The sequence below is a fragment of the Ruania suaedae genome (assembly GCF_021049265.1).
GTDB lineage: Bacteria > Actinomycetota > Actinomycetes > Actinomycetales > Beutenbergiaceae > Ruania > Ruania suaedae.
On sequence record NZ_CP088018.1, the window covers coordinates 912960 to 969841 of the forward strand.

Consider the following 56882-nt stretch of genomic DNA (forward strand, 5'->3'; position numbering starts at 1 on the left):
GCTTCTTGACCGCCCGCAGCTCGGCTCCGCTGGGCCCGGCCGGCGGCGAGGGAGCGGTGCCGGAGGCCCGTGAACCGGACGGGGCGGAGCGGGCCTGCTCCCGGCGCAGCCGCAGGTACTCGTCCACACCGCCGGGCAGGTGGCGCAGCCCGCCGTCGAGGATGGCGTACTGCTGGTCGGTGACGCGCTCGAGGAAGTAGCGGTCGTGGGAGACCACGATCAGCGTCCCGGCCCAGGAGTCCAGCAGGTCCTCCATGGCCGCCAGCATGTCGGTGTCCAGGTCGTTGGTCGGCTCGTCCAGGATCAGCACGTTCGGCTGGTCGAGCAGGATCAGCAGCAGCTGCAACCGTCGCTGCTGGCCGCCGGAGAGGTCCTTGACCGGCGTGGACAGCTGCGCCGAGGAGAATCCCATCCGCTCCAGCAGCTGGCCCGGGGTGAGCTCGGTCGCCTTCGAGCCGCTGCCGATGGTGTAGCTGGTGCGCAGCCGGGAGATGACCGTGCGCACCGGATCGCCCAGGTGCTCGTCGAGCTCGTCCATCCGCTGGGTCAGGGTGGCGACCTTCACCGTCTTGCCGCGCTTGACCCGCCCGGAGGAGGCCTCCACCGTGCCGGCCACGAGGCCGAGCAGCGTGGACTTGCCGGCGCCGTTGACCCCGAGGATGCCGGTCCGCTCACCCGGGGCGATGCGCCACTCCACCTCGCGCAGGACCTCGTGCTCGCCGTAGGAGACCGAGACGTCCAGCAGGTCCACCACATCCTTGCCCAGGCGGGCCACCGCGAGGGACTGCAGGGTGGTCGGGTCGCGGATCTCGGGCACGTCGGCGATGAGCTCGTTCGCGGCATCGATGCGGAACTTCGGCTTCGCCGTGCGCGCCGGCGCGCCCCGTCGCAACCAGGCGAGCTCCTTGCGCGCCAGGTTCTGGCGCTTGGCCTCCACCGAGGCCGCCTGCCGGTCCCGCTCCACCCGCTGCAGGATGTAGGCGGCGTACCCGCCGTCGAAGGGTTCGACGATCCGGTCGTGGACCTCCCAGGTCAGCGTGCAGACCTCGTCGAGGAACCAGCGGTCGTGGGTGACCACCATCAGCCCGCCCGCACTCGGCGCCCACCGGCGCTTGAGGTGCTCGGCCAGCCAGGTGATGGCCTCGACGTCGAGATGGTTGGTCGGCTCGTCCAGGGCGAGCACGTCGTACTCGCCCGCCAGCAGCTGCGCCAGTGCCACCCGACGGCGCTGCCCGCCCGAGAGGTCGCCCACGCGCCCGTGCCAGGGCACGTCCGTGAGCAGGCCCCCGACGACGTCGCGGACCTTCGGGTCGCGGGCCCACTCGTGCTCGGGGCCGTCGCCGACCACGGTGGTCGAGACGATGCCGTCGGGGTCGAGGGTGTCGGCCTGGTCGAGCACGCCGATCGTGACCCCGCCGCGGACGGTCACCCGGCCCGCGTCCGGTTCGAGCCGTCCGGCGAGCATCGCCATCAGCGAGGACTTGCCGTCGCCGTTGCGTCCGACGATCCCGATCCGGTCGCCCTCGTTGATGCCGAGGGAGACCGAGTCGAAGACGGTCTTGGTGGGGAAGTCGAGGTGCAGGGCTTCAGCCCCGAGAAGATGCGCCATATCGTCACCCAGGGTACCGGCGCCGGCCGAATCGCCAGGCGGGCGTCCCACCGGGGGTCTACCGTGCGATCAACGACAGGAGGATCGCATGGACATCATTCTGATCGCCGGGCTGTGGCTGCCGAGCTCGGTCTGGGACGACACCGCCGCCGAACTGCGCGCGCTCGGCCACCGCCCCCTCGCTCCCGAGCTGCCCGGGGTCGAGGACGGCGACCGCGGGGCCACCCTGGAGGACCAGCTCTCCGCCGTGCTGGCGGCGGTCGACTCCGCGAGTGAACCCCTCGTGGTCGGGCACTCCGCGGCCTCGACCCTGGCGTGGCTGGCGGCGGACCGCCGGCCCGAGACCGTCTCCGGCGTGGTGCTGATCGGCGGCTTCCCCGCCACCCAGGAGTCCGCCTACGCGGACTTCTTCCCCGTGGCCGACGGCGTCATGGCCTTCCCGGGGTGGGGGCCCTTCGAGGGCCCGGACTCCGCCGATCTCGACGACGCAGCACGCGCCCGGCTCGAACAGCTCGCCCTCCCTGTGCCCGCCGCGGTGGCCCGGGCCGAGGTCCGCTGGCACGACAAGCGGCGCTTCGACGTCCCGGTGGTCGAGATCTGCCCCGAGTTCAGCCCGCAGGACCTGCGCGACTGGGTCGGCTCCGGCGACGTGCCCGAGCTGGCGAACGCCCATCACCTGGAGGCGGTCGACATCGACTCCGGGCACTGGCCGATGGTGAGCAGACCTCGCGAGCTGGCCCGGATGATCGCCGCGGTCAGTCCTCGATCTGGGTGAGCAGGCTGCGCAGGATCCGGGCGAGATCCTCGTCCTCGCCCTCCGCCAGGGCACTGAGGAGCTCGGCCTCGCGGGCCAGCAGGTCCTCCATGGCGGCGTCGACGACGTCACGCCCCTGATCGGTCAGCCGCACCCGGACCACCCGCCGGTCGGTCGCATCGGCGGTGCGCACCACCAGCGAGTGCAGCACGAGCCGGTCGATCCGGTTGGTCATGGTGCCGGAGGAGACCAGCATCTGGCCGATCAGGTTGCCGGGGGTGAGCTCGTACGGAGGCCCCGACCGGCGCAGCGCCGAGAGCACGTCGAACTCCCACACCTCCAGCCCGTGCCGGCTGAAGGCCGACCGCCGCGCCAGATCGAGCAGCCGGGACAGGCGCGAGATGCGGGAGAAGATCCGCAGCGGCGCGATGTCGAGATCGGGGCGCTCGCGGACCCACGCCTCGACGATCCGGTCGACTTCATCCACCGCGGCCATGCCCCCGAGATTACTCGACATCGAGAGACCGGGTCCGGTCGCCTTCCGTGGTCCGGGCGGAACCGGCGTGCGGGCGCATCGCGGCCCGGGTGAGCCGGGGCTCGGACTCCAGCGAGCGCAGCCCGTTCCACGACAGGTTGACCAGGTGGGCGGCCACCTCGTGCTTGCCGGGTGCGCGCGTCTCCAGCCACCACTGGCCGGTCAGCGCGATCATCCCGACGAGCATCTGGGCGTACATCGGGGCGGTGGCAGGATCGAAGCCCTGGCGCTCGAACTGCGGCGCGAGGACCTCCTCGACCTGCGTCGCGACGTCGCCGATCAGGGAGGAGAACGTGCCCGTGGCCTGGGCCACGGGGGAGTCGCGCACGAGGATGCGGAAGCCGTCGGTGTGGCTCTCGATGTACTCCAGCAGCGCCAGGGCGGTGCGTTCGACGATCACACGCGGGTGGCCGCCTTCGCGGAGCGACCCGGTGAGTGCCGTCAGCAGGATGGCCACCTCGCGGTCCACGATGACCGCGTAGATCCCTTCCTTCCCGCCGAAGTGCTCGTAGACGACCGGCTTGGACACCCCGCCCCGGGCGGCGATCTCCTCGACGCTGGTGCCCTCGAAGCCCTTCTCGGCGAACAGTGGCCGCGAGACGGCCAGCAGTTGCTCACGGCGCTCGTGGCCGGTCATCCGGGTCCTGGGGCGTCGTGCGGGTTCGCTCACCCGTCCATCATGCCCTGCCGGCTCGGCCAGCGGCCGCGGGCGGCCGGGGCCGACGCACGCAGGTATGCTCTCTGCCGGGTCCGTGCACCGGCGCGCGCGGACGGTCCGCCCTGGTGTAATGGCAGCACGCCGGCCTTTGGTGCCGTGTGGTCCGGGTTCGAATCCTGGGGGCGGAGCCCGGCCCCGGGCGGGCGGTCGGAGCGTGCTCCTTCGACCGCGCGGCGGGCCCAGGATGAGCCGTTAGAGTGGTCGGCGTGAGCCTGACGCCACCCGCTGCCGTGATCATCCTCGCCGCAGGCCAGGGCACCCGGATGAAGTCCGCGACGCCGAAGGTCCTGCATCGCCTGGCCGGCCGGTCCCTCCTCGGGCACGTGCTCCACGCGGCGACCTCGCTACGTCCGGAGCGGATCGCCGTCGTGGTCCGCCACGAGCGTGAGCAGGTGGCCTCCCACGCCCGCGAGCTGGAGTCCGCGGTGCTGATCGCGGACCAGGACGAGGTGCCCGGCACCGGCCGGGCCGTCGAGTGCGCGCTGCACACGCTGGACGCGGCCGTGCAGTCCTCGCAGCTGGCCGGGGGCGAGACGGCGCCTGCCGCCGACGGGATCAGCGGGCCCGTGGTCATCCTCGCCGGTGACGTGCCGCTGCTCGACGGTGAGACCCTCGGGCGCCTGGTGGCGGCGCACGCAGCCGAGAGCAACGCGATCACGGTCCTGACCACCATCCTGGCCGACCCCACCGGGTACGGCCGGGTGGTGCGCGACGACGAGGGCCAGATCGCCAGGATCGTCGAGCACCGCGATGCCACCGCCGAGGAGCTGGCCATCAAGGAGATGAACTCCGGCGTCTACGTGATGGACTCCGGTGTGCTGCGCGCCGCGCTGGCCGAGGTCGACCGCGACAACGACCAGGGCGAGGTCTACCTGACCGATGTGATCGCACTGGCGCGCCGGCAGGGCGGCAACGTGCGCGCCATGGTCACCGAGGACCCGATGCTGGTCGAGGGGGTCAACGACCGGGTTCAGCTGGCCACCCTGGGAGCCGAGCTCAACCGCCGGATCGTTCATGACTGGATGCGTGCCGGGGTCACGGTGGTCGATCCGGCCACCACCTGGATCGACGGCGACGTCCGCCTCAGCGCCGATGTCACGATCCTGCCGGGTACCCAGCTGCACGGCAGCACCGCCGTGGGCACGGGCAGCGTCATCGGCCCCGACACCACCCTCACCGACGTCGAGATCGGCGAGAACGCGACGGTGACCCGCACGCACGGTTCCGGCGGCCGCATCGGCCACGACGCCACGGTCGGGCCGTACACCTATGTCCGCCCCGGCCTCGAGCTGGGGGAGCGCGGCAAGCTCGGAGCGTTCGTGGAGGTGAAGAACGCCCAGATCGGGGCCGGATCGAAGGTGCCGCACCTGTCCTACATCGGCGATGCCACGATCGGCGAGGAGACCAACGTCGGCGCGGCGAGCGTCACCGTCAACTACGACGGCGTGGCCAAGCACCGGACGGTGATCGGTTCCTTCGCCCGCACCGGCGCCGACAACATGTTCGTCGCACCCGTGCGCGTCGGGGACGGTGCTTACACCGGCGCCGGGACGGTCGTGCGCCGGGACATCCCGCCGGGCGCGCTGGCTGTCACCACCGGCAGCCAGCGCAACATCGAGGGGTGGACCATCGACCGGCGCCCCGGTACCCCCGCCGCCGAGGCGGCCGAGCGCGCGCTCGGAGAGCAGTACTCCGCGCAGGCGCAGGCCGAGGAGCGACGCCGGCATGCACACTCCGACACCACCGACCCGAGCTGAGACACCCGCCATGAGGAGCACCCAGACGATGACAGGTATCACCAGCCACGGCGAGAAGCGACTGGTGCTGGTCTCCGGCCGCGCCCACCCCGAGCTCGCCCAGGCGGTGGCCGACGAGCTGGGTATCGAGGTCGTGCCGACCACCCTCTACGACTTCGCCAACGGTGAGATCTACGTCCGCTTCGCCGAGAGCGTGCGTGGCGCGGACGCCTTCGTCCTGCAGTCGCACACGGCGCCGATCAACGAGTGGATCATGGAGCAGCTGTTGATGGTCGACGCCCTCAAGCGTGCGTCGGTCAAGCAGGTGACGGCCGTCATCCCCTTCTACGGCTACGCCCGCCAGGACAAGAAGCACCGCGGCCGCGAGCCCATCTCCGCGCGGCTGATGGCGGACATGTTCGCCACCGCCGGGGCCGACCGGCTGATGAGCGTGGACCTGCACGCCGCGCAGACGCAGGGCTTCTTCAACGGCCCCGTCGATCACCTGTGGGCCATGCCGATCCTGACCGACTACGTGCGCACCCGGGTGGACCTGGGCAACGCGGCCGTGGTCTCCCCCGACGCCGGCCGGATCCGCGTGGCCGAGCAGTGGGCCGCCAAGCTCGGCGGGGTGCCGCTGGCGTTCGTGCACAAGACGCGCGACATCACCCGGCCCAACCAGGCGGTCGCCAACCGGGTGGTGGGTGACGTCGAGGGCCGTGACTGCGTCCTCGTGGACGACCTGATCGACACCGGGGGCACGATCGCCGAGGCGGCGAAGGTGCTGATGGCCGCCGGCGCCAAGAGCGTCATCGTCGCGGCCACCCACGGCGTCCTCTCGGACCCGGCGGTGCGCCGGCTGAGCGAGTCCGGAGCCCGCGAGGTGGTGATCACGGACACGCTGCCCATCCCGGCCGACAAGCACTTCGAGCAGCTCAAGGTGCTCTCGATCGCCCCGCTGCTCGCGCGCGCGATCCGCGAGGTCTTCGACGACGGCTCGGTCACCTCCCTCTTCGACGGCAACGTCTGAGGCCGGCGGTTCCCCACCGCGGGGATGTTCCGGTAGTCTGTGGCGGTTGCCTCGGCGAGGGGTGGGAAGTCTCCCACCCGTGATCGACGCGGCGGATCCCCGACGGGCCAGACCCGTGAGGTGCGTTCGCTGGCTGTCGTCCGCCCGGCGTGCCCACCCACCACCGTCTGCGAGAGAGATCCATGGCTAGCAACGAGAACCGCGTCTCGGCGTCCGTCCGCTCCGACTTCGGCAAGGGCGCGGCCCGCCGCACCCGCCGCCAGGGCCTGACCCCGGCCGTGCTCTACGGTCACGGCACCGACCCGGTGCACCTGTCCCTGCCCACGCACGAGACCTGGCTGATCCTCAAGGACAACCCGAACGCCCTGCTCACGCTGCAGATCGACGGCGACACCGAGCTGGCGCTGCCGCGTGACATCCAGCGTCACCCGGTGCGCTGGACCCTCGAGCACGTCGACCTCATCCTCGTGCGCCGCGGCGAGAAGGTCGTCGTCGACGTGGCCGTGCACGCCGAGGGCGAGACCGCCTCGGGCACCAGCTACGTCCTCGAGGCCTCCACGATCAGCCTCGAGGCCGAGGCCACGCACCTGCCCGAGTACGTCTCGGTCTCCGTCGAGGGGCTCGAGGACGGCGACATCGTCCGCGCCGGTGACCTCACCCTGCCCGAGGGCAGCACGCTCGAGACCGACCCGGAGACCCCGGTCGTGGTCGTCTACGTGCCGCGTGAGGAGCCCAGCGAGGACGAGGAGTCCGAGGAGGGCGCCACCGAGGCTGCTGCCGAGGAGAGCGCGGAGCCCTCGGACGAGTCCTGAGTCCCAGGTCGAGCACGCGATGACCGACGGACCCTGGCTGGTGGTGGGCCTGGGCAACCCCGGGCCCACCTACGCCGGGAACCGGCACAACGTCGGGCACATGGTGCTCGAGACCCTCGCCCGGGACGTCCCGGGCAGTTTCGTCACCCACCGGTCCCGGGCCGCCGTCCTCGACGGCCGGCTCGGGACGGTGGCGTCCGGGGCCCCTGGCCCACGGGTGGTGCTCGCGAAGCCGGCGAGCTACATGAACGTCTCCGGCAAGCCCGTCGCCGCGCTGATGCGGTTCTATGACGTGGAGCCGGCCCGGTTGCTCGTCGTCCACGACGAGCTGGATCTGCCCCTGTCCACCCTGCGACTGAAGCAGGGCGGCGGTGAGGGCGGTCACAACGGCCTGAAGTCGATCTCGCAGGCGCTCGGCACCCGGGACTACCTGCGGCTGCGCGTCGGGATCGGCCGCCCGCCCGGGCGGATGGACCCGGCCGACTACGTGCTGCGCGACTTCGCCTCGACCGAGCGTGACGACGTGGCACTGACCCTGGTGGACGCGGCCGACGCCGTCGCCGATCTCGTCGCCCACGGGCTGGAGTACGCGCAGACCCGGTGGCACGCGCCCCGGCCCTGAGCTTCTCGGTAACCTGTGCCGTTCGCCACGCTCCCTACCTCGTCCCGGTGATGGGCGCGCGAGCGCCCTGTCGGCAGGCGAGAGTAGAGTGAACCAGCAACCCGCCGCCCGGCTCAGAAGCCGGTGGCGGGCCGTTCGTGCTGCCTGCCTCGGGACCGACCACTCATGACTTTGACCGGCGTGCTCTCCGCCTTCCGTGCCGACGACGGCGTCCGCGAGCTCGTCGAGGCGGTCTCCACCCGCGGGACCCTCGACATCACTGCTTCCGTGGGCGCCCGCGCCCCGATGCTCGCCGAATTGGCTGCCCGCGGTGGCCGAACCCTCGTGGTGACCGTCGCGACCGGGCGGGAGGGGGACGAGCTCGCCGCTGCGCTCGGCGCCTATCTCGACCCCGCCGGGGTCGCGGTGTTCCCGGCGTGGGAGACCTTGCCCCACGAGCGGCTCTCTCCCCGCAGCGACACGGTCGCGCGCCGCATCGCTGTGCTCCGCCGGCTGGCCCACCCCGACGCCGTCGGTGACCACGCCGGGGGAGCAGCGGGGTCGGGCGCCCCGATCAGGGTGCTGATCGTTCCCGTGCGCGCGATGCTGCAGCCGGTGGTCGCCGGCCTGGGCGACCTCGAGCCGGTCGCGCTGCGTCCGGGCGACACGGCTCCGATGGAGGAGGTCGTCGAGCGGCTCGTCGCCGCCGCCTACACCCGGGTGGACATGGTCGAGCGCCGGGGCGAGTTCGCCGTCCGGGGCGGGCTGCTGGACGTGTTCGCGCCCACCGAGGCCCACCCGCAGCGCATCGAGTTCTGGGGTGATGACGTCGAGGAGATCCGCTGGTTCTCCGCTGCCGACCAGCGCTCCCTGGAGGTCAGCGAGGACGGTATGTGGGCGCCCCCCACCCGGGAGATCCTGCTGACCGAGGCCGTGCGTGCGCGTGCCGCTGCGCTGATGCCCACGCTCCCCGGCGCCGCCGAGATGCTGGAGAAGCTCAGCCAGGGCATCGCCGTGGATGGGATGGAATCCCTGGCCCCGGTGCTGGTCGAGGAGATGGTGCCCTTCCTCGACCTGGTCCCCGACGACGCCCTGCTCATCCTGCACGACCCCGAACGCATCCGCCGCCGCGCGCACGATCTGGTGGCGACCACCGAGGAGTTCCTCGCCGCCGCCTGGACCTCCGCGGCCGCCGGGGCCAACACCCCGATCGATCTCTCCGGCGCCAGCTTCGCCACCCTGGCCGATACCCGCGACATCGCCCGCCGCCGTGGCCTCGGCTGGTGGGCCGTCGGCGGCTTCGCCACCGACGCCGAACTGGCGGAGCTCGCCGAGGCCGCTGATCCGGCGGGGGAGACCGATGGTGCCGACGACGACGCCGAGGCATCCGTGGTCGTGCGCAGCCGGGACGTCCACGGCTACCGGGGCGAGACCGCACGCGCGGTCGCCGACCTCAAGGAGCTCACCACCCAGTCCTGGCGCCTCGTGCTCGTCACCGAGGGTGCCGGCCCGGCGCGCCGGATGGTCGAACAGCTCCTCGAGGCCGACGTCCCCGCCCGGCTGGTCGCCGAGATCACCCCGGCCGGGCCCGAGGCGAGGGAGGGCGAGGACCCGGACCTTCCGCCGTCGGGCGTGGTGCTGGTGACCACGGCCAGCATCGGGCGCGGATTCGTGGCCGAGGAGCTGCGCCTCGCGGTCTTCACCGAGGCGGACCTGACCGGCCGACCCGGCACCTCCACCCGCGACATGCGCACGATGCCCTCCAAGCGCCGCAATGTGGTCGACCCGCTGGCGCTGCGGCCCGGGGACCACGTGGTGCACGAGCAGCACGGAGTGGGCCGGTTCGTCGAGCTGATCCAGCGCACCGTCGGCGTGGGCAAGTCCGCCGTCACCCGCGAGTACATGGTCATCGAGTACGCCGCCTCCAAGCGGGGGCACCCGGGGGACCGGCTGTTCGTCCCCACCGACTCCCTGGACCAGGTCACCAAGTACACCGGTGGCGAGTCGCCCAGCCTGAACAAGATGGGCGGCTCGGACTGGGCCAAGACCAAGGGCCGTGCGCGCCGCGCGATCAAGGAGATCGCCGGCGAGCTGATCCGCCTGTACTCGGCGCGGATGGCCACCGAGGGGCACGCCTTCGCCCCCGACACCCCGTGGCAGCGCGAGCTCGAGGATGCCTTCGCCTTCGTGGAGACCCCGGACCAGCTCTCCAGCATCGAGGAGGTCAAGGCCGACATGGAGAAGCCGGTCCCGATGGACCGTCTCATCTCCGGCGACGTCGGCTACGGCAAGACCGAGATCGCGGTGCGCGCCGCGTTCAAGGCCGTGCAGGACGGCAAGCAGGTGGCCGTGCTGGTGCCCACCACGCTGCTGGTGCAGCAGCACCTGGACACCTTCAGCGAGCGCTACACCGGCTTCCCGGTGACCGTGAAGTCGCTCTCCCGCTTCCAGAGCGCCGCCGAGGCCGAGGCGGTGCGCGAGGGGGTGCGCACCGGCGCCGTCGACGTGGTGATCGGCACGCACCGGCTCATCACCGGTGAGGTGCGCTTCAAGAACCTCGGGCTGGTCGTGGTCGACGAGGAGCAGCGCTTCGGCGTCGAGCACAAGGAGACCCTCAAGCAGCTGCGCACCAACGTGGACGTGCTCGCCATGTCCGCCACGCCCATCCCGCGCACCCTGGAGATGGCGGTCACCGGCATCCGCGAGATGTCCACCCTCGCCACCCCACCGGAGGAGCGGCACCCGGTCCTGACCTACGTCGGTGCCTACGCCGAGCGGCAGATCACGGCCGCGATCCGGCGCGAGCTGCTGCGTGAGGGCCAGGTGTTCTACGTCCACAACCGCGTGGAGTCCATCGACCGGGCGGCCGCGCGGCTGCGTGAGCTCGTCCCCGACGCCCGGATCGCGGTGGCGCACGGGAAGATGAACGAGCACGAGCTGGAGCGCGTGATCGTCGACTTCTGGGAGAAGCGGTTCGACGTGCTGGTGTGCACCACGATCGTCGAGACCGGGCTGGACATCTCCAACGCCAACACCCTGATCGTCGAACGTGCCGACAACTTCGGTCTGTCCCAGCTGCACCAGCTCCGCGGCCGGGTGGGCCGCGGGCGCGAACGGGCCTACGCCTACTTCCTCTACCCGCCGGAGAAGCCGCTCACCGAGACCGCCCACGAGCGGCTGCAGACGATCGCGGCGCACACCGATCTCGGCGCCGGGATCCAGGTGGCGATGAAAGACCTGGAGATTCGTGGCGCGGGCAACCTGCTGGGCGGGGAGCAGTCCGGCCACATCGCCGGTGTCGGCTTCGACCTGTACGTACGGATGGTCTCCGAGGCCGTCGCCTCGTACAAAGGTGAGGAGCCACAGGAGCTGGCCGACCTCAAGGTCGAGCTGCCGATCGATGCCCACGTCCCGCACGACTACATCGCCCACGAACGGCTCCGGCTGGAGGCCTACACCAAGCTCTCCCAGGCGGGCGACCAGACGGCGATCGACGCCGTCCGCGAGGAGCTGGTGGACCGCTACGGTCCGGTGCCCGAACCGGTGGAGCGGTTGTTCGCCGTCGCCGGACTGCGGGTGAAGGCCCGCGCCGCGGGCCTGGCCGACATCACCGCCCAGGGCAAGTTCATCCGGTTCGCCCCGGTCGAGCTCGCCGAGTCGGCCCAGCTGCGGCTCAAGCGGCTGTTCCCGGGCACGGTGCTCAAGCCGGCCGTCCGCACCATCCTCGTGCCCACGCCGATGACCTCACGCGTGGGCGGGCAGCCGCTACGCGACCAGGCACTGCTGACCTGGGTGGGCGAACTGATCGATGCGGTGATCGCCCCGGATGCCACCGTCGCCGCCGCGGCGACGGTGGCGGCACGGTCCTGAGGTCTCACGTGGTGACCAGGTCGCGACGGCGGAACGCTGCCAGTCCGATCATCGCAAGCACGAGCGCGACGAGGGTCTGGATGAGCAGCGGGGCCGCGGTGATCGCCGCACCGGGCACGGCCGGGGTGTGATGCCACGGTGAGATCGCCAGCAGCGCCGGCGGCAGGTCCAGCATCTCGCCGAAGAAGGCAGCCAGCCCGCTGAACGTCACGAGTACGGTCGCCACCGGGAGCAACCGCGGGGACAGGCCGTACAGGGCCGTCACCAGCCCGACGACGACCAGCACCGCGGGCGCGCCCACCAGCCCGGCCACGGTCAGCTCGCCCAGCAGCGACCAGTCCCCGGTGCTCGCCGCGGCGGTCACGCCCATCGCCGCGCACGCCAGCACCAGCAGCAGCACGGACGCGGCGGCGGTGACCACCACGTGCCCGGCCAGCCACATTGGCTTGCTGACCGCGGTGGCCAGGACCGGCTCGGCGCGCCCGTCCAGCTCCTCGGCCCGCACCCGCAGCAACGACAGCAGCGCGAAGACGGCCACAGCGATCACCATCATCACCGCCAGCGTGTTCAGGTAGCCGAGCACCGGGTCCGGGCCGGCGGTGAACATCTCGCCCATCGTGCCCGTCATGTCCGCGAAGGAGTCGACGAACGGGCCGGTCGTGCTCCCGTACACCAGGCCGGCGATCAGCAGGCCGATCGCCCATCCTCGGACGGACCCGCGGTGCAGCCGCAGCGCCAGCGTGAGCGGATTGCTCACCCAGCGCGGGGCCGCTGCCCGGCCCCGCCGGGAGGCACGGAGCCCGGCGCCGAGGTCGCGCCGGTCGGAGAGCCGGTAGGCGAGCAGGATCAACGCCACCGACACGACGGCGGAGATCGCCAGCGGCCACCAGCGTTCGTCCACGAACGCCCGGGTCTGCTGCGACCACGCGTACGGGGTCACCCAGGAGAGCGCGTTCCCGTGCTCGCCGGTCATGTCCCCGACGGCCCGCAGGACGTAGGTGCCGCCGAGGACCGCCCCGGCGATGGCGCTGCTCACCCGGGAGTACTCGCTCACCTGTGCCGAGACGAAGGCCACGCCGGCGAAGACCATCCCGAAGGCGCCGACCCCGGCGGCCACCAGCAGCGCACCCGAGGCGGGGGCCTCGAAGGCGAGCAGACCGCCCAGCATCACCAGCGTGACCCCGATGTTGCCGGCCACCGCCATGATCAGGGTGGCGGTGAGCGGGGCGTACCGTCCGACCACGTTGGCCCGGATCAGCTCGGCGCGGCCGGTCTGCTCCTCCACCCGCGTGTGCCGGGAGACGAGCAGGATGTTCATCAGCGCCGCCGCCAGCATGAAGTAGACGACGTAGATCGCCGTGAAGAAGGTGACGTAGCTCAGGTCCTCACCGAGGCCGTATCCGGGCCCGCCGAGGAGCCCGATCATCGGGCCGGAGGTGAAGGCACTGAGCTCGGCGAGCTCGGCCTCGGAGGGGAAGAGCGTCTCGAAGGCGGTGAAGAAGTACGGCACGAAGATGCCGATCCCGAGCACCCAGGCGGGTAGCCGGATGCGGTCGCGGCGGAGCATGAAGCGCAGCAGGGCTGCCGTCCCGGTGAAGGGGCCCGACGGTGCCTGGGTGCGGGTGCTGACTGTGCTCATCGTGGTCATCGCGGGCTCGCCTGCGGGGCCGGGCTGCTCGCGGCGCTGCCGTAGTGGCGTAGCAGCAGCTGCTCGAGGGTGGGCGGATGCGCCACGATCGAACGCACGCCGAGGGGAGCGAGGTGCTGCAGCACCACCGGGACGTGCTCGCCGTCGACCTCGAAGCGGGTCTGGCCGTCCTCGGTGGTGAGGCTGTGCACCCCGGCCAGTCCGGCCAGCCCGTCCGCCGGCTGTTCGGTGGAGACGGTGACCGAGGTGCGGGTCAGGTGACGCAGCTCGGCGAGGGTGCCGGTCTCGATCGTCCGGCCGGCGCGCACGATGGAGACCCGGTCGGCGAGCACCTCGACCTGGGCGAGGATGTGGCTGGAGAGCAGCACGGAGGTGCCGGCGGCCTTCGCCTCACTGATGCACTCCTGGAAGACGGCTTCCATGAGGGGGTCGAGCCCCGCCGTCGGCTCGTCCAGGACGAGCAGGTCGACCCGGCTGGCGAGGGCGGCCACGAGCGCCACCTTCTGCCGGTTGCCCTTGGAGTAGGTGCGTCCTTTCTTGCGTAGGTCGAGGTCGAAGCGGTCGGCCAGGGACTCCACCAGGCGGCGGTCGGCGCCGCCTCGTAGCCGGGTGAAGACGTCGATCGCCTCGCCGCCGGTGAGGGTGGGCCACAGCTCCACGTCACCGGGCACGTAGGCCAGGCGGCGGTGCAGGGCGACAGCGTCGGCCGCCGGGTCCTGCCCGAACAGCCGCGCCGTGCCCGAGGTGGGGCGCAGCAGGCCCAGCAGGATGCGGATCGTGGTCGTCTTGCCGGCACCGTTGGGGCCGAGCAGCCCGTGCACCTCGCCGGGTGCGACGGACAGGTCCAGGCCGTCGAGGGCACGGACGCGGCCGTAGCTCTTGACGAGATTGTCGATGGTGATGACGTCGGTCATCGCGGGCCTCCAGGGAAGGGTGGGAACGAGGTGGGCTGTGGCGCGCCGGGGCGCCTCAGTCGTCCTCGGGTGGGTCCGGGGCCACGTCGTGCGGCGGCGTGCTCTGCCCGCCCTCGCCGGTGCCGTAGCCGGCACCGAGGACGGCCTCGAGGATCCGGCTGTCGGCGAAGACGCCGTGGGTGTAGAGCTCCAGGGCGGGCAGCATCGCCTCGTCCATGAACGCGCGCATGGTCGCGACCGGGTCACGGGGCCCGCCCTCGTCCGCGAGCCGGATGCGCAGCAGCAATGCCCCCAGCCCGGCGTGCGTGAGGTAGCGGGCCCGGGCCTGCGGGTCGCGGCTGGGCCGGATCATCCCGGTGCGCTCGCCCTCGGCCAGGTAGTCGATTGCGTCCGCGACCATGTGATCGATCAGCTGCCGGGCGAGGGTGCCGCCGTCGATGAGGCTGGCGACCACGTAGCCGGTGAGCGGGGCGTACTCGTCCATGTGGGCGAGCTGCTCGAGCAGGCTGCGGTTGTCGGCGGCCACGGCGGTGAGCTTGATGCGGCGGATCTCGGCGAGCACGTGCTCGTCGCACGCCGCCCGGAGAGCGTCCTTCGAGCCGTAGTGCCGGATCACCAGGGCGGCGCTGACTCCGGCCTCGGCGCCGATCTCGCGCAGGCCCACGGTGAACCCGTCGATGCCGAACCGGCGCACGGCAGCGGCGAGGATCCGCTCGGGCGTCGTGCCCGGGTCCGTCCCGTCGGTGTCCATGCTGACCAGCGTAAACGTTCGTTTACACCTAGGCAAGACCGCGCGTTGCCCCGATCTGTCGCTTCGGCCCGGACTCAGCCGACAGATCGGGGCAACGCGGGGCGGCCGGCCGCGTCGCCGGGCCGCCGGCCGCGGCTGCGCAGTGCCCGTCCGACCTGCTCGATCACCGACGAGAGCCTGGTTCCGCCGTGCGACCGGTTCACGCGGATGACCAGCCAGCCCGCTTCCGCGAGAGCGTTCAGCCGGTCGATGTCGCGCTCGTATTGGCGCCGGTCGGTGCGGTGGTGGTCGCCGTCGTACTCCACGATGACCCGCTCTGCCCGGTAGACGAGGTCGGCACGGGCGAGGAACCGGCCCCGGTCGTCGAACAGCTCCTTGTTCACCTCCGGCTCGGGCAGCCCCGCCGCGAGGAGGGAGAGTCGCAGTCTGGTCTCCCGTGGCGAATCGGTCCCGGCTCGCACGAGACGCGCCGCACGAGTCAGAGTCCGATGGCCGCGACGGCCGTGGTGCGCCTCGACGGCCTCGGTCAGTGCCGCGGCGGTGGCCAGCGGTCGCTTGCGGCGCAGGAGGGCGTCGCCGACGACCACCAGGTCCCACATCGACTGTGTTCCGGCGAGCTGGAGCCACACGCTCAGCGCAGAAGCGACCCGGGCCCCTCGTGCCACGCGCACTCGCGTGAGCCGGGGATCGAGTCTGTGCCCCCGGATCCGGCTGCCCCGGGGCGCGCGGGCCGGCGCGATCACCGCCATGTCGAGCCGATCGCCGCGCGGCCAGGGGGCGGGCAGGCCGTGGAGCGTGGCCGCGGTGTGATGGGAGACGAGGGTGTCCGGCCGTAGCACCTGGTAGGCGAGACATCGTTCGTGCAGGCTCAGCGCGTCCTTCGCCGGTACGCGCACCCCGGGGAACGGCGCCTCCAGATCGCTGCGGCGGAGACGTTCGGCGCCGACCCCGGCGGCGAGCGCGCTGCGCACGGTGAACAGTTCGCTGTGCAAGGAGTCCGGGAGCGGCTCGGGTGTGCGCATGCCCCGAGCGTGGCCGGGGCAGCCGGTGACCAGGCTCTGCGGGAGCGGGGGCTGTGGAGGGGGCGCCATCCGGGCACCGCCCGTGGACCGGCGCCGCCCGGACCGTGCCTGCCGCGAGTTGCCTCGAATCGTCGCTTCGACGCCGGACCAAGCGACGATTCGCGGCAACTCGCCGGGCCCGTCAGCGAGTTAGCTCCCGACGGCGGCCACCGCCTCGGCCACCAGCGCCGCCACCTGCTCCAGCTCGGCCGGCGTCACGTCCTGCCCCGCGGTGAAGCGCACGGACGTCTGCGCGACCTCGGCCTCGATCCCGCACGCGAGCAGCACGTGCGAGGCCTCGTCGGACCCCGCGGCGCAGGCCGACCCGCTCGAGCTGATCACCCCGCGCCGTTCCAGCTCCAGCAGCACCGCCTCGCCCGAGACCCCGGGGAAGCAGAAGGAGGCATGGTTCGGCAGCCGCCCGACGGCGGAGGTCGCCTCTCGTTGCGAGGCCCCCTGCTGCGAGCCCGCCCGGGCGGGCGGGACGCCGGTGAGCTGCGCCGTCGGCACCTGCTCGAGAATCTCGGCGGTGAAGGCGGCCATGGCGGGCCCGAGACCGGCCGCCCGCTCGGCCCGCTCGGACTCGACGCGCGCCAGCGCCACCCCGAGCGCCACCGCCCCGGCCACGTTCTCAGTACCGGAGCGGCGCTCGCGTTCCTGCCCGCCGCCGTGCAGCACCGGCTCCACGGCGAGGCGTCCACGCAGGAACACGGCGCCGATGCCCTTGCCGGCACCCACCTTGTGCCCGGAGATCGACAGCGCGTCCACGCCGAGTGCGCTCACGTCGAGGTCGAGCCATCCGGCGGCCTGCACCGCGTCGGTGTGCACCAGTGCGCCCACCTCGTGGGCGAGGCCGGCCAGGGCGCGGATGTCCTGCACGGTGCCGATCTCGTTGTTCGCCAGCGCGATGCTCACCAGCGTGGTGTCCGCGCGCAGCACCTCACGCAGCGCCTCGGGTGCCACCACGCCCGCCTCGGTCACCGGCACAAGAGACACCTCGAAGCCGTGCACGCGCGCCAGGTAGTCGACCGAGGCCAGCACCGCCTCGTGCTCGATCCCCGCCGTCACCACGTGCCGGCCGCGCGGGTTCGCCAGCGCGAGCCCCTTGATCGCGAGGTTCGCACCCTCGGTCCCACCGGAGGTGAACGTCACCTCGCTCGCCCGGCAGCCCAGCACGCCGGCCACCGATCGCCGCGCCTCCCGCAGCCCGGCCGCAGCCCGCTCACCGAGGGAGTGCTGGCTGGAGGGATTGCCGAACTCCCCGGTCAGGTAGGGCCACATCGCCTCCAGCGCCTCCCGGCGCATCGGAGCGGTAGCGGCGGCGTCGAGGTACAGCGCCACCTCAGACCCCGCCGGCCACGTGCACGTCGAGCCCCAGGTCGAGGGCCGGCGCCGAGTGCGTCAGCGCCCCCACGCTGATCACGTCCACGCCGGTCCCGGCGATCGCGCGCACGGTCTCCAGCCGCACGGTGCCCGAGGCCTCCACAATCGCCCGCCCGGCCACCAGCTCCACGCCGGTGCGCAGGTCGGCGAGGCTGAAGTTGTCCAGCATGATCGTGTCCACGCCCGCGGCCAGAACCGGCTCGATCTGCTCAAGGCGGTCCACCTCCACCTCCACGTGCACGGTGTGCCCGAGGCGCTGCTTCGCGGCCCGGATGGCCTCGGTCACCCCGAGCCCGGCCTCCCGCGCCACCGCGAGGTGGTTGTCCTTGACCATCACGGCATCGGAGAGGGAGAAGCGGTGGTTCGACCCGCCGCCGGCCAGCACGGCGTGCTTCTCCAGCGCGCGCAGCCCGGGGGTGGTCTTGCGGGTGTCGGCGATGCGCACCCCCGTCCCGGCGACGGCGTCCACGAACGCCGCCGTGAGCGTGGCGGTGCCGCACAGGCGCTGCAGGAAGTTCAGTGCGACCCGCTCGGCCCGCAGCACGGCCCGGGCCGGCCCGCTCGTCTCGGCGAGCACCTCGCCGGCGCGGAAGCGGGCGCCGTCGTGGGTGTGCCAGGTCAGGGTGGCGCCGGCCTGCGCGAAGGCCTCGGTGGCCACGTCCGCCCCGGCCAGGGTGCCGTCGATGCGGGCGGTGAGCTGCGCCCTCGCGATCGCCGACGGCGGGACGAACGCCCCGCCGGTGAGGTCGCCCCAGGGGGCGTCCTCGGCGAGGGCCGCGCGCACGAGCTCGCTCACGTGCGCGGGGTCGAGGGCGGGCAGCCAGGTCATGAGGCGGTCTCCAGGACGCGGGCGTCGTCGGTGCGGAAGTGGGCTCCGGCGGAGCGGGTGCGGGCCCGGGCGGCCCGGGCCATGAGGCGGGCCGCCAGCAGCAGGTTCGCGGTCTCGTGCTCGGCCACGGTGGCGGGTGCCGGTTCGCCGGACCAGCCGGCCAGTCGGGCCTCGGTCGCGGCGAGGCCGGCGTCGTCGCGGCCCAGGCCCACGCCCTCCCAGACGGCCTGTTGCAGCTCGTCGCGGGTGCAGCGGGCGGAGGTCGCCCGCACGGTTCGGTCGTTCTGGTCCTCGACAGGCTTACCGGCGTGCTCGAACGGGCCGTCGCTCAGCGCGAGCGCCGCTCGATGCCCGAACACCGCGCCCTCGAGCAGGGAGTTGGAGGCGAGCCGGTTCGCGCCGTGCACACCCGTGCGTGCGACCTCCCCGACGGCGTACAGGCCCGGCAGCGAGGTGCGCCCCGCCAGGTCCGTGGCCACCCCGCCCATCCAGTAGTGCGCGGCCGGGGTGATCGGGACCGGCTCGTGCGCCCAGTCCAGTCCGGCGGCCCGGACGGCGGCGTCGATGCTGGGAAAGCGGGTGGCGAGCCGGTCACCGAAGGCGGTGGCGTCCAGGAACACCGGCGCACCGGTCTCACGCATCCGGTCGGCCACCCCGCGGGCCACCACGTCGCGCGGGGCGAGCTCGGCGTCGGGGTGGACCGCGAGCATGAACCGTTCGCCGGTGTGGTCACGCAGCACCGCGCCCTCCCCGCGCACCGCCTCGGAGATGAGGAAGTTCCCGGGCAGGGCCAGCGTGGTGGGGTGGAACTGGTAGAACTCCAGGTCGGCGAGCACGGCGCCGGCACGCGCCGCGAGGGCCACCCCGTCGGCCGTGGCCACCTCGGGGTTGGAGGTGTAGGGGTACAGCTGCCCGGCCCCGCCGGTGGCGAGCACGACGGCGTCGGCCGTGATGTCCTCCCCGGCCCCGCCGGAGGTGAGGGTGCGCACCCCGCGCACGCGGCCGCCGTCGGTGATCAGCGCCGTGACCAGGGTGTGCGGGCGCACCTCGATACCCCGGCCGGTCACCGCGCGCAGCAGCGCCTCGGCGATGCCGGCACCGGTGGCATCCCCGCCGGCGTGCAGGATCCGCGCCACCGAGTGGGCGGCCTCCAGCCCGCGGGCCAGGCCGCCGGCGGGGGAGCGGTCGAAGGGCACGCCGGCGGCGATGAGGTCGGCGATCCGGTCCGGCCCGTCGGCGCACAGGGCCCGCACGGCCGCGGCATCGCACAGTCCGGCGCCCGCGGTGAGGGTGTCGGCCACGTGCGCGGCGATGCTGTCACCCGCGGGGTCGGTGACCGCGGCGATGCCGCCCTGGGCGGCGAAGGTGTTGGACGCCGTCGGCTCGGCCTTGGTCAGCACCAGCACGTCCTCGGGGCGCGGGTGGGCCAGCGCGCACACGAGCCCGGCGATGCCGGTGCCCACGATCACGGTGGTCATCGCGCGGCCCGGGGCTTGGTGGCGAGCATCCGCTCCAGCGCCACCCGCGCCGGCTCGGTGACGTCGGCGGGTACCTGGATCCGGTTGACTATCTCGCCGGCCACCAGCGACTCCAGCACCCAGGCGAGGTAGCCGGGGTGGATGCGGTACATGGTCGAGCACGGGCACACCACCGGGTCCAGGCAGAAGATCGTGTGCTGCGGGTACTCGGCCGCCAGGCGCTGGACCAGGTTGATCTCGGTGCCGATGGCGAAGGTGGTCGGCTCGGTCGCGGCGGCGATCGTCTTGGTGATGTAGTCGGTGGAACCAGCGGCATCCGCTGCGTCCACCACCGGCATCGGGCACTCGGGGTGCACGATCACCCGGACCCCGGGGTGCTCGGCCCGGGCGGCCTCGATCTGGGCCACCGTGAAGCGGCGGTGCACCGAGCAGAAGCCGTGCCAGAGCACCACCTGAGCGTCGAGCATCGCCTGCTCGTCGTTGCCGCCGAGGGGCTTATTCGGGTTCCACATCGGCATCTGCTCCAGGCCGATGCCCATCGCCTTGGCGGTGTTGCGGCCCAGGTGCTGGTCGGGGAAGAACAGCACCCGCTGGCCTCGTTCGAAGGCCCACTCCAGCACGGTGGCGGCGTTGGAGGAGGTGCACACGATGCCGCCGTTGCGCCCGCAGAATCCCTTGAGCGCGGCGGAGGAGTTCATGTAGGTGACGGGGATGATCGACTGGCGCCCGTCCTCGGCCGTGGGCCCGTAGAGGTCCATCAGCTGTTCCCAGCACTCCTCGACCTGGTCGATGTCGGCCATGTCGGCCATCGAGCAGCCGGCGGCGAGGTTGGGCAGGATCACGGCCTGGTCGGGCTCGGAGAGCATGTCGGCGGTTTCGGCCATGAAGTGCACGCCGCAGAACACGATCGCCTCGGCCTCGGGCCGGGTGAGGGAGGCGTTGGCGAGCTGGAAGGAGTCGCCCACGAAGTCGGCGTGGGCGATGATCTCGTCGCGCTGGTAGAAGTGGCCGAGGATCACCACCTTCTCGCCGAGGGTGTCCTTGGCGGCCCGGATGCGCGCGTGCAGGTCCTCGGTGGAGGCGTCCTTGTACTCCTGCGGGAGCTCGCCCTGGCGGGGTGCGGCGGCGGGGATCTCATCGGCCATGGAGGCGCCCGGGCCGTAACCCGGCTGGGGGTCGAACGCCCAGGGCCCCTCGGCGAGTTCGGGGGAGCAGGTGCTCCCGGAGGCGTTGCCGGTGCTGATCAGCTGGATCCGGGTGTCGACGGAGGCGGTCTGGCTCATGAGTCGCTCCTAGCGGCGAGTTCGGGGCGGGCCAGTGGCCCGAGGTCGACCGGCGGGATCGCCGTGTCGTAGCGGTAGAGACGGGCAGGGCGGTGGCGCCCGCCGGTGCGGAAGGAGTCGGTGGGCACGACGGCGGCGCTCGCCTCCACCTGCCGGCGGAAGTTCGCCGGGTCGAGGGTGCGGCCCAGCACCAGTTCGTGGACCTCGCGCAGCTCCTTGAGGGTGAAGGTCTCGTCGAGGAAGGCGTGCGCGATCCGGGAGTACTCGACCTTGGTCCGGAGCCGCCAGAGGGCGTAGTCGACGATGAGGTTGTGGTCGAAGGCGAGGTCGGGGAGGGTGTCGGCCGCCAGCCAGCGCACGTTCTGCCCGACGCGGGCGCCGGCCGCCTCCTCCTGACCCACCAGCGCCCAGTAGACGATGGAGACCACCCGCTCGTGATCGTCCGGTGACCCGGAGCGGTCCAGGTCACCGAAGGCGTAGAGCTGCTCGAGATAGGCGGGGCGCAGCCCGGTGGTCTCCTCGAGGGTGCGTGCTGCGGCGTCGGCCAGGCCCTCGCTCCCGCGCAGCGGTCCGCCAGGCAGGGCCCAGTAGCCGTCGTAGGGCTCGCGCACCCGGCACACGAGGGGGAGCGAGAGGACGTGCCGAGGGGTGTCGGCGCCGGTGCGGACGGAGCGTCGATCGGGCTCGCGCAGGGCAAAGATCACGGTGGAGACAGCGAGTTGCACCGGGGTCCTCCCCACCGGTCGGCGACCTTCTTCGACTTAAGAGTACACCCGACCTGTACTCTGGAGGACAGTTAAGGTCAGAAAGTCAATAACACGCGTCTGCGACGCGCAGGTCAGATCTGGCGCTCGAGGATGCGCAGCGCGAGCTGCACGCGGTTCGTGACGTGCAGCTTCTCGAACAGGTGCCCCAGGTGGGTCTTGACCGTGGTGGTGCTGACGTACATCGCCTCGGCGATCTCGGAGTTCGTCAGCCCTTGCGCCACGAACCTGCCGACCTCCCACTCCCGTGGCGTGATCTGTGCTGGTGGGGTGCTGTCCCGGTCGTGCGTGGAGTCCGTCTCCGAGGCTCGGTCGGTGGCCGCGGCCAGTGCCACCAGCCGGGTCAGCACCGCGGGCGAGAACTGCGACTGACCACTCGCGGCATCATGGATCGCTGCGAGGACCGTCTCCGGGTGGGAGTCCTTCAACAGGAACGAGACCGCGCCCGCCCGCAGCGCCTCGAGCAGATGGTCCTCGGTGTCATAGGCGGTCAGCATGATCACCTGGGCACGAGTGCCTGCCTCGCGGAGGTGCCGGGTGGCCTCCAGCCCGCTGCAGCCGGGCATACGGATGTCCATGAGCACGACGTCGGGGTCCAGGGCCTGCGCCTGCGCGAGCGCTGTGGAGCCATCGGCTGCCTCGCCGACCACGGTGATGCCTTCGACCCCGTCGACCATGAGCCGTAGCCCGGACCGCATCAGGGCTTCGTCGTCGGCGATCAGGACGCGCACCGGCGGCGGCTCCGACACCGGCTGGTGCGGGCTCATGCGGTCCACGGGATGCATACCTCCACCTCGAACAGCCCCTGCGCGGTACGGGCCCAGGACGCCGATCCGCCCAGCATGCGGGCGCGTTCGGCCACACCGACCAGACCGAGTCCGGTGCCGAGCCGGGCGGGATCGGCGCGAACGGCCGGGTTGGACGCTCGCAGGATCAGTTCCGTGCTGGTGCGTTCGACCGTGATCTCCACCGGCGCCCCGGCCGCGTGCCTGCGCGCGTTCCTCAGCAACTCGGCACAGATCCGGGCCACGGACACCGCCGTCGCCGGCGAACGGTCCTGCAGCCGCGCGGCCGTGACACCTCGCCACCGCACCCTCACCCGCTGACCGTCGGCGCCCGCCGCCGCGGCGAGCTCGTCGATCGAGGAGGCCGTCGGCAGGGGCGAGTCGTCCGCGCTGTCGATCCCGGCACTTTCGCTCGTGCGGAGCGTCGAGAGCACCTCGCGCAACACCGCGTTGGCTTCGCCCGCGCACTCGTGGACGGTGCGTGCGGCCGCCCGCACCTGCTGCGGGGAGAGGTCGTCGCGATAGGACAACGCCGCGGCGTGCATCGAGATGAGCGAGAGGTGGTGGGAGAGGGAGTCGTGCATGTCCCGGGCGATCGCCCGGCGCTCATCGGCCCGCGCCTGCGCCACGGACGCGTCGCGTCCCTGAGCTGTGGCCCGCCGTTCGCCCTCGGCTGCCGCCGCCTGTTCACGCAGGGAGGTCATCAGCGCCGCCCGCGTGCCCCGGGCGCGCCCCCACAGCAGTGCCGCGGCTGTCACGGCGCCGACCATCACGACCGCGGCGAGGGTGAGAGCCCCGTCCAGCGGCTGCCCGCCCAGGTGCGCGGTGAGCCACGCCATCCCCAGCGATCCCGTGAGCATGATCGCCACGACGGCGCCGTCCCAGGCGCGCGAACGGCGCGTCCCGATCCGTACCGCGGCCAGCAGCCCCGCCGGAACAGCCCAGGTGCTCACACTGGCCGCGATCACCAGCAGCAGAGTGCCGGCCCGGGTGTGGCGCACCGGGCCCGCGGCGATGCCGGCGGTGAGGCCGACCAGGGCATCCACGATGATGACTGCGGTCAGGGCCCCGGGCAGGACGTCGTCGTTCTCCTCGAGAGTCATGCCGAGCGTCACGAGGAACGCCAGCGATCCGAGCACGCTGCACGCGGTGGAGACGGCGAGGGCGCGCAAGCCCTCGCGTGCTCCCGCGGCCGGCGGACGCGTGCCTGTCACCGTCGGCGCTACGGGCGTGGTCATCGCCCCATCGTAGGAACGCCGGCTCCCGGCCAGATCCCCCGAATGGAGGAGGTCGCGGTGCGGATCCGGGCCGATCGAACGATCCGTGCACGTCATGCGAGCAGTGAACCTGGGGCCATGACCACAACCTTGCCTGTGGCGGCACAGCCACCACGTTCGCCCGTTCCCTATCACCGGTTGACGCGGCTCGAGACGCGGACGGCGCGCTGGTGGCGTCCGGTGACGACACTCCTGCTCACCGCCGCCCTCTACGCCGGTTTCGTGGTGACCGCGGGACTGGCTCTGGTGCTGCTCGACCTGTTCGTCCCGGGGCTGCCGCAGCCCACCGACGCACTGGAGGACCCGCGAAATCCGGCCGACATGGCGATCGGTCTCGGCATGATCGCGGGCCTCGTCCCGGCCGTGGTGCTGGGTAGCCGGTGGGGCGGCGGGGGCCGTGGGCTCATTCACTCGGTGCTGGGGCGGATGCGATGGTCCCTCGTGCTGCGCGCCGGCGCGGTGGTGGTGCCGCTGTATGCCGTGGTCAATGCAGTGATGTTCCTGCTCGCCCCGCCCGGGGATGCCTCGATGCCATCGCTCGGATCCTCGCTGGTGGCCGTGGTGCTGGCGGCGTTGGTGCTGACGCCGTTGCAGTGCGCCGGGGAGGAGTACGCCTTCCGTGGGTTGCCGCAGCTCGCGCTGGGGACCTGGCTGCGCTCACCCCTGTGGGGCATCGTGCTTCCGGTCCCGTTCTTCGTGCTGGGTCACGGATACGACGCGGCGGGCCAGGTGCTCATCGGCGTTTTCGCGGTGTGTACCGGCTTTCTGGTGTGGAAGAGCGGAGGTCTGGAGCTGGCGATCGTGCTCCACACCGCCAACAACCTTCCGCTCGCGCTGATGGCACCGCTGAGTCCGTCGTCACTGCAGCAGGGGGAGGTGAGCCCCCTCTCCTTCACGGTCTCCCTCGCGCTGACGCTCGCTGCGACGGCGGGCCTGACCTGGTGGGTCTCGCGCATCCATGGGGTGCGTCTGGCCGAACCGGTGCGTGGCGTGGGGCGCGTCGACACCGCTCCCGGCGCGGCACAGTTCGTGGGTCTTTCGGGCCCGGGTCACGCACCGGGGGTCCGGGCTCTACGATAGATCTCGGCTGCCGAATCGAACCGCTGAAAGGGTCCGTGTCAATGACGTCCCGCTTGCGCAGAATCGCCGCACCCGCTGCGGTCGTGATGACCGCCGCCCTGTTCGCCTCCGGGTGCGCCGGGCAGCCCGGTGCGGCGGCCGTGGTGGACGGTGAGGCGATCACCGAGTCCGAGCTCACCGATGCCGCCACCACGCTGGAGCCGTTCCTGCAGGAGGGGGTGGCGCCCGCCGCGCTGCTGGGCGCGATGATCCAGGCGCCGGTGCTCGTGGACGTCGCCGCCGAGCAGGGGATCGGGTTCTCCGCCGACCAGGCGCGCGAGCAGCTGACCGCGAACGCGGAGGCCGGCGGCATCGAGGTGCCCGAGTCCTTCTCACCCGAGACGATGGAGCTGGCGCGGTACCTGTTCCTGGCGGGTCTGGTGAACCAGAGCCCCGACGCGCAGGCGATCAACGAGGAGGTCCTCGCCCGGCTCGCCGAGCTCGACGTCGAGGTCAGCCCGCGGTACGGCAGCTGGGACCCGACGCTCGCGCAGGGATCTCCGGTCCAGCCCGGCCAGCCGGAATGGATCGTGGCCCCGGCGCCCGAGCAGGCGTGAGCGAACCCGAGGCTGCGTCGGCAGATTCGTCCGGTTCGCCGGATTCGCCGGGTCTCGGTGCCCTGATCGAGGCCGTGGCGACGATGGACCGGCTCCGCTCCCCGGGTGGCTGCCCGTGGGACGCCGAGCAGACCCATGCCTCGCTCGCTCCCTATGCGGTGGAGGAGGCCCACGAGCTGGCCGAGGCGGCTGAGTCGGGCGACCGTGAGCATCTGATCGAGGAGCTCGGCGACGTCCTCCTGCAGGTGCTCTTCCACGCGCGGATCGGGTCCGAGGGCAGCTTGGGGGAGCCCTTCGACATCGACGACGTCGCACGCCGCCTCGTCGCGAAGCTCACCGCCCGGCACCCGCACGTGTTCACTGGGGGCACTGCCGGTTCTGCCGGCGATGAGGGCGGTGGCCGGCTGACGGCCGCGGACGTCAACCAGCAGTGGGACCGGCTCAAGGCCGACGAGAAGCAGCGCGAGTCCGTACTCGAGGGGATCCCGGTCAGCATGCCCGCGCTGGCGCGCACGCAGAAGGTGCTGCGCCGGGCCGCTCGTGCCGGCCTCGCGGTACCGGAGCCGGGCGAGGACGTGGGCGGACGGTTGCAGGCCGCCGTCGAGGCCGCCGAGGAACGAGGCCTCGACGCCGAGGCCGCCCTGCGGGCGCAGCTGCGAGTGATCGAGGACGGCGTGCGTGCCGCCGAGTCCGCGGCGGCGGCCGAGGGCCGGGAGGGCGATCCGCGCTCCCGCTGACGTGACGCCGCGGGAGAGCAGCCCTACTACAGTGGCTCCTGGAACGGCCGGTTCGCCGGCACCCCAGACAATCCAGCAGAAGGAGTCACTGTGGCCAGTATCGAGGCCGTCGGAGCACGCGAGATCCTCGACTCGCGTGGGAACCCGACCGTTGAGGTGGAGATCGCTCTGGAGGACGGCTCGTTCGCGCGCGCCGCAGTCCCCTCCGGTGCGTCCACCGGTGCGTTCGAAGCGGTGGAGCGTCGCGACGGCGACAGCGCCCGCTACCTCGGCAAGGGCGTGGAGAACGCCGTCGCCGCCGTCACCGAGACCATCGCGCCCGAGATCCTCGGCCTCGACGCCGCGGACCAGCGCCACCTCGACCAGACCCTGATCGACCTCGACGGCAGCCCGAACAAGGGCAAGCTCGGCGCGAACGCCATCCTCGGCGTCTCCCTCGCCGCGGCCCGCGCCGCCGCCGAGAGCGCTGACCTCTCGCTCTTCCGCTACATCGGTGGCCCGAACGCGCACGTGCTGCCCGTGCCGATGATGAACATCCTCAACGGTGGCTCGCACGCCGACTCCAACGTCGACATCCAGGAGTTCATGATCGCCCCCGTGGGCGCGAGCTCGTTCAAGGAGGCGCTGCGCTGGGGCGCGGAGGTCTACCACGCCCTGAAGTCGGTGCTGAAGGAGCGTGGCCTGGCCACCGGGCTCGGCGACGAGGGCGGCTTCGCGCCGAACCTGGAGAGCAACCACGCCGCGCTCGACCTCATCATCGAGTCGATCGAGAAGGCCGGCTACACCCCGGGCGACCAGATCTGCCTCGCCCTGGACGTAGCCTCCACGGAGTTCTTCTCCGAGGGCACCTACCAGTTCGAGGGCCGCTCGATCAGCCCAGCCGAGCTGATCAGTTACTACGAGGACCTTGTGGCCAAGTACCCGCTGGTCTCCATCGAGGACCCGCTGAGCGAGGACGAGTGGGACTCCTGGTCCGAGCTCGTCGCCAAGATCGGCGACAAGGTCCAGATCGTCGGAGACGACCTGTTCGTCACCAACCCCGAGCGACTGGCCAAGGGCATCGAGACCAAGGCGGCGAACTCGCTGCTGGTCAAGCTCAACCAGATCGGCTCGCTGACCGAGACCCTGGACGCCGTCGAGCTCGCGCAGCGCAGCGGCTTCACCGCGATGGTCTCCCACCGCAGCGGTGAGACCGAGGACACCACGATCGCGGACCTGTCCGTGGCCGTGAACGCCGGTCAGATCAAGACCGGTGCACCCGCCCGTGGCGAGCGCATCAACAAGTACAACCAGCTGCTGCGCATCGAGGACGAGCTGGACGCGGCCGGCCGCTACGCCGGCAAGAGCGCCTTCCCGCGCTGGAGCCTCGGCACCGACTGACCCGGCCCCCGGGCCCAGCAGGCCCGGCTCGCGCGCAGACGGCAGGTGCTCACCGAGCACCTGCCGTCTCGTGCGAGGGGGCCGTGACGGTCGAGTTCATGGGAGTCATCGATGCTGATGGACATGCTCCTCATCGGGGCGTGGGCGCTCGCGACGCTCTGGGCCTGCGTTCTCGTCCACGAGGCCGGGCACTATCTCGCAGGCCTGGCCGCGGGCCTGTCCCCGCGGACCATGGCGATCCGCCTGAGGCGGCCGCCGCATGTTGCCCTGCGTGACGGCGACACCTGGCGCTCACCGGAGGAGCCGGAGTACGTCGAGGTGTTCCGGCGATCCGCGCCGTCCGGGTTCGCCGCGTGGCTGTTCGTCGCGGGCGGCTTCCTCGTGGAGACGGCGGTCGTGCTGCTCGCCGGAGTCCTCCTGCGCGGCGCCGGTGAGCTCTCCCTCGTCGTTGTCGCCACCAGCAGCGTGATGTTCGCGATCTACCTGGCCGGCGATGCTCTCGGCTCGGTCCGCCGCCGCCGTCCCCAGGGCGACGCCGGTGCCCTGTGGGCGATCCACCGGGGCGCGACGGCGGTGATGGTCCTGACGCTGACCGGGGTACGAGCCGCAGCGGTCGTCCTGGCTCTTCCTGGCTGAGGGCGCGCGCCGGCCGGTCCGGCGACGCGCGCTCGAGCGCTACGTCCGTTCTCGGGCGACGTGGGCGACCATAGGAACATGTCTGCCCGTCGACCGGCCGCGCCGCGTACCCGCGCGCCCGGCGACGGTGGGTCCAGCGGCAGCGCCACCCGCACGAACTCCCCCCGGACGTCCCCACCCCGCGCCGCCAGCGGCCGAGCCGGCAGCAGAGCCGGTGCCCCCGCGCGCTCACCCTCGACCCGTGCACCGGCACACCCTCGCGGCAAGTCCTCGCCGACACCCCCGAGAACGCGGCGCGGTGGGCGCAGCCGGCAGGGCGGCGCGGCAGCCGAGGAGCAGCGCGAACCGCGCCAGATCACCGTGCGGGGTCTGGTGCTGTTCGTGGTGGTCCTGATGGCGTTCATCGTGCTGGCCCCGACGCTGCGTGCCTACGTCTCGATGCAGGAGCAGAACCGCGATCTCGGCGCCCAGATCGCTGCGACCGAGGAGCGCAACGCCGAGCTCCAGGCGCAGATCGACCAGTGGAACGACCCGGTCTACATCCAGTCCCAGGCCCGGGACCGGCTCGGATTCGTGATGCCGGGCGAGACGCCGTACCGTGTGGTCGACCCCGAGACCGTGACCGGGGAGGAACCGGCAAGCGCCGAGGACGATCAGGGTCCGGTCTCCGTGCCCCCGACGGGCCCGTGGTACCTGACCGTGTGGGACTCGGTGCAGGTGGCCGGTGAGGTCGAGGACTGACGAGACGAGCGGAGCGCCGTGATCGAGGACACCCTGCGGCCCGGTGACATGGACGTGGTGGCCGAGCAGCTCGGCCGTACCCCCCGCGGCGTGGTGGCCGTGGCGGCCCGGTGCGTGTGCGGCCGGCCGCTGGTGGTCCGCACCCAGCCGCGCCTGGACGACGGCACCCCCTTCCCGACGTCGTTCTACCTCACCTCGCCCGGGGCGGTGGGCGCCGTCAGCACCCTCGAGGCGGAGGGCGTGATGCGGGAGATGACCGACCGGCTCGCGCAGGACGAGGAGCTCGCCGCCTCCTATCGCAGCGCGCACGAGGACTACCTGCGCCGGCGCTCCGATCTCGGCGAGGTCGCCGAGATCGAGGGGATCTCCGCCGGTGGGATGCCCACCCGGGTGAAGTGTCTGCACGTGCTGGTCGCCCACTCGCTCGCCGTGGGGCCCGGAATCAACCCGCTCGGCGACGAGACGCTGGCGCTGATCGCCCCTGTGTGGCGCCCGGACCGCTGCACCTGCTGAGCGGGTAGCAGGACCTGCGGGCTCCCGCACCGACCCGGACGTGGCAGGCTTGGACCGTGACTCGTGTGGCTGCCATCGACTGCGGAACCAACTCCATCCGACTGCTCATCGCCGACCGCTCCGCCGGCGTGCTCAGCGACGTGCTCCGCCGGATGGAGGTGGTCCGGCTCGGGCAGGGCGTGGACCGCACCGGTGAGTTCGACCCGATCGCGCTGGAGCGCACGCTCGAGGCCACCGGCCGGTACGCCGAGCTCTGCCGCGAGCACGGCGTCGAGGCAGTGCGGTTCGTCGCCACCTCCGCCACGCGCGATGCCCGCAACCGGCAGGTGTTCATCGACGGCGTCCGCGATGCCCTCGGGGTCGAGGTGGAGGTCATCACCGGGCACGAGGAGGCGGCGTTGTCCTTCGCCGGCGCCGTGAGCATCCTCGACGGCTCCGCCCCCGCCGACCGGCTCGTGGTCGACATCGGCGGCGGCTCCACCGAGCTGGTGCTGGGAGCCGGCGAGACCCCCGACGCCTCGATCTCCCTCGACATCGGCTGTGTGCGGATGACCGAGCGGCACCTGCACGAGGACCCGCCCACCCAGGCCCAGATCGCGGCCGCGGCGGCAGACGTGCGGGCGGCCCTGGACGAGGCCGCCGAGGTGGTGCCGCTCGTCCGGGTGGGCACGATCGTGGGCGTGGCCGGCTCGGTCACCACGGTGACCGCACACGCTCTCGGCCTGCCCAGCTATCAGCCGGACCGCATCAACGATTCGCGCCTGCCGATCGAGAAGGTCCGGGCGGCCTGCGCGGACCTGCTCGCGATGCCCCGCGCCGACCGGGAGGCACTCGGCTTCATGCATCCCGGCCGGGTCGACGTCATCGGTGGCGGCGCGCTGATCTGGGCGGAGGTCCTTGCCCGCGTGGCCGCCGAGGTCGAGTCCGCCGGCGGCGACCTGACCGAGGCCGTCACCAGCGAACACGACATCCTCGACGGCATCGCGCTGTCCGTGAGCGTTTAGCTCCGCTGCCGGCGCTCGACCTTGGCATCCTCCTGCATCGCCTCGAGCTCCATTCCCTTGGTCTCCGGGATCTTGCGCAGCACGAAGAAGAACGAGATCGCTGCCATCGCCGCGTAGATGCCGTAGGCGAGGGTCAGGCTCGTCTCAGACAGGGCCGGGAAGGTGGTGGAGACGGTGAAGTTCGCCAGCCACTGGGCTGCCGCTGCCACCGCGAGGGCACCCGCGCGTATCCGGTTCGGGAACATCTCGCCGAGCAGCACCCACACCAGCGGTCCCCAGCTCGCACCGAAGCCGACCACGAACAGGTTCGCCCCGACCAGGGCGACCATCGACCAGGGCTCGGGCAGCTCCGCCGTCTGGGAGCCGTCCGCACCCTCGGTCAGGGTGGCGAAGGAGAAGGCGAGCGCCATCGAGGCCAGTGAGACGGCCATCAGCACCGAGCCGGTGAGCAGGATCGGGCGGCGGCCCACCTTGTCCACCAGCAGGATGGCCACGATCGTCACCGCGATGTTGGTGACCGAGGTGATCACCGAGACGGTGAGTGCGTCGGACTCCTCGAAGCCCACCGAGCGCCAGAGGGTGGTGGAGTAGTAGAAGATCACGTTGATGCCGACGAACTGCTGGAACACCGAGAGCAGGATGCCCAGCCAGACGATCGGCTTCAGACCCAGCCGCGGACCGACCAGGTCCCGCAACGACTCCTTCTTCTCGGACTCCAGCGTGCCGCGGATCTCCTCGATCTTGAGGTTGACGTCGACTTCGCCGGTGAAGTCGTGCAGCACCTGGGAGGCCTTGTCGATGCGGTTGCGCGCGACCAGGAACCGGGGCGATTCCGGCAGGCGGAAGGCGAGCAGCCCGTAGACCAGCGCAGGGACGGCCTCGGCCATGAACATCCAGCGCCAGGCCTCCCGGCCCAGCCAGAACGGTTCGGCAGCACCGCCCGCCGCATTGGCGAGCATCGCGTCGGAGAGCAGCGCGGCGAAGATACCGGTGACGATGGCGAGCTGCTGGAGGGACCCGAGCCGCCCGCGTACCCGCGCCGGGGAGACCTCGGCGATGTAGGCCGGTGCGATCACCGACGCGGCACCCACGCCGAGGCCACCGATGACCCGCCAGACGATCAGGTCGACCACGCCGAAGGCGAGACCGGAGCCGATCGCGGAGACGAAGAAGAGCGCAGCCGCGATCACCATGGTCGGCACGCGCCCGAAGCGGTTGGAGACCGGGCCGGCGAACCAGGCACCGGCCGCGCAACCCAGGAGCGCGGAGGAGACCGCGAAGCCCTGCAGCCCCGGGTCGAGGTCGAACTCACCGGCGAGTGCATCAACGGCGCCGTTGATCACCGAGGTGTCGAAGCCGAACAGGAAGCCGCCGAGTGCTGCGGCGACGCAGATACCGATCACCCGCCCGTTCAGGCGTGGCGCCGCACTGGACGTGGCCATGTGTCCTCCCTCCGTGGGGCTCCCGGATCTCGGAATCCCTCGCCGAGACGCTACTGCCGTGAACCGGCACTCGCTCGGTGAGTGGTGCGCGCACCGGCGGTCCGGCCTGTGATCCTCAGGCCGAGGTCTCGGTGGTGCCTTCGTACAGCCCGATCGTGTTGCCGTCGGCGTCGGTGAAGATCGCCCACCAGCTCGTCTCGCTGATCGGTTCCTTGCCCCTCACCACCGTGCCGCCCAGCTGCGTGACCTTCGCCAGGGTCTCCTCGATCGAGTCGACCTCGACGTAGGAGCGTGGCTGGGTGAAGTTCTCCTCGCGTGGGGCCAGGCCCCCGCCGCTGATCTTGTTCGGTGCCTGCCACATGGGGTAGCCCTCGTAGCCGGGAATCTCGGCGATCTGCCAGCCGAAGAGCTCGCTGTAGAAGCGCGAGGCCGCTGGCATGTCGCTGACCGGGATGTCGATGTGGGTGATGTCGCCGTGCGGCATGACGTTCTCCTCCAGGACCGGGGCCGCGCCACCGTGGAGCGGCCCTCGGGGCAGAGTCTGGCACCGGGGGCCGACAGGCGGAAGACCCGCCGGGGATGGCCCCGCGTGGGCGTCGGGGCGGAGCACGGACGGTAACCTGCTGCGTGTGAGCAACGAGATCGAGATCGGCCGAGGCAAGCGGGGTCGCCGCGCCTACTCCTTCGACGACGTCGCCGTCGTGCCCTCCCGCCGCACGCGCGACCCCGAGGAGGTCTCGGTCGCCTGGCAGATCGACGCCTACCAGGTGGAGCTGCCGGTGCTGGCTGCTCCGATGGACTCGGTGATGAGCCCGCAGACCGCCATCGAGCTCGGCCGCCTCGGTGGCATCGGCGTGCTCGACCTGGAAGGGCTGTGGACCCGGTACGAGAACCCGGCCGAGCAGCTCGCCGAGATCGCCGAGCTCGACCCCGAGCACGCAACGGCGCGGATGCAGGAGATCTACGCCGCCCCGATCATGCCCGAGCTCATCACCGCCCGGCTGCAGGAGATCCGCGCGGCCGGGGTGACCGTGGCCGGCGCCCTCTCCCCGCAGCGCACCCAGGAGCACTGGCGCTCCGTGGTCGACGCCGGCGTGGACCTGTTCATCATCCGGGGCACGACCGTCTCCGCCGAGCACGTCTCCGGGAACGCGGAGCCGCTGAACCTCAAGCGCTTCATCTACGAGCTGGACGTGCCGGTCATCGTGGGCGGCGCGGCCACCTACACCGCGGCCCTGCACCTGATGCGCACCGGCGCGGCCGGCGTGCTGGTCGGCTTCGGCGGGGGAGCGGCGCACACCACCCGCCAGACCTTGGGCATCCACGCGCCGCTGGCGAGCGCCGTCGCGGACGTCGCCGCGGCCCGCCGGGACTACCTGGACGAATCCGGTGGCCGCTACGTGCACGTGATCGCCGACGGCGGTGTGGGCCGCAGCGGAGACCTGGTCAAGGCCATCGCCTGCGGGGCGGACGCCGTCATGCTCGGTGCGGCGCTCGCACGCGCCGAGGAGGCCCCGGGCCAGGGCTGGCACTGGGGCCCGGAGGCCCACCACCCGCAGCTCCCCCGCGGGGAGCGCGTGCACGTGGGGACCGTCGGTACCCTCGCCGAGATCCTCAACGGCCCGGGCAGCCGCGCGGACGGCACCCTGAACATGTTCGGCGCCCTGCGCCGAGCCATGGCCACCACCGGCTACTCCGACGTCAAGGAGTTCCAGCGCGTCGAGGTCGTCGTCTCCCCGTACACGCCGCGGTAGCGCCCGACGGCGGAGCCGGCCTCCCGTAGCGGCCCGTCAGCAGCGCTACGCAGGCGGTCGCCGGCGACAACGGACTCCGCATATAGCAATTGCTATAGTTGTGCCATGGTGGTCAGCTTGGTGGACGTGGCGCGTCATACCGATGAGGTCACGGCGCGGGCTCGTAGCGAGCTCGTTCGCGCGGTGCGGAAGGCCGCCGCGCAGGGCATGACGCAGACTGAGATCGCCCGGCAGATCGGTCGTAGCCAGCCTGAGGTGTCGCGGCTGGTGCGTTTTCACGGCACGTCCCCGTTGGCGCGCAAAGTGCGCCGGAACGCCGACCAGATTCGACAGCTCGTGGCCGAAGCCGGCGGCAGTCGGGTTCGGGTCTTCGGTTCGGTCGCTACGGGCGAGGATCAGGCTGATTCCGACGTGGACCTGCTGTTCCTGATGGAGGTGCCGCTGAGCCTCATGCAGCTGGGCCGGCTGGAGCGGCGACTCTCAGACCTGCTGGGCGTGCCGGTCGACCTCGTACCTGAGTCGGCACTCCGGCCCGACCTTCGTGAGAAGGTCATGTCCGAAGCAGCGGCATTGTGAGTCGCTCGACGACGGAGTTGCTACGCGAAGCGATCGTCCATCTCGAGTTGGTCGATGAGTACGCCGGTGGCGACCTGGACAACCAGCTGGTAATCGACGCCATCTGCATGAGGCTCTCGGCCGGGATCGAGGTGCTGGCTCGACTCGAGCCGGACCTGCGTGCCCGCCTGTTCGGCGACGATTGGCAGTTCATGTCGGGCATGCGCAATCGCATCGCTCACGGCTACGTACTAGTGGACCCCGACATCGTGCGGCAGACCATTGAGATCGACCTGCCAGGAATCCTCGATGTGATCAACCAAGAGCTCGCCGGCGCCTGATCTTTGCTGTCCGGCGCGGGCGAGTGGAGCAGTCGGCGGTCGCCCTCGCGCCCGACGGCGGGCCAAGCGTCCCGTATCAGCCCGCCAGCAGCGCCACGGTCAGCAGGACGACGCTCAGCGCCGGCAGCGCTCCCTGGACGGCGGCCGCTCGCGCCATCAGCCGGTTGCGCGTCACGAGCACCAGCGCTGCCAGCGTCATCGAGCCGGCGCCGGCGTACACGAGGGCCGGGCCGGCGCCCGCTGCGGCGCCGGCCAGGTCCGCTGCCGTCAGCACCACCCCGCACCCGGTCACGAGTGCCAGGAACAGGTTGTAGAAGCCCTGGTTGTACGCGAGCTCGGCGGTGGCGCGTGCCCGCTCCGGCGTCATCTTGAACGTGGCCCGGCCGCGCGGGGTGTCCCACGCGAAGACCTCGAGGGCGAAGATGCCCAGGTGCAGCAGTGCCGCCAGGGCGGCCAGCACCATCGCGATCGCAAGCATGAGCACACCCTAGGCCCGGGTGAGGCTTGCATGGCGGGCTACCGTCGAAAGATGTCCTCAGAAGAATCGGCGATGCTGACGGTGCTCTTCCTGGCTGTGCTGGTCGGGCTGCACTACTGGTCCAGGACGACCGACTTCCGCCGCAGGGGCAGCCGCGACGCGCGGGCGAGCGAGCCTTCGCCGCACCGCGAGGGTGCCGAACCACCGCCTCCCGCCGACGGCCGTCACGACGGGTGATTGCCGCGCGCGCCCTTCGTCGCCGCTCTCGAAGAGCAGGAACAGAGCGGCCAGTCGGCTTCCTGAACAGCGTCGTCTGCGAGCACTCCGTGCTTCAGGGCGCTGCCATGGACATTCACGCTGCGAAGCCGGCCAACGCCCTGCGGATAGCTTCCGATCGTGAGATGTGCTCGCGCTCGGCAATGGCATCGACCGCAGCGACCTCCTCGGCAGTGAGGCGTACCGCGACAACCTGCATCGGCTCGGCGCCACGCCCTGGACGACCGCGGCCGCGGCGCTTCATCGCCTCGACGTCGTACCCGGCCTCGGCCTCGTGAGCCCACTGCCGGATCTGCTCTTCGCTCACCATGACCAAAATCGTATGACGAAAAAGCCGTCAGCGGAAGCACCGACTCGAGGCGAGCACATGCGGACCGGGAGGACGGGCGCCATGGGCCCCAGGTGGAATACTGACGCCTGGCAGCGACCGGCCCGACCACGGAGCACTGATGACGCAGGAGATCGAGTACCGCATCGAGCACGACACGATGGGGGAGGTGAAGGTCCCGAAGAACGCGACCTACCGGGCCCAGACCCAGCGAGCCGTCGAGAACTTCCAGATCTCCGGCAGCGGGATCTCCCGGCACCACATCGCCGCGCTCGCCCACATCAAGCGCGCGGCCGCGCAGGCCAACGCCGAGCTCGGGGTGCTGGACCAGGCGCGCGCGGACGCGATCGGCGCGGCCGCCGACCGGGTGATCGCCGGCGAGTTCGACCATGACTTCCCGATCGACGTCTTCCAGACCGGGTCCGGCACGTCCTCGAACATGAACACCAACGAGGTCATCGCCACCCTCGCCTCCACCGATGCTCTCGACGTGCACCCCAACGACCACGTCAACGCCTCGCAGTCCTCCAACGACACCTTCCCGGCCTCGATCCACATCGCCGCCACCCAGGCCGTGATCGAGGAGCTGCTCCCTGGGCTGGAGACCCTCGCCACCTCCCTCGAGGCCAAGGCCCAGGAGTTCTCCGGCGTGGTCAAGGCCGGGCGCACGCACCTCATGGACGCCACCCCGGTCACCCTCGGCCAGGAGTTCGGCGGCTACGCCCAGCAGATCCGCAACGGCATCGAGCGGGTCAAGGCCGCGCTCCCGCGGCTGGCCGAGCTGCCGCTCGGTGGCACGGCCGTGGGCACCGGCATCAACACCCCGCCCGGGTTCGCCCCGCGGGTGATCGAGCTGATCGCCGAGCGCACCGGGCTGCCGCTGACCGAGGCCCCGAACCACTTCGAGGCTCAGGGTGCGCAGGACTCGCTGGTGGAGACCTCCGGCCAGCTGCGCACCATCGCGGTCTCACTGGTCAAGATCTGCAACGACATCCGCTGGATGGGCTCCGGCCCGCGCGCCGGCCTCGGGGAGATCGCACTGCCGGACCTGCAGCCCGGCTCCTCGATCATGCCCGGCAAGGTCAACCCCGTGATCCCCGAGGCCACGCTGATGGTCTCGGCGCAGGTGATCGGCAACGACGCGACCATCGCGTTCGCCGGCACCACGGGCTCGTTCGAGCTGAACGTGATGCTGCCGGTGCTGGCCCGCAACATCCTCGAGTCGATCACCCTGCTCGCGAACGCCTCCACCCACTTGGCCACCAAGTGTGTGGACGGTATCGCCGCCAACGAAGAACGGGCGCTGCAGCTGGCCGAGTCCTCACCCTCGATCGTGACCCCGCTGAACCGGCACATCGGCTACGAGGCCGCGGCGAAGATCGCCAAGCACTCGGTGGTCGAGGGCATGACCATCCGTGAGGCGGTCGAAGACCTCGGCTACGTCGAGCGCGGCGAGATCACCCCGGAGATCCTCGACCAGGCCCTCGACGTCTCCACGATGACCCACCCCTGAGCAGCAACGCACGACGCCGGGTGGCACCGTTCGGTGTCACCCGGCGTCTGCGTATCAGCGGTGGACGGCCTGCTGCGCCGTCAGCGCCCGCTGCATGTCATCCAGACCCTCGCGCACGAACCGCTTCGCGGACGGGTTCGCCGAGGAGGTCTCCAGCCACTGTGACACCCGCGCCACCGCGGCCTCGGAGGCCAGTACCAGCGGGAACATGTACGTCAGCGCCGTGGACGTGCGCTGCACGCCCTTCTCCTCCCACATCGTCTCCGCGGCGGTGAGGTAACGCTCGAGGTAGGGCTCGAGCAGCTCGGCCTGGCCGAGCGTGGCGAACCCGACGGCGATCTGACGCTGGGTCTCGTTCGGGACGTCGTCACGCTCGATCGCATCCCGCCAGGCGGTGGCCTTGGCCTCGGCGTCGGGGCGGACCGCCCGCGCCAGGGCTGCCCGCTCCTGACCGGAGATGGTGGCGTCGGCCTCCAGCTCGGCGGCGATCCGGTCCTCACCGGCGCGCCCGGTGCGGACCAGCCCGGTGAGCAGCGACCAGCGCAGGTCGGTGTCCACGGTCAGCCCCTCGAGCGGGCTGGACCCCTCGAGCAGGGCCTCGATCAGGTCCAGGCTCTCCGGCGTCTCGGCCCCACCGGCCAGCGCACGCGCGAAGCTGAGCTGGTGGTCGCTGCCCGGCGCCGCCTGCTGGAGCAGTTCGCGCAGGCCCGCCTCCCAGACCTCGCGCAGACCGTCGCGCAGGCTCGGGTGGGCGTACAGCTCGATCGCGGTGCGCACCGACCCGGTGAGCCGGGCGACCGCCGTCAGGTCGGTCTCGCTGCCCACACCGGCCAGCACGAGGTCCACGAAGGCCGAGACCGGGAGCTGAGCGTCGCGGGTCATGTCCCAGGCTGCCCCCCACAGCAAGGCGCGGGTGAGCGAGTCCGGCGCGTCCTGGATGTGGGCGACCGCGGTGGCCAGCGAGCGCTCGTCGAGGCGGATCTTGGCGTAGGTGAGGTCACCGTCGTTGAGCAGCAGCAGATCGGGCTGGGCCTTGCCGGCGAGCTCCTCGATCACGGTCGAGGCGCCGCGCACGTCGACCTCCACCCGCTCGCGCAGCGTGAGGGCACCCTCGCGCAGGTCGTACAGGCCGATGCCGATCCGGTGACGGCGCAGCGTGGGAAATTCCGCCGCGGCGCCCTGGCGCACGGTGAAGGTCTCGTAGGCTCCGCCGTCGGAGAGCGTGAACTCCGGGGAGAGGGTGTTCACCCCGGAGGTCTTCAGCCACTCATCCGCCCAGGGGCCCAGCTCCCGGCCGGAGGAGGCCTCCAGGGCCCGGAGCAGGTCGGCGAACTCGGTGTTGGAGAAGGCGTGCTCGGTGAAGTAGGCGCGCAGCCCGGCCAGGAACTCCTCCAGGCCCACCCAGGCCACGAGCTGCTTGAGGGTGGAGGCGCCCTTGGCGTAGGTGATCCCGTCGAAGTTGACCTCCACGGCCTCCAGGTCGTGGTTGTCCGCCGCGATGGGGTGGGTGGAGGGCAACTGGTCCTGCCGGTAGGCCCAGTTCTTGCGGGCGTTGGTGAAGGCGGTCCAGACCTCGGTGTACTCGGTGGCACTGGCCATCGCGTGGTGGGAGGCCCACTCGGCGAAGGACTCGTTCAGCCACAGGTCGTCCCACCACATCATCGTGACGAGGTCGCCGAACCACATGTGCGCCATCTCGTGCAGGATCGTGTTGGCGCGGTTCTGGTAGAAGGAGTGCGTCTGCCGCGACCGGGGCAGGTACTCGTCCCGGAAGGTGACGGCGCCGGCGTTCTCCATCGCGCCCATGTTGTACTCCGGCACGTACAGCTGGTCGTACTTGCCGAAGGCGTAGGGGACGCCGAAGGTCTCCTCGAAGAAGGCGAAGCCCTGCTTGGTGATGTGCAGCAGGGTCTCCACGTCCAGGTGCTCGGTCTGCGACTGGCGGCAGTAGTGGCCCAGCGGGATGGTCCCGTGCGCGCCCTGGTAGGAGTCGAGCACCTCGTGGTACTCACCGGCGATCAGCGCGGTGATGTAGGTCGACATCCGCTCCGTGGTCGGGAAGGCCCAGGTGGCGGTGCCTTCGCCGGCCGGGGTGGGCTGCGGGGTCGCGGCGTTGGAGATGACCCGCCACTGCTGCGGTGCGGTGACGGTGAAGGTGAACACCGACTTCAGGTCGGGCTGCTCGAAGGTGGTGTAGACGCGGCGGGCGTCCGGCACCTCGAACTGGGTGTAGGTGTAGACGCGCTGATCGGCCGGGTCCACGAACCGGTGCAGGCCCTCCCCGGTGCGGGAGTAGGGGAGCGTGGCCTCCACCCGCAGCTCGTTCTGCGCGGCCAGGTTCTCGAGCCGGATCCGGGAGTCGGCGTAGACATCCGCGGCCGCCAACTCGGTCCCGTTGAGCGTGATCCGGTGGATCTCGGCGCCCACCAGGTCGGCGAAGGTGGACCCTCCTGGCTGCGAGCAGGAGAACCGGATCACGGTGGTGCTGGCGAAGTGGGTCTCCGAACCGGTCAGGTCCAGATCGATGGCGTAGGAGTCGACGGAGAGGAGGGCGGCGCGGGTAGCGGCCTCGTCCCGGGTCAGATTGGTTCCAGGCATGAGCCGATCTTTCCATGACTCGGGCCGCCGCGCGCCGGTCAGTGCACGACTGCGGGGCGAGTCGTGCACCTCCAGGCTCAGGCGTGACGCAGCACCAGTTCGTCCACCACCCGCCCACGTGCCGCGTCGTAGCCCGATTCCTCACCCACATGGTGGAAACCGTTGCGGCGCAGGACCACCACGGCGGGCTTGTTGTGGCGCGGCACCCGGGCGATCATCGGGCGCACGGTGATCTCGTGGAGGAACTGCCCGAGCGCCTGGGTGGTGATGCCGCGGCCCCAGCAGGCCCGCTCGATCCAGAAGGAGACCCGGTGCTCGTCGGACACGGTGCGCTCGCGGATGTGGCCCACCACGCGGGCGCCGCCCTGCTCGGCGATCTCGATGGTGCGCACGTGCACGGACTCGTCGGCGCGCAGGTGGCGCCAGTGGGCGTCGAACCCCTGCCGGTCGTTCGGGTCCTCGAAGACCTCACCGGCCAGGGAGGCCGCCTGCGGATCGCGCAGCTGGGCGAAGAAGGCGTCCAGATCGCCATCCTGAACCGGACGCAACGTGACGTTCTGCTGGGACATCAGCGCACCTCCCGCGGGTGTCGCCATCGTAGAGCGCATTCACCCGATCAGCATGCCGACGAAGGTGGCGCTCATCAGGTTCGCCAGCGTGGCCGCGAGCACCGCACGCAGACCGAGCTGGGCGATGTCACCGCGGCGCTTCGGGGCGATGCCGCCCAGACCGCCGAGCAGGATGCCGATCGAGCCCAGGTTGGCGAAGCCGGTGAGGGCGAAGGTGACCACCGCCTGCGTCTTGGCGGAGAAGTTCTCCGCCTGGGGGGCGAAGTCGCTGAAGGCGACGAACTCGTTCAGGATCACCTTCTGGCCGAGGAAGCTGCCCGCCTGCAGGGCCTCACCCCAGGGGACCCCGACGGCGAACATCACCGGGGCGAAGACGTACCCGAGGATGGACTCGATGGTCAGCTCGGCCCCGAACCAGCCGGCGATCCAGCCGACGAGCAGGTTGCCGAGAGCGATCAGGGAGATGAAGGCCAGCAGCATCGCGCCGACGTTGAGCGCCAGCCGCAGCCCGTCCCCGGCGCCGCGGGCGGCGGCGTCGATGACGTTGCGTGCCTTCTCGGGCTCGTCCTCGTCGTCGTCATCGGGCTCGTCGGGCTCGGGCTCGGTCGTGGGACGGGAGTCGTCGCTGCCGCTGACCGTGCCCGTGGTGGTGGTCGTCTCGGTCCCCGCGCCGGCGCCCACGGGTGCTGAGCGGCGGTAGCGGTGGCCGCCGAGCTCGGAGTCGCCCGAGTCGCCGGTGTCCTCGGCGTCGGCCGAGCCCCCACCGGCCGTGGCCGAGCCCCCACCCGCCGTGGCCGGTACGGGCTCGCGCTCGCGGGTGCGCTCGAGCGAGCCGCTGGGCACGAGTAGCTTGGCCATCGCCAGGGCGCCGGGCGCGGCCATGAAGCTGGCGGCGATGAGGTAGTCCAGCCGGGCGCCGAGCAGCGCGTACCCCACCAGCACCGAGCCGGCCACGGTGGTCAGCCCGCCGGTCATCACCGCGAACAGCTCGGACTGGCTCAGCCGCTTCACGTACGGGCGAATCACCAGCGGAGCCTCGGTCTGGCCGACGAAGATGTTCGCGGCCGCGTTCATCGACTCCGGCCGGGTGGTGCCCAGCACCTTCGCCAGCCCACCGCCGATGATGCGCACCACCCACTGCAGCGCGCCCAGGTGGTAGAGCACCGCCGTGAGGGAGGCGAAGAAGACGATCACCGGCAACACCTGGAAGGCGAAGATCGAGCCCTCCTCGGGCAGCACCGGCCCGAACAGGAACTCGATCCCGCTGGTGGAGGTGCCGATAACCGCCTGCACCCCTGAGGAGATGGTCTCCAGCGCGCTCTCGCCCCACGGCACGTAGAGCACGAGCACCGCGATGACCAGCTGGGTGGCCAGCGCCAGCCCGACGGTGCGCACCCGGATCTTGCGCCGGTCGGCGGAGAACAGCAGGGCGACGCCGAGCAGGAGAATCATCCCGCCCAGCCCCCAGAGGACGTCGATCACGGCAGGCACCTCTCGTCGTCGGGCGGTGTGCACACCCAGGGTGCCACGCACGGGACGGGGCAGCATCGCGAGCCTGCCCCGACCCCGGAGCCTCAGACCGCCGTCGGCGTGGCCTCCTGCGCACGCTCACGCCGCCGGCGGCGGGGCGAGCCGGAACGCCCGGCCGAGGCCACGCGCGGCGCGGTGCCAGGCCAGGGCGGGGTCGCCGTCGCGGGCAGGCCGGTACCGGAGCAGGAGGCGCCGCCGCGGCGCGAACGGTGGGCGGCCAGGGTGCCGTAGCGGGTCAGGTCGACCACGGTGCCGCAGTGCGGGCAGCCGGTCGAGGAGAGCTGGGGGGCCGGGGGGAAGGAACCGAAGAAGGACATGAGGCGTCTGCGCTTTCGAGGCGTCGAGACTGCGCGATGGGGGGCTCAGCAACGTGCACGCACGTGGGTCACCACGCCACCGTTGGCAGCGAAGGGATACAGGGAGGTGATCGGGGTGCGGACCTACGTCTGAGCATCGACCGGGAGGAATGCTACCCCGGCTGCGGGCCTGCTTTCGCACCGGTGACGGCGACCGCCTCGCGGGCGATCTCGGCCTCCTCGTTCGTGGGCACCACCAGCACCGCCACGGGGGAGGAGTCGGTGGAGATGCGCACTGGATCGGGTCCGCTGCGGCGGCGCTCATTGGCGCCGGGATCGAGCTCGATGCCCAGGTGCTCCAGGCCCGTGAGTGCGCCGGCGCGCACCGGCGCCGAGTTCTCCCCGATGCCCGCGGTGAACACGACGGCGTCCACCCGGCCGAGCACGGCGGTGTAGGCGCCGATGTACTTGCGCAGGCGGTAGGTGTAGACCTCCATGCCCAGCCGGGCGTGCTCGTCGCCGGCGTCCATCGCCTCGGCCACGTCGCGCATGTCCGAGTGCCCGGTGAGGCCGAGCATGCCCGAGCGGCGGTTCATGAGGGTGTCGATCTCGTCGATGCTCATCCCGGCGGTGCGGGCCAGGTGGAAGACCACCGCGGGGTCGATGTCGCCGGTGCGGGTGCCCATCACCAGGCCCTCCAGCGGGGTCAGGCCCATCGAGGTGTCCACCGAGCGGCCGTTCTGGACGGCGGTGGCGGAGGCGCCGTTGCCCAGGTGCAGCACGATGAGGTTGGCCTGCTCAGCCGGGATGCCCAGGTGCTGGGCGGCCACCCGGGAGACGTACTGGTGGGAGGTGCCGTGCGCGCCATAGCGACGGATGCGGTGGCGCTCAGCCACCTCCCGGTCCAGGGCGTAGGTGGCGGCCTGCTCGGGCATCGTCAGGTGGAAGGCGGTGTCGAAGACGGCCACGTGCGGGATCTCAGTGAAGGTGGCGCGGGCAGCGCGGATGCCCTCCAGGTTGGGCGGGTTATGCAGCGGCGCCAGCGTGGCGAGGTCCTCGATGATCGACTCCACCTCGTCATCGATCACCACCGAGCCGCCGAACCGGGCGCCGCCCTGGACCACCCGGTGGCCCACGGCCACCAGGTTCGCCTCGGCCAGGTCGGGTCCGTGCTCGGCGAAGGCGTCGGTCATCGCGGCCATGGCGGCGCCGTGATCGGGCACGTCCAGGTCACGCTCGTGGTCGGTCCCGACGGTGGTGTGGGTGAGGCGGCCGCCCTCGGCGCCCACCCGCTCGATCAGCCCGGTGGCGATCGCGGTGCCGGTGGCGGGGTCGAGGACCTGGTACTTCAGCGAGGATGACCCGGCGTTGACGACCAGGACGTGCTGCGCCGTCGTGGTGTCTGCGCTGCTCATCAGCTCTCTCCCTGGGCCTGCACGGCCGTGATCGCCACGGTGTTCACGATGTCCTGCACGAGTGCCCCCCGCGAGAGGTCGTTGACCGGTTTGCGCAGGCCCTGCAGGACCGGCCCGACGGCGACCGCCCCGGCACTGCGCTGGACCGCCTTGTAGGTGTTGTTGCCGGTGTTCAGGTCCGGGAAGATCAGCACCGTGGCGCGCCCGGCCACGTCGGAGCCGGGCATCTTGGTGCTGGCCGTGGTGGGGTCGACGGCCGCGTCGTACTGGATGGGGCCCTCGACCACGAGGTCGGGGCGGCGCCGGCGGACCTCGGCGGTGGCCTCGCGGACCTTGTCCACATCGGCGCCGCTGCCGGACTCACCGGTGGAGTAGGAGAGCATCGCGATCCGCGGCTCGACGCCGAACTGGGCGGCGGTGGCGGCGGAGGAGATGGCGATGTCGGCCAGCTGCCCGGCGTCGGGGTCGGGGTTGACGGCGCAGTCGCCGTAGACGAGCACCCGGTCGGTCAGGCACATGAAGAACACCGAGCTGACGATCGAGACTCCCTCGGCGGTGCGGATCGTCTCGAAGGAGGGCTTGATGGTGTGGGCGGTGGTGTGCCGGGCGCCGGAGACCATGCCGTCCGCGAGGCCCTCGTAGATCATCATCGTGCCGAAGTAGGAGACGTCGGTGACGATCTCGCGGGCCCGCTCGACGGTCATGCCCTTGTGCTCGCGCAGGCCGGCGTAGGTGGTGGCGAAGCGTTCGCGCAGCTCGGGATCGCGGGGGGAGAGGACGCGGGCCGCCGTCAGGTCCAGGCCGAGCTCGCTGGCGCGGGCGCGGATGGTGGCCTCGTCCCCGAGCAGGGTCAGCTCGGCGACCTCCCGGGCCAGCAGGGTGCTCGCCGCGCGGAGGATCCGGTCGTCCTCGCCCTCGGGCAGCACGACGTGCTTGCGGCCGGCGCGGGCGCGTTCGAGGAGCTCGTGCTCGAACATCAGCGGCGTCACCACGGTGCTGCGGGGGATGTCGACGGCGTCCATCAGGCGTTCGGAGTCGATCGCCTGCTCGAAGGTGGAGCGGGCGAGATCGAGCTTGCGCTGGGAGCCGGTGGAAAGCAGCCCGGGGGTGCGCGAGGCGCGGCTGGCCGCCTCGAAGGTGCCGAGCTCGGTAGTGATGATTGGCAGGCGCTGGCGCAGGCCGTCGAGCAGCCGGGTGGTCTGCTCGGAGGGGGCGAAGCCGCCGTTGAGGATGAGGCCGGCGAGGGAGGGGAAGTTCTCTGCCGCGTGCGCGGCCACGAGGGCGAGGATGACCTCGGAGCGGTCGCCGGGCACGATCACCACGGCGCCGTCGGAGAGACGTTCGAGGATGTGCTCCATCGTCATCCCGCCGACGATGAGCTCCTCGGCTTCGCGGTCGAGCAGCTCGTCGTCGCCGGTGGTCAGGGTGCCATCGGTGGCGCGCATCAGGTCGCGCACGCTGGGGGCGGCCAGGAGGGGGACGTCGGGCATCACCCAGGCGGGCACAGGCAGGTCCGCCAGGGTCTGGGTGATGGCGTCGATGGCGTCCGGGTCGGCGCGGTTGGCCACCACGGCCACCAGGGAGGCGTGCGCGCCGGCGAGCTCGGCGGCGGAGACGTCGACCATCTGGCGCACGTCGCTGGGGTCGCGGTCGACGGCGGAGACCACCAGCACCACCGCCGAGCCGAGGTTCGCCGCCACCCGAGCGTTGAAGGCGAGCTCGGTGGGTCCGGCCACGTCGGTGTAGTCCGAGCCCACGATCACGACGGCGTCGCACCGGTCGGCCACCCGGTGGTAGCGGGCCACGATGGTGGCCAGGGCGGCGTCGGGGTCGGCGTGCACGTCCTCGTAGGAGACGCCGATGCAGTCCTCGTACGTCAGGTCAACGCCGTCGTGGGCGAGGAGGAGCTCGACCACGGAGTCGGTGTCGGCATCGCCGCGGGTGATCGGGCGGAAGACCCCGACCCGGCGGACCCGACGGACGAAGGACTCCAGCAGCCCGAGCGCCACCGAGGACTTTCCGGTGTGCCCCTCAGGCGAGGTCACGTAGACGCTGGTCACCATCAGGTCCTCCCATGCTCAGCCTCTCGGCAGGTCGCCGCCCACGCTACCCGGGCCGGTGCCGGCGTGGTCCGGGCCCTTGGTCCCAGGGCGGACCGGTGGGCCGGCTCGGGTGACCTGAGCGGTCGGGGACCTGGGCTGCCCGAGACGTATTCTGGACCGGTGAGCACGAGCGGGCGAGTCGGCGGGCGCACGGACTGGGTCCGGGCGGCCACCCAGCCGCGGTTGCTGGGAATCCTGGTGATCCTGCTCGCCGGCGCCGCGCTGTGCATCTGGCTCGGAGCCTGGCAGCTGGACCGCGCGCAGATCCGCGGGAACCAGGAGGAGCAGGTGGCGGCCGCGGCACGCGAGGAGGGCCCGGCGATCCCGCTGGCCGAGGTGGTCGGGCCGGGGGAGGGGCTCGTGCAGGAGGAGCTCGGGCAGCGCGTGGAGGTCCAGGGCGAGTGGGAGCCCGACCTGCAGGTGTTCGTGGAGGGCCGCGGCTACGAGGGTGAGCTCGGGTATTACGTTCTCTCCGCGCTGCGGGTCTCGGGCGAGGACGCGCTGCTGCCGGTGGTGCGCGGCTGGGTGCCGAGCACGGACGAGGCGGCGCTCGCGGTCCCAGACGGGCCGGTGGAGCTGGCCGGTTTCCTGGGGTCGCCGGAGCACGCCGAGCAGGGGATCGACCCGGGGGAGAGCACGGGGGCGCTGGTGGAGTCGGTCAGCCCCGCGCAGCTGGTGAACTTCTGGGACGAGCCGACCTACGCGGTGCCGGTGCGGCTCGCGGAGATGCAGCCGGGTGGGCCTGCGGCCGCAACCGTGCCGATCCCGATCGGCCCGCCCGAGATCCCCGACGGCGGCCTCAACGTGCGCAATCTGGCGTACGCAGCCGAGTGGTGGATCTTCGGGGGGTTCGCGCTGGTGCTGTGGTGGCGGATGGTGCGGGACGAGGTGCGTCACCTGCGGCAGGAGCGGGTGGGGTGAGGGTTGCTCAACCAACGCCGCTGAACGCCCCCTCACCGGTGAGTGTTGCGGACGGGGCTTGTGGGACGATGGCGTCCTGTGCGCGGGGCCAGCTACTGGTCTGGTGCGCCAGTCTCAGTGAGGGTTCGGCCTACGGGACGGGTCGGCAGGCGTGGGTTGCGGTCCGCTGCATTCCGCCCAGAATGACGCAACCCAGACGCCGAGGTCGATCTCGCGACAGAAGGGCGGACTACTCAAGCGAGACCCCAGACCGCCTACTCAGTGCGGCAGGAGCCCTACGGTCTCGCGAACGTTGTTTAGAGTTGAGCCTCTAACCTTGGTCTTGGAGGTGAGGACCACGGTGAGCGAAGGAGAGCCGAGCTCGGACGTGCCTACGGGCACGGTCGAGTCTTGGCTGTGGACCGAGCCGGAGCACGGTGTGAAGGCACTCCCAACGGTCACCGAAATTGAAACGCTGCCGCTGGGCGACTTGTCTTTCCGAGACGCCGAGCGCCTGTTCCTCTGCCTACTTGAATCCGAAGTCGAAGTCACCTACGCAAAGTCGTACGGCGTTGTCGGTCAGGAGCAAGAAGGCATCGACGTCTATGGCCGGCTACGGACGCCCGACCCGGCTGTCGGAGCACAGGCGTCTGGAAGTAGGCGTTCCTCCGTCGCACTGCAGTCAAAACGCGTGAAGACGGTCGCGCCCGCCGATATCAAGAACGCCGTTACTAAGTTCCTCGACGGCCAGTGGCCCGCGCGGAGCAAGCAGTTCTTCTACGCGACGACGTTCGACTTCCGCGAACGAGACCTCGACGAGGCAGTGCGCGACGCAACAGAGCGCCTCCAGGACGAAGGCGTGGAGTTCGTCCCGTGGGATGGTGAACGAATCAACGAACTCCTGCGGTCGCGACCCCGCCTCGTCGAAAGGTTCTTCGGCCCACACTGGGTGAAACCGTTCTGCGGCACCGATGCTGCGTCAAACCTGCCGCGCACCAGACTCGACCCGATAGAAACGAGGCAACTTAAGGGCGAACTTCGAGCCTTATACCGCGCCGCGTTCAACGCTTTCGCATCGCTTCGACCGTCCGAACCGGAGGAATCGTTCGTCATTCTCGACGTGCGGCCGCGTTCCGACAGTCCGAACGACCGATTGGAGGAGGCGCGAGGCTCGCCAACCGAAGGCACCCCGGTTGACCCGCATGGTTCTTCAACGGGCGACGATAGTGAACCCCGGTCAGAGTCACTCACCACGTCCTCCAGGCTGACCCGGGCCCGTCCGTCACTGCGCGCAGTTAGCGGCCTCCTCGACGACAGACGCGACGTCCGCGCGCTGGCCGACATCACACCCGTGGACATCTGGCTTGCAGACGGCGAACGAAACGTTCTCATCGGCGTACCGGGCGCAGGCAAATCGAGCCTTCTGCGGTTCGTCGCCACAGACCTCCTCGCCCCCGACCCTGTTTCGATTGCTCTGCAACGAGCCCACGGTGACCGCCTACCCCTCTGGCTACCGTTCGGGTTCCTGTGCCGTCATCTCGATGAGAACAGCTCGAACTCGCTGACCTCGGCGGTCCACGCGTGGCTCGCCAACCAGGGCCGCCCAGACTTGTCCTGTTTGGTTGACCAAGCACTCGAGGATGACCGGTTGCTGTTGCTTATTGACGGGATCGACGAGTGGACGACTGAGGCGACAGCGAATGACGCGCTGGGAAAGGTCGAGACGTTCCTGGGTGGGACGAAGGCGGCGGTCATCATGACCTCTCGCCCGTACGCATTGTCCCGACTCCCCCTCAATCTGAGCTGGTGTCGAGCGGACCTAGCGCCCCTAGACCCGGCCCAGCGGCGCGCAGTAGCAGCCCTGTATCTCGTCCCGGCCAATTCCGAACCTGTCGCGACCGAGCCCGGCGGTCCGGGTCAGAGCGGGTCTCACAAAGCCACTTGGTCCGCCGCCGCGGTTGAACCGTTCCTGGCCCAGATCGATGCCGTTTCGGAGCTCAAAGCGTTCAGCCGCACGCCGCTGCTCCTCGCGCTGCTCGCGCGAACGTGGCGAGGCGAGCCACTGCCCCCGAGACGATTCGACCTTTACGACCTCGTCGTCAAGATGCTCATCGATACACATCCCAAGATGCGGGCACGAGCGTCAAAGGTCACTTCCCAGGCACTCACGGTGGACGACTTCCAGACCCTCGTCCAAGGTGTCGCGTTTCGCCTCAAGGCCGACAACACTCCCCAGCCAACGCACTACAAGGCGATGCAGAAGGCTTTCGAGGTCGTCCTCAGCGACCCAGAGGTTCTCGGCCACAGCCCCGCCGAGGCACGGTCCGTAGCGGCCGAGGCTTTGAAGATGGCAGAAGATGAGTTCGGCATTCTCGTCCCGCAAGGCGCCAAGCAGATCGGATTCGTCCACCGCGTCATTGGCGACCACCTCGCCGGCCGGCATCTTGCCGAGTTGAGCCAGGAAACGCAGAGCACTGCATTCGCTGACCATCACCGAGATGCATCCTGGACCGATGTCCTTCTTGCCGCGCTAAACGCCCAACCGAACAGGCAGACAGTCGCGAAAGCGCTCGACGACCTCATTTCCGACCTCGACGGCAAGTCGCCCGCTCCGTGGCCGCACGACGTGCTCAACCACCAGGCCACGTGGAGATTCCTAGCAGCGGCGCTTGCAGCCGACGTAAGCCTAGCGCCAAGCAAGGTCCACGAGTTCGTCAACGCCGTCGTGGCAGAGGTCGAAAGCTCTCCGTCGCTGACCTACCGTGCTGACCTGGTCACGTCCTTGGTCCAAGCCTCCCCAACACCAAGGTACTGGCGCCACTTGAAACCGACATTCACGCGCTGGCTCGATGCCACCCGGCCTTACCCGGGCACCGCCATCTACGCGCTCCGGGAGCTACCCAGCAGCTACGACGCGCAAATTCGACGCATAGCCTTCCGCACTCTCCGCCACGACGACGGAGGGGTACGGTCTAATGCCGTCGGCATCATCGCGGCCAGGTTTGGGAACTCAAGAGAGCCAGGCCCGGCGGCCCCAGCACCAGCTGATCCAGCACTGCTTCAGGTCATTAACGACGGGCCTGACACCGCGACCCAGTGCGCCGCGCTCGTGACTCTGCTCGAAGGATGGCCGAAGGACCCAGCGACGCTGGACAACATCGCTTGGGCACGCCAAAGCCCGAAGACCAACCTCCGAACCGCCGCGCTGTATGCAGTCGCCCAGGCCGACCCGAAAACCCCACTCAGCAAGCTCTTCACGCCTGAGGAACTCGCCTTCGTTCTCGAACACCTACACCAAGAGCGGTACATCGACGACCACGACTGGACCGGACTGAGTTCGCTGCTCGTGATGCGCGCAGTAGCCGAGTCGTCCCAGCAGTACAAAGACAATCTCGCACAATTCGCCGCTACCACCCTGCGCCAGAACCCGATGCGCGACGGTAACCGTTCAATGTGCTGGCAGCTCGCTTGCGGTCCCCTCGCCGACCAAAAAGTTCTCCAAGACTGGGTCATCGAAGAGATGTCCAACACCTCGGAGCGCTTTCCACTCATCCTCTACGACCTGTCGAAGATGCCGCCCGAATGGACTGACCTCCGGCCGCTCCGCGACGCCGTAGGCAACCGCATCGGCGAACTTGCCGAGATGTCATGGAATGGCGACCTCAGCTTGACCCGCTTCCTTGATGACGAACGGGCACGCACTGCCCTTCTTGGTACCATCGACCAATCCCGACCCGCAGCAGCCGCACACGAACTCGTCAACCGATTCGGTACCGCCCCCGTCGTCGTTGCTGCGCTCGACAATCGGTTCGCCGACGACAAGGCGGCAGCCAAGCTCGCAGGCATAGCCATGCAGCACCTGGGGCCGGCAACGGGCTTTGCCCGAAACTACGAACTTCTCAAGGCGGAGAACGCCAAGGAACCAACTAGCGCCAGCGAATCGCACGTCGTTCTTGCGCTCGCCGTCGCCCACAACTGGTACCAACTCAAACAAGCCGTCGCCGGCGAAGAATCACCCTTCGACTCCGCCGCCGCCCAGGCTGTGCTCGACGCATACGACGACGACACAGTGGCCGCGACCTGCATGGCCGTACCCACCCGCCGTGGCCTCGGATGGCACATCGCCGACATCATCAACACCTGGCCAGCCCAGACCATCGACTACACCATCGACGAACTCAAGAGCGACCATCACGTCACCCACGGACTTAACGACCCAATCCACTCAGTCGCCATCAGAGCCCACGGCACCAAACCGAGCCCGCGGTCAGACGAAGTACTCGACCTCGCCCTGGACCTCCTCACTCCACTCCCCGCGTCACTACGCGAGGTCCTCGCCTTCGAACTTGCCAAAGTACCCGTCACCCCCGCCCAGCTCATCGACGTCACCACAGCCTGGAAGAACGACCCCGACGACGGCGTCCGGCGAGTCACCGCCGTAGGCATCACCGAGGCCATCCAACGGCACCAGCGGCCAGACCATGCACCGTCGCCGGAATTGACCCACTGGCGCGAGGTGGTGCGCGAAGGTCTGCGAGCGTACGGACCACACCTCGACGAGGACCGGCAAGTCGCATGGACCTGCATGCTGCTGCTCGACGCACCGGAGCTACTCGACGGCGTACTCGAGACCATCAACGAACCTAAACGCCCCGGAGTGCGCCTGACCGACATCTACGGCAGCCCCGACGCTCTTCTCGCGACTCTTATTGCAGAGAACTGGAACAAGCTCCTACCGCACCTGGGCGATAACCCCATGGCCCAGCTGTCCGGGGCCCGTCCCAAGGACGGCGTCGAGGAGAAGGGTGCAGCGCTGGGTGCGCTCCTGGTATCCCTGACCAGTCCTGGAATTGCCAGCCTCCTCAGCGAGCGCATCGCGACCGAGGAGGCCGAGGCTGGCGAGAGCGCAACCCTGCAGCTCATCGAGTCGACCCCTGCGGGCATCGACCACCTCATCGAGTCCGGCGGCGCGACCACTGAGAACCTCCACCGAGTCATCGCGGCGTCAGTCGCGTCCTCCACCAGCGGTGACCCCCAAGGTATCTACGAACACTGGGCATTCAGAAAGCTCACCGCACCCTGGGACATACCCGACGCCGACCTCGAGACCATCTTCCGCGAAGCGATGAATCCCAAGCCGCCCGCGCCTAGCAGCCCACGACCGAAAAGTGACGTCGTCAATGCAGTCCACGACCTGCTCTTCCCTCACAGCACCAAGGCAAAGGACCGCCTCCAGGACCTCACCGATTGGTTCGAGCAGCCGGAGGAAGACCGCTACCCGGGCGCGCCGACCAGCTGGATTGAAGCCACCGTCCTAACGTTCAATGTGACACCAGCCGGTCACCTGCCTGCGTATGTCGAGCGAATCTTCGAGTTGCGGCGCCTGGAGGTCGCGCGCGAGCCGCTGTGGAAATTCACCGAACCCCTGATTCACCGCGTCACCAACGACCCAGTTGCCGCCCATGCGCTTACCGAAGCTCTTGACGGACGTGACGTAGCCATCGAGTCGCCACTGTTCGGGCAACTGGCCATCAGTCCAGGGATCGAACAAGCCAACGCGGCAAGACGCGTCTTCGTCATCGCCCGCACGCTCGAGGCGGCGGGCCACCTCGATACGAGCGCACTGGAGGTTGCATTCGAGGTCCTCCGTAGAACCGACCCGCGCACCACCGTCACCGACCCGTACGCCGGTACTACCGGCCCGCTCCGGACGCTCGGAGTCACCCTCGCCGACGGAACCAACAAGTAGCCGCTAAACCACACCCGCAGCAGCCCCGGCGCTGATCGAACAGACGTCGCCTCCAGTGCAAGCAGACGTCAAACTCTCGATTCCGCGACTGCGTCAATCCGCCGCCATCGACGCGGGTGCTCCATCGGGGTGGAAGCCCACGACGAGTCGTCTGCCAACTGCCCCGGTAGGGGATCCCCTCGAGACACGGCGAGGTGTCGGCAGCAGGTTCGGTACTCCGCAAGAGCTGCCGTGGTACTACGGGAGATCCTGCCGTGAACTCGGAGAGTCTCGGCACGGGCGACGAGCAGCCTCCGAAACAATCCCCGCCCAACGACAGCGTGTCCTACCCAGCGCGCGGTGGGATACTACCGGCGTGTCTGAACCAGAGCCGTTCGTTCCGAGCCGGCACCCCAAGCCCGTGCTCGTGCCCCAGTGGGAAGATGCCGAAGAGTTCGCTGCCTGGCACATGCGCTCACTCGGGTTCACCGATGCCCTAAACACACCTGCCGGCACCGACGGGGGCGTGGACGTGCGCGCACAGGGGGCAGTCGCCCAGGTCAAGCACCACGACAAACCTGTCGGCTCGCCCGATGTGCAACAACTCCTGGGGGTCTCCCGCCGAAGTGAGACCCCGATCTTCTACTCCCTGCGCGGCTATACCCTAGCTGCCATCCAATCTGCCGCCGATGTCGTGGCCCTGTTCGCATACGACATCTACGGCCAGGCAGTTCCGGCAAACCCGGTAGCCGCCGCCTTGAACGAACGCCGCTCCGACCAGCCGGATATCGTCAGCGATCTGCGCATACGTCTTCGCGACACAGCAGCACCGCACGACCAATTGGCTGCGATGATCCTTATCGACGATCGCCGAGAAGAGGTCGCGGTTCTCGACCGAGCCGTGAGCATGGCGTGCCAAGCGTCCGGGCTAGTCGGAGACTCCGCTGCCAGGTTCGCTCTACCCGATGATGTCGAGGTGCACCTGCGTGCTTACTACGGGCTAATCATGGAGGACCTGGCCCAGATGGATGCTGGTTTTGCGCGCACCAAGCGCGAGATCACTAGACGCCGGCGGAATAGCCTCGACGTTGGGACAATCCAGCGTTCACTCGATGATTATCGAAAGTTGTTGATCGCTGGAGAGCTCATTACCACTGCTCCCTACGCGGCACTAACTCACCTCAGAAAGGCAGTGGAGTGCTGGGTGAAGGTTCGCAGTGCGACGTTCAAAGGTATCTACGACGAGCACCTCTGAACATAGGAACGCATGGCACGACGCGGGGGATACGAGCGCAGCATCCACCTCTCTCTACGGCCCCATCAACGGTTCTAGATTGCAGGCTCATTCCCACTGCGATACACCAGCACCTAAGTCTGCTGCACGGATGGGTGACAGGGTGACCTGACCTACGGTTAGGGTTCCACTCTCGGTCGCTAGCTTCCGGTGGTGGTGAGTGCCCTCGGGGTGCGGGCGAGGTCGTAGTCGTGCGGTGTCGCATACTCGAGTGAGGAGTGCCGGCGACGTCGGTTGTAGAACACTTCGATGTACTCGAAGATCGCGTTCGCCAGCTCAATGCGCGTCTTCCATTTCGTCCGGTTCAGCAGTTCGATCTGCATCGTCGACCAGAACGACTCCATCATCGCATTGTCGAGACCATCTCCCACGGTCCCGAACGAGGGCAGCAAGCCCGCTGAACGGATCTTCTGGGTGAAGACCCAGCAGGTGAATTGGACTCCGTGGTCCGCGTGCACGATCCCTCCGGGCCCGGGCCCGGGCCCGGGCCCGGGCTGACGTGCGCGGGTCGCCATGTCCAGAGCGTTCACGACCAGGGTGGAGTCTTGTTTGGAGTCGATGGCCCAGCCGATGATTTTGCGGCTGCAAGCATCCAGCACGGCGGCGCAGTAGATCTTGCCCTCGCGGGTGGGATGCTCGGTGATGTCCGTGACCCACAGCTCGTTCAGCGCGAGACGGTGGAACTTACGGTTGACCAGGTCGTCCGCTGTGGCGATGCCCTTGAGTCGCTCGACTCGGGACGGGCCTGGAAGCCCACCGATTCCGGCGCGAGTCATGAGCACGGAAACGAGCCGGCTGGAACACGGGATGTTCATGCCGATGGTGAGCTCGGCGTGGATGCGGCGGTAGCCATAGGTGCCGCGGGAGGCAACGTGGATTTCCCTGATCAGGCCGGTCAGCCAGCGTCGGCGCAGCTCGGTGGCGCTGGTCGGGCGCTTTCGGTACCGGTAGTAGCCCTGGCGGGAGAGGCCCAGTAGGCGGCAGCAGGTGCTTGCGGGTGCCCCGGCGTCGACGAGTCGGTCGATCACCGGGTGCGCCCTTTTGGGGCGGCTCCGCCCTCCTCATCGAGCCAGGTCGCCGCACGACGGAGGATGGCGATCTCTTGCTCGAGCTGGCGAACGCGCCCGCGTGCTGCACGCAGCTCCGCAGATTCTCCACTGCTCAGGCCGGGTCTGCGGCCCTGGTCGATTTCGTCCTGACGCAGCCAGCTGTGGAGGGTGACGGTATGGATACCTAGGTCTTTAGCGGTCTGCTTGACCTGGCGGCCCTCTCGCACGAGCGCAATGGCACGTGCACGGAACTCAGGAGGGTACGGGCGGGGCATGCGGTGAGCCTTCGATGAAGACCATCGACTAGCGACGTCAACTGGAAACCAAGCCGTAGGTCAGGTCAAGATGTCACCTATCCGTGCAGCAGACCCCACCAGGCCGTCGAGTCCCCCTCACCGACCGACCTCGGCTCATCGTCGAATGTCGTGTAGCCGACGTAGCCTCCCCTTGACGCCGTCCAAAAGTAGGCGGGGCCTGGGGTGCGGTGCCAGAATGGGTAGCGTTGAAAGGGGAGATGGCCGTGGCCGACGACATTGTGCTCACGATCGACGCCGAGCGCCCGGCGGGCGCGGAGCGCTTCTTCGCTGCCGGCGCGCACCTCCTGGAACTTCTCGACGATCTGGCGGAAACGGTCAGCGTCGAGTGGACGCTGAGCAGTCTCCGAATCGGATCTGCCATCTCGGGCCTCTCAGCAATGGGCGAGAATCGTCAGGAGGGCTTCACCGCCGCTCGATCCGCTGTCCATGGTCTCGGGCAAATCCGGGCTGGCGATCTTCTGCCAACTGACTGGACACCTATTGCAGTCGGCCACGCAAAGGATCTCGTTCGTAGTTCGGGTGGTCACGCGAAGCTCGAGGCAGGGGGAAACGTCGTCTGGCTTGACCAGCAGTTGCGCGACCGCTTGCAGGACGTCACGCCATGGGTGCGCGAGTTCTACGGGTCGGTGCGCGGCCACCTGACTGGCGTGAACGTTACCAGGGGAAACAGAGCCTCGATAAGACCCCACACCGGCGGTCGGGTGGTTCATGTCGGCTTCCCCACTTCGCTTGCTTCGTCGATGCGTGACGGGCTGCTCGAGTTCGTCGAGATCGAAGGAATGCTGCGACAGAACGACGAGGCCAGGACCTACTACGTTGCAGCCCACAGCCTGCGGATCGTCGAGGAGCCGCCCATCTCCTGGCGCGAGCTGAGGGGTTTCATGCCCGACCTGACTGGCAGTCTGTCGACTGCTGAGTATCTGGAGAACATCCGTGGCGAAGAGTGAGACACCGCGCGTGCTGCTGGACTCCAGCGCACTGATCGCGGTCATCAAGGATGAGCCGAACGCGGATCATGTCGAGGGCCTGTTGGGCATGCTCGACCGTGGCGAGGTGCAGCTGGTCGAGTCGGTGGTCGCCCTGGCCGAGGTCTACAAGCCGTCTGACCACAAGGACAGCGCGGTCCGCGATCGTCATGACACCAAACTGCAGCAGATCCGCCTACTGCTGGAGTCGCGCACGGTCCTCCTGCTGGATGTCACTCAGCCCATCGTTCGAAAGGCGACAGAGTACCGGCGCGACTATCGAATGAAGCTCCCTGATGCGGTTCACCTCGCGACGGCGGCATTGAACGACTGTGACTGGTTGGTGACCTTCGACCGAGACTTTCCCGAACGCCTTGGTGGCCTGAAGGTCGTCCGCCTGGACCACGCCGAGGAGCCCAGGGACCTCCCGTGGCGGTGCCAGGTGGAGGAGAGCTTGTTCGACTACCCGACAGGCGAGAACGTCATCCAGCTGCACGGATCGACCGAGCACTGACTACCTGTTCCCCATTTTTGGGATGTGCGTGGCGCAAGCCGTCGTCAGGTCCGCAAAGCCGTCACGCGCCTATGGATTGCACGGTGACTTGGTCTGCCTGAACACTGGAGCCCTGTCGGACGACTGTCATCGCTACAGTCATTAGCCTTCGGTACGGAAAGGTCGGTCGGGGTTGCCGGTGACCGGCGCTCGAAGGCTCGAACGAGAACGCTCACGTTGGTCACGCGACAATCGTGAGGGCACCGACGAAGAACTTCCAGTGACGCAGGGCCGACCCTTCACTGTCGGGCGTGGGCCCACTACCGTCGCTGCATGGCCCCTGACGACCCATCTGCGGCGCCGCCACGCCGTCGGGTGCGAGGCACGGTGATCCTCGCGACGGTCGTCTTCGCG

Annotated in this window: 50 protein-coding genes and 1 tRNA gene (2 of these 51 cut by a window edge); 26 read left to right on the forward strand and 25 right to left on the reverse strand. The window is 70.3% G+C overall.

Annotation, left to right across the window (positions count from 1 at the left end; translation table 11 throughout):
* On the reverse strand, nucleotides 1-1609 hold the 5' portion of the coding sequence (locus LQF12_RS04115) for an ABC-F family ATP-binding cassette domain-containing protein (RefSeq protein ID WP_231054732.1). The gene continues 188 nt to the left of window position 1, outside the view; only the first 1609 of its 1797 coding nucleotides appear in the window; its start codon is at nucleotides 1607-1609; its stop codon lies off the left edge, out of view.
* 88 nt (nucleotides 1610-1697) lie between these two features.
* Here LQF12_RS04115 and LQF12_RS04120 point away from each other — a divergent pair, with 88 nt between their 5' ends.
* Nucleotides 1698-2384, forward strand: coding sequence for an alpha/beta fold hydrolase (locus LQF12_RS04120; protein WP_231054733.1), 687 nt, complete (start codon nucleotides 1698-1700; stop codon nucleotides 2382-2384).
* Here the strand turns inward: LQF12_RS04120 and LQF12_RS04125 are convergent.
* Nucleotides 2365-2880 (reverse strand): MarR family winged helix-turn-helix transcriptional regulator, encoded by a 516-nt coding sequence (locus tag LQF12_RS04125; RefSeq protein ID WP_231054734.1) that lies wholly within the window; start codon nucleotides 2878-2880, stop codon nucleotides 2365-2367. The genes LQF12_RS04120 and LQF12_RS04125 overlap by 20 nt on opposite strands.
* Nucleotides 2870-3535: a TetR/AcrR family transcriptional regulator gene (locus tag LQF12_RS04130; RefSeq protein ID WP_231055501.1), complete on the reverse strand. Its 666-nt coding sequence runs from the start codon at nucleotides 3533-3535 to the stop codon at nucleotides 2870-2872. Before LQF12_RS04130 ends, LQF12_RS04125 begins: the two co-directional genes overlap by 11 nt.
* A gap of 137 nt (nucleotides 3536-3672) precedes the next feature.
* Between LQF12_RS04130 and LQF12_RS04135 the strand changes: the two genes are divergently transcribed.
* The 6 genes from LQF12_RS04135 (at nucleotide 3673) to mfd (ending at nucleotide 11665) form a co-directional block, all read left to right on the forward strand.
* Nucleotides 3673-3744: transfer RNA gene (locus tag LQF12_RS04135), tRNA-Gln, on the forward strand.
* A 135-nt stretch (nucleotides 3745-3879) separates the two neighbouring features.
* Nucleotides 3880-5373: a bifunctional UDP-N-acetylglucosamine diphosphorylase/glucosamine-1-phosphate N-acetyltransferase GlmU gene (glmU, locus tag LQF12_RS04140; protein WP_231055502.1), complete on the forward strand. Its 1494-nt coding sequence runs from the start codon at nucleotides 3880-3882 to the stop codon at nucleotides 5371-5373.
* 28 nt (nucleotides 5374-5401) lie between these two features.
* A complete protein-coding gene (locus LQF12_RS04145; RefSeq protein WP_231054735.1) occupies nucleotides 5402-6382 on the forward strand; it encodes a ribose-phosphate diphosphokinase in 981 nt (326 codons plus the stop codon).
* A 182-nt stretch (nucleotides 6383-6564) separates the two neighbouring features.
* A complete protein-coding gene (locus LQF12_RS04150; protein ID WP_231054736.1) occupies nucleotides 6565-7194 on the forward strand; it encodes a 50S ribosomal protein L25/general stress protein Ctc in 630 nt (209 codons plus the stop codon).
* Nucleotides 7195-7213: 19 nt separating this feature from the next.
* Nucleotides 7214-7816, forward strand: a complete 603-nt coding sequence (gene pth, locus LQF12_RS04155) for an aminoacyl-tRNA hydrolase (RefSeq protein ID WP_231054737.1) — start codon at nucleotides 7214-7216, stop codon at nucleotides 7814-7816.
* 165 nt (nucleotides 7817-7981) lie between these two features.
* Nucleotides 7982-11665, forward strand: a complete 3684-nt coding sequence (gene mfd, locus LQF12_RS04160; protein WP_231054738.1) for a transcription-repair coupling factor — start codon at nucleotides 7982-7984, stop codon at nucleotides 11663-11665.
* 4 nt (nucleotides 11666-11669) lie between these two features.
* Here the strand turns inward: mfd and LQF12_RS04165 are convergent, their stop codons facing one another.
* From LQF12_RS04165 to LQF12_RS04215, 11 genes are all read right to left on the reverse strand, one after another.
* On the reverse strand, nucleotides 11670-13304 hold the full coding sequence (locus LQF12_RS04165; protein WP_231054739.1) for an ABC transporter permease: 1635 nt from the start codon (nucleotides 13302-13304) through the stop codon (nucleotides 11670-11672).
* A 5-nt stretch (nucleotides 13305-13309) separates the two neighbouring features.
* On the reverse strand, nucleotides 13310-14227 hold the full coding sequence (locus LQF12_RS04170) for an ABC transporter ATP-binding protein (protein WP_231054740.1): 918 nt from the start codon (nucleotides 14225-14227) through the stop codon (nucleotides 13310-13312).
* A 55-nt stretch (nucleotides 14228-14282) separates the two neighbouring features.
* Entirely contained in the window at nucleotides 14283-14978 is a 696-nt protein-coding gene (locus tag LQF12_RS04175; protein ID WP_231054741.1) for a TetR/AcrR family transcriptional regulator, read from the reverse strand.
* Between the two features lie 74 nt (nucleotides 14979-15052).
* Nucleotides 15053-16000, reverse strand: coding sequence for an endonuclease domain-containing protein (locus LQF12_RS04180; protein WP_231054742.1), 948 nt, complete (start codon nucleotides 15998-16000; stop codon nucleotides 15053-15055).
* 189 nt (nucleotides 16001-16189) lie between these two features.
* Complete coding sequence (locus tag LQF12_RS04185; RefSeq protein WP_231055503.1) at nucleotides 16190-17344, reverse strand: cysteine desulfurase family protein; 1155 nt, start codon at nucleotides 17342-17344, stop codon at nucleotides 16190-16192.
* Nucleotides 17345-17381: 37 nt separating this feature from the next.
* A complete protein-coding gene (nadC, locus tag LQF12_RS04190; protein ID WP_231054743.1) occupies nucleotides 17382-18251 on the reverse strand; it encodes a carboxylating nicotinate-nucleotide diphosphorylase in 870 nt (289 codons plus the stop codon).
* Nucleotides 18248-19729, reverse strand: a complete 1482-nt coding sequence (gene nadB / locus LQF12_RS04195; RefSeq protein ID WP_231054744.1) for an L-aspartate oxidase — start codon at nucleotides 19727-19729, stop codon at nucleotides 18248-18250. The genes nadC and nadB overlap by 4 nt, the downstream gene beginning before the upstream one ends.
* On the reverse strand, nucleotides 19726-21012 hold the full coding sequence (gene nadA / locus LQF12_RS04200; protein WP_231054745.1) for a quinolinate synthase NadA: 1287 nt from the start codon (nucleotides 21010-21012) through the stop codon (nucleotides 19726-19728). Before nadA ends, nadB begins: the two co-directional genes overlap by 4 nt.
* Nucleotides 21009-21737 carry an NUDIX hydrolase gene (locus tag LQF12_RS04205; RefSeq protein ID WP_435531209.1) on the reverse strand — a complete coding sequence of 243 codons (729 nt, stop codon included), beginning with the start codon at nucleotides 21735-21737 and terminating at the stop codon, nucleotides 21009-21011. The genes nadA and LQF12_RS04205 overlap by 4 nt, the downstream gene beginning before the upstream one ends.
* 113 nt (nucleotides 21738-21850) lie before the next feature.
* On the reverse strand, nucleotides 21851-22543 hold the full coding sequence (locus LQF12_RS04210) for a response regulator (protein WP_231054747.1): 693 nt from the start codon (nucleotides 22541-22543) through the stop codon (nucleotides 21851-21853).
* Nucleotides 22540-23799 carry a sensor histidine kinase gene (locus LQF12_RS04215; protein ID WP_231054748.1) on the reverse strand — a complete coding sequence of 420 codons (1260 nt, stop codon included), beginning with the start codon at nucleotides 23797-23799 and terminating at the stop codon, nucleotides 22540-22542. Before LQF12_RS04215 ends, LQF12_RS04210 begins: the two co-directional genes overlap by 4 nt.
* Before the next feature lie 219 nt (nucleotides 23800-24018).
* On the opposite strand from LQF12_RS04215, the gene LQF12_RS04220 reads away from it, so the two are divergent.
* The 8 genes from LQF12_RS04220 to LQF12_RS04255 all read left to right on the forward strand — a co-directional run bounded on the left by LQF12_RS04220 (nucleotide 24019) and on the right by LQF12_RS04255 (nucleotide 30525).
* Nucleotides 24019-24918 carry a CPBP family intramembrane glutamic endopeptidase gene (locus LQF12_RS04220; RefSeq protein ID WP_231054749.1) on the forward strand — a complete coding sequence of 300 codons (900 nt, stop codon included), beginning with the start codon at nucleotides 24019-24021 and terminating at the stop codon, nucleotides 24916-24918.
* Between the two features lie 53 nt (nucleotides 24919-24971).
* Nucleotides 24972-25514 (forward strand): SurA N-terminal domain-containing protein, encoded by a 543-nt coding sequence (locus LQF12_RS04225; protein WP_231054750.1) that lies wholly within the window; start codon nucleotides 24972-24974, stop codon nucleotides 25512-25514.
* Nucleotides 25511-26251 (forward strand): nucleoside triphosphate pyrophosphohydrolase, encoded by a 741-nt coding sequence (locus LQF12_RS04230; RefSeq protein ID WP_231054751.1) that lies wholly within the window; start codon nucleotides 25511-25513, stop codon nucleotides 26249-26251. The genes LQF12_RS04225 and LQF12_RS04230 overlap by 4 nt, the downstream gene beginning before the upstream one ends.
* A 90-nt stretch (nucleotides 26252-26341) precedes the next feature.
* Nucleotides 26342-27631 carry a phosphopyruvate hydratase gene (gene eno / locus LQF12_RS04235; RefSeq protein WP_231054752.1) on the forward strand — a complete coding sequence of 430 codons (1290 nt, stop codon included), beginning with the start codon at nucleotides 26342-26344 and terminating at the stop codon, nucleotides 27629-27631.
* A gap of 111 nt (nucleotides 27632-27742) precedes the next feature.
* Complete coding sequence (locus LQF12_RS04240) at nucleotides 27743-28267, forward strand: hypothetical protein (RefSeq protein WP_231054753.1); 525 nt, start codon at nucleotides 27743-27745, stop codon at nucleotides 28265-28267.
* A gap of 78 nt (nucleotides 28268-28345) precedes the next feature.
* Entirely contained in the window at nucleotides 28346-29008 is a 663-nt protein-coding gene (locus LQF12_RS04245; protein ID WP_231054754.1) for an FtsB family cell division protein, read from the forward strand.
* A gap of 48 nt (nucleotides 29009-29056) precedes the next feature.
* Nucleotides 29057-29521 carry a DUF501 domain-containing protein gene (locus LQF12_RS04250; RefSeq protein WP_231055504.1) on the forward strand — a complete coding sequence of 155 codons (465 nt, stop codon included), beginning with the start codon at nucleotides 29057-29059 and terminating at the stop codon, nucleotides 29519-29521.
* Between the two features lie 56 nt (nucleotides 29522-29577).
* Complete coding sequence (locus LQF12_RS04255; protein WP_231054755.1) at nucleotides 29578-30525, forward strand: Ppx/GppA phosphatase family protein; 948 nt, start codon at nucleotides 29578-29580, stop codon at nucleotides 30523-30525.
* Here the strand turns inward: LQF12_RS04255 and LQF12_RS04260 are convergent.
* Both LQF12_RS04260 and LQF12_RS04265 read right to left on the reverse strand, forming a co-directional pair.
* The gene (locus tag LQF12_RS04260; RefSeq protein ID WP_231054756.1) at nucleotides 30522-31967 is read right to left on the reverse strand and encodes a sugar porter family MFS transporter; all 1446 of its coding nucleotides are present in this window, start codon (nucleotides 31965-31967) and stop codon (nucleotides 30522-30524) included. The genes LQF12_RS04255 and LQF12_RS04260 overlap by 4 nt on opposite strands.
* A gap of 115 nt (nucleotides 31968-32082) precedes the next feature.
* A complete protein-coding gene (locus LQF12_RS04265) occupies nucleotides 32083-32451 on the reverse strand; it encodes a VOC family protein (protein WP_231054757.1) in 369 nt (122 codons plus the stop codon).
* A gap of 145 nt (nucleotides 32452-32596) precedes the next feature.
* On the opposite strand from LQF12_RS04265, the gene LQF12_RS04270 reads away from it, so the two are divergent.
* The 3 genes from LQF12_RS04270 (at nucleotide 32597) to LQF12_RS04280 (ending at nucleotide 34617) form a co-directional block, all read left to right on the forward strand.
* Entirely contained in the window at nucleotides 32597-33721 is a 1125-nt protein-coding gene (locus tag LQF12_RS04270; protein ID WP_231054758.1) for a GuaB3 family IMP dehydrogenase-related protein, read from the forward strand.
* A 105-nt stretch (nucleotides 33722-33826) separates the two neighbouring features.
* Nucleotides 33827-34297 carry a nucleotidyltransferase domain-containing protein gene (locus LQF12_RS04275; RefSeq protein ID WP_231054759.1) on the forward strand — a complete coding sequence of 157 codons (471 nt, stop codon included), beginning with the start codon at nucleotides 33827-33829 and terminating at the stop codon, nucleotides 34295-34297.
* Nucleotides 34294-34617, forward strand: coding sequence for a HepT-like ribonuclease domain-containing protein (locus tag LQF12_RS04280; RefSeq protein WP_231054760.1), 324 nt, complete (start codon nucleotides 34294-34296; stop codon nucleotides 34615-34617). Before LQF12_RS04275 ends, LQF12_RS04280 begins: the two co-directional genes overlap by 4 nt.
* A 76-nt stretch (nucleotides 34618-34693) precedes the next feature.
* Here the strand turns inward: LQF12_RS04280 and LQF12_RS04285 are convergent, their stop codons facing one another.
* Nucleotides 34694-35095, reverse strand: coding sequence for a DUF1304 domain-containing protein (locus LQF12_RS04285; RefSeq protein WP_231054761.1), 402 nt, complete (start codon nucleotides 35093-35095; stop codon nucleotides 34694-34696).
* A 51-nt stretch (nucleotides 35096-35146) separates the two neighbouring features.
* Between LQF12_RS04285 and LQF12_RS04290 the strand changes: the two genes are divergently transcribed.
* Entirely contained in the window at nucleotides 35147-35332 is a 186-nt protein-coding gene (locus LQF12_RS04290) for a hypothetical protein (RefSeq protein WP_231054762.1), read from the forward strand.
* A 115-nt stretch (nucleotides 35333-35447) separates the two neighbouring features.
* Here LQF12_RS04290 and LQF12_RS04295 read toward each other — a convergent pair whose 3' ends face one another.
* Nucleotides 35448-35681, reverse strand: coding sequence for a ribbon-helix-helix domain-containing protein (locus LQF12_RS04295; protein WP_231054763.1), 234 nt, complete (start codon nucleotides 35679-35681; stop codon nucleotides 35448-35450).
* Between the two features lie 139 nt (nucleotides 35682-35820).
* Here LQF12_RS04295 and LQF12_RS04300 point away from each other — a divergent pair, with 139 nt between their 5' ends.
* Nucleotides 35821-37212: a class II fumarate hydratase gene (locus LQF12_RS04300; RefSeq protein ID WP_231054764.1), complete on the forward strand. Its 1392-nt coding sequence runs from the start codon at nucleotides 35821-35823 to the stop codon at nucleotides 37210-37212.
* A 54-nt stretch (nucleotides 37213-37266) separates the two neighbouring features.
* Here the strand turns inward: LQF12_RS04300 and pepN are convergent, their stop codons facing one another.
* From pepN to pta, 6 genes are all read right to left on the reverse strand, one after another.
* Complete coding sequence (pepN, locus tag LQF12_RS04305; protein ID WP_231054765.1) at nucleotides 37267-39810, reverse strand: aminopeptidase N; 2544 nt, start codon at nucleotides 39808-39810, stop codon at nucleotides 37267-37269.
* 77 nt (nucleotides 39811-39887) lie between these two features.
* Nucleotides 39888-40379, reverse strand: coding sequence for a GNAT family N-acetyltransferase (locus LQF12_RS04310; protein ID WP_231054766.1), 492 nt, complete (start codon nucleotides 40377-40379; stop codon nucleotides 39888-39890).
* A 39-nt stretch (nucleotides 40380-40418) separates the two neighbouring features.
* Nucleotides 40419-41861, reverse strand: coding sequence for a NupC/NupG family nucleoside CNT transporter (locus tag LQF12_RS04315; RefSeq protein ID WP_435531210.1), 1443 nt, complete (start codon nucleotides 41859-41861; stop codon nucleotides 40419-40421).
* Nucleotides 41862-41953: 92 nt separating this feature from the next.
* A complete protein-coding gene (locus tag LQF12_RS04320; RefSeq protein WP_231054767.1) occupies nucleotides 41954-42226 on the reverse strand; it encodes a hypothetical protein in 273 nt (90 codons plus the stop codon).
* A 152-nt stretch (nucleotides 42227-42378) separates the two neighbouring features.
* A complete protein-coding gene (locus LQF12_RS04325; RefSeq protein WP_231054768.1) occupies nucleotides 42379-43620 on the reverse strand; it encodes an acetate/propionate family kinase in 1242 nt (413 codons plus the stop codon).
* Complete coding sequence (gene pta, locus LQF12_RS04330) at nucleotides 43620-45683, reverse strand: phosphate acetyltransferase (RefSeq protein ID WP_231054769.1); 2064 nt, start codon at nucleotides 45681-45683, stop codon at nucleotides 43620-43622. Before pta ends, LQF12_RS04325 begins: the two co-directional genes overlap by 1 nt.
* A 159-nt stretch (nucleotides 45684-45842) precedes the next feature.
* Here pta and LQF12_RS04335 point away from each other — a divergent pair, with 159 nt between their 5' ends.
* The 3 genes from LQF12_RS04335 to LQF12_RS04345 all read left to right on the forward strand — a co-directional run bounded on the left by LQF12_RS04335 (nucleotide 45843) and on the right by LQF12_RS04345 (nucleotide 53605).
* Nucleotides 45843-46643 (forward strand): SURF1 family protein, encoded by an 801-nt coding sequence (locus LQF12_RS04335; RefSeq protein ID WP_231054770.1) that lies wholly within the window; start codon nucleotides 45843-45845, stop codon nucleotides 46641-46643.
* Between the two features lie 328 nt (nucleotides 46644-46971).
* Entirely contained in the window at nucleotides 46972-52371 is a 5400-nt protein-coding gene (locus LQF12_RS04340) for an NACHT domain-containing protein (RefSeq protein ID WP_231054771.1), read from the forward strand.
* A 355-nt stretch (nucleotides 52372-52726) separates the two neighbouring features.
* Nucleotides 52727-53605, forward strand: a complete 879-nt coding sequence (locus tag LQF12_RS04345; RefSeq protein WP_231054772.1) for a restriction endonuclease — start codon at nucleotides 52727-52729, stop codon at nucleotides 53603-53605.
* A 179-nt stretch (nucleotides 53606-53784) separates the two neighbouring features.
* On the opposite strand, the gene LQF12_RS04350 is transcribed toward LQF12_RS04345, so the two are convergent.
* Nucleotides 53785-54968 (reverse strand): IS3 family transposase gene (locus LQF12_RS04350; protein WP_231054773.1). Its coding sequence is split into 2 segments (ribosomal slippage): nucleotides 53785-54692 and nucleotides 54692-54968, totalling 1185 coding nucleotides; the frame shifts between segments, so codons are not numbered across the junction.
* A 245-nt stretch (nucleotides 54969-55213) separates the two neighbouring features.
* Here LQF12_RS04350 and LQF12_RS04355 point away from each other — a divergent pair.
* The 3 genes from LQF12_RS04355 to LQF12_RS04365 all read left to right on the forward strand — a co-directional run.
* Nucleotides 55214-55957 (forward strand): hypothetical protein, encoded by a 744-nt coding sequence (locus tag LQF12_RS04355; RefSeq protein WP_231054774.1) that lies wholly within the window; start codon nucleotides 55214-55216, stop codon nucleotides 55955-55957.
* Nucleotides 55944-56489: a type II toxin-antitoxin system VapC family toxin gene (locus LQF12_RS04360; RefSeq protein ID WP_231054775.1), complete on the forward strand. Its 546-nt coding sequence runs from the start codon at nucleotides 55944-55946 to the stop codon at nucleotides 56487-56489. Before LQF12_RS04355 ends, LQF12_RS04360 begins: the two co-directional genes overlap by 14 nt.
* 312 nt (nucleotides 56490-56801) lie before the next feature.
* Nucleotides 56802-56882: the 5' portion of a hypothetical protein gene (locus LQF12_RS04365; protein WP_231054776.1), read on the forward strand. Its footprint extends 267 nt past the window's final position; 81 of the gene's 348 nt are visible here — the first part of the coding sequence; its start codon is at nucleotides 56802-56804; its stop codon lies beyond the right edge, outside the window.

What these genes read in the sequence shown, in the direction of transcription:
- LQF12_RS04120 (WP_231054733.1), top strand. Translation starts at nt 1,698, where the DNA reads ATGGACATCATTCTGATCGCCGGGCTGTGGCTGCCGAGCTCGGTCTGG.
- LQF12_RS04125 (WP_231054734.1), bottom strand. Translation starts at nt 2,880, where the DNA reads ATGTCGAGTAATCTCGGGGGCATGGCCGCGGTGGATGAAGTCGACCGG.
- LQF12_RS04130 (WP_231055501.1), bottom strand. Translation starts at nt 3,535, where the DNA reads ATGACCGGCCACGAGCGCCGTGAGCAACTGCTGGCCGTCTCGCGGCCA.
- glmU (WP_231055502.1), top strand. Translation starts at nt 3,880, where the DNA reads ATGAAGTCCGCGACGCCGAAGGTCCTGCATCGCCTGGCCGGCCGGTCC.
- LQF12_RS04145 (WP_231054735.1), top strand. Translation starts at nt 5,402, where the DNA reads ATGACAGGTATCACCAGCCACGGCGAGAAGCGACTGGTGCTGGTCTCC.
- LQF12_RS04150 (WP_231054736.1), top strand. Translation starts at nt 6,565, where the DNA reads ATGGCTAGCAACGAGAACCGCGTCTCGGCGTCCGTCCGCTCCGACTTC.
- pth (WP_231054737.1), top strand. Translation starts at nt 7,214, where the DNA reads ATGACCGACGGACCCTGGCTGGTGGTGGGCCTGGGCAACCCCGGGCCC.
- mfd (WP_231054738.1), top strand. Translation starts at nt 7,982, where the DNA reads ATGACTTTGACCGGCGTGCTCTCCGCCTTCCGTGCCGACGACGGCGTC.
- LQF12_RS04165 (WP_231054739.1), bottom strand. Translation starts at nt 13,304, where the DNA reads ATGAGCACAGTCAGCACCCGCACCCAGGCACCGTCGGGCCCCTTCACC.
- LQF12_RS04170 (WP_231054740.1), bottom strand. Translation starts at nt 14,227, where the DNA reads ATGACCGACGTCATCACCATCGACAATCTCGTCAAGAGCTACGGCCGC.
- LQF12_RS04175 (WP_231054741.1), bottom strand. Translation starts at nt 14,978, where the DNA reads ATGGACACCGACGGGACGGACCCGGGCACGACGCCCGAGCGGATCCTC.
- LQF12_RS04180 (WP_231054742.1), bottom strand. Translation starts at nt 16,000, where the DNA reads ATGCGCACACCCGAGCCGCTCCCGGACTCCTTGCACAGCGAACTGTTC.
- LQF12_RS04185 (WP_231055503.1), bottom strand. Translation starts at nt 17,344, where the DNA reads ATGCGCCGGGAGGCGCTGGAGGCGATGTGGCCCTACCTGACCGGGGAG.
- nadC (WP_231054743.1), bottom strand. Translation starts at nt 18,251, where the DNA reads ATGACCTGGCTGCCCGCCCTCGACCCCGCGCACGTGAGCGAGCTCGTG.
- nadB (WP_231054744.1), bottom strand. Translation starts at nt 19,729, where the DNA reads ATGACCACCGTGATCGTGGGCACCGGCATCGCCGGGCTCGTGTGCGCG.
- nadA (WP_231054745.1), bottom strand. Translation starts at nt 21,012, where the DNA reads ATGAGCCAGACCGCCTCCGTCGACACCCGGATCCAGCTGATCAGCACC.
- LQF12_RS04210 (WP_231054747.1), bottom strand. Translation starts at nt 22,543, where the DNA reads ATGAGCCCGCACCAGCCGGTGTCGGAGCCGCCGCCGGTGCGCGTCCTG.
- LQF12_RS04215 (WP_231054748.1), bottom strand. Translation starts at nt 23,799, where the DNA reads ATGACCACGCCCGTAGCGCCGACGGTGACAGGCACGCGTCCGCCGGCC.
- LQF12_RS04240 (WP_231054753.1), top strand. Translation starts at nt 27,743, where the DNA reads ATGCTGATGGACATGCTCCTCATCGGGGCGTGGGCGCTCGCGACGCTC.
- LQF12_RS04245 (WP_231054754.1), top strand. Translation starts at nt 28,346, where the DNA reads ATGTCTGCCCGTCGACCGGCCGCGCCGCGTACCCGCGCGCCCGGCGAC.
- LQF12_RS04250 (WP_231055504.1), top strand. Translation starts at nt 29,057, where the DNA reads ATGGACGTGGTGGCCGAGCAGCTCGGCCGTACCCCCCGCGGCGTGGTG.
- LQF12_RS04260 (WP_231054756.1), bottom strand. Translation starts at nt 31,967, where the DNA reads ATGGCCACGTCCAGTGCGGCGCCACGCCTGAACGGGCGGGTGATCGGT.
- LQF12_RS04265 (WP_231054757.1), bottom strand. Translation starts at nt 32,451, where the DNA reads ATGCCGCACGGCGACATCACCCACATCGACATCCCGGTCAGCGACATG.
- LQF12_RS04275 (WP_231054759.1), top strand. Translation starts at nt 33,827, where the DNA reads ATGGTGGTCAGCTTGGTGGACGTGGCGCGTCATACCGATGAGGTCACG.
- LQF12_RS04285 (WP_231054761.1), bottom strand. Translation starts at nt 35,095, where the DNA reads ATGCTTGCGATCGCGATGGTGCTGGCCGCCCTGGCGGCACTGCTGCAC.
- LQF12_RS04290 (WP_231054762.1), top strand. Translation starts at nt 35,147, where the DNA reads ATGTCCTCAGAAGAATCGGCGATGCTGACGGTGCTCTTCCTGGCTGTG.
- LQF12_RS04295 (WP_231054763.1), bottom strand. Translation starts at nt 35,681, where the DNA reads ATGGTGAGCGAAGAGCAGATCCGGCAGTGGGCTCACGAGGCCGAGGCC.
- LQF12_RS04300 (WP_231054764.1), top strand. Translation starts at nt 35,821, where the DNA reads ATGACGCAGGAGATCGAGTACCGCATCGAGCACGACACGATGGGGGAG.
- pepN (WP_231054765.1), bottom strand. Translation starts at nt 39,810, where the DNA reads ATGCCTGGAACCAATCTGACCCGGGACGAGGCCGCTACCCGCGCCGCC.
- LQF12_RS04310 (WP_231054766.1), bottom strand. Translation starts at nt 40,379, where the DNA reads ATGTCCCAGCAGAACGTCACGTTGCGTCCGGTTCAGGATGGCGATCTG.
- LQF12_RS04320 (WP_231054767.1), bottom strand. Translation starts at nt 42,226, where the DNA reads ATGTCCTTCTTCGGTTCCTTCCCCCCGGCCCCCCAGCTCTCCTCGACC.
- LQF12_RS04325 (WP_231054768.1), bottom strand. Translation starts at nt 43,620, where the DNA reads ATGAGCAGCGCAGACACCACGACGGCGCAGCACGTCCTGGTCGTCAAC.
- pta (WP_231054769.1), bottom strand. Translation starts at nt 45,683, where the DNA reads ATGGTGACCAGCGTCTACGTGACCTCGCCTGAGGGGCACACCGGAAAG.